The organism is Natronorubrum texcoconense (assembly GCF_900100335.1).
Taxonomy (GTDB): domain Archaea; phylum Halobacteriota; class Halobacteria; order Halobacteriales; family Natrialbaceae; genus Natronorubrum; species Natronorubrum texcoconense.
The window spans coordinates 1-57,671 of the sequence record NZ_FNFE01000007.1; the positions used below are offsets into that span (position 1 = coordinate 1).

General features: G+C 64.6%; 50 protein-coding genes (1 of these 50 running past the window's edge). 28 read left to right on the forward strand and 22 right to left on the reverse strand.

Annotated features, from left to right (window positions below):
• Positions 1–945: RNA-guided endonuclease InsQ/TnpB family protein (locus BLT08_RS18110; RefSeq protein ID WP_090310798.1), on the forward strand; the 945-nt coding region annotated here is incomplete at its 5' end.
• Between the two features lie 66 nt (positions 946–1,011).
• Here BLT08_RS18110 and BLT08_RS18115 read toward each other — a convergent pair.
• From BLT08_RS18115 to BLT08_RS18140, 6 genes are all read right to left on the reverse strand, one after another.
• Positions 1,012–1,647 carry a DUF6517 family protein gene (locus BLT08_RS18115; protein ID WP_090311333.1) on the reverse strand — a complete coding sequence of 212 codons (636 nt, stop codon included), beginning with the start codon at positions 1,645–1,647 and terminating at the stop codon, positions 1,012–1,014.
• A gap of 212 nt (positions 1,648–1,859) precedes the next feature.
• On the reverse strand, positions 1,860–2,318 hold the full coding sequence (locus BLT08_RS18120) for a Tfx family DNA-binding protein (RefSeq protein WP_090311335.1): 459 nt from the start codon (positions 2,316–2,318) through the stop codon (positions 1,860–1,862).
• 111 nt (positions 2,319–2,429) lie between these two features.
• A complete protein-coding gene (locus BLT08_RS18125) occupies positions 2,430–2,981 on the reverse strand; it encodes a hypothetical protein (RefSeq protein ID WP_090310800.1) in 552 nt (183 codons plus the stop codon).
• Between the two features lie 193 nt (positions 2,982–3,174).
• The gene (nadE, locus tag BLT08_RS18130) at positions 3,175–4,053 is read right to left on the reverse strand and encodes an NAD(+) synthase (protein WP_090310802.1); all 879 of its coding nucleotides are present in this window, start codon (positions 4,051–4,053) and stop codon (positions 3,175–3,177) included.
• Between the two features lie 354 nt (positions 4,054–4,407).
• Positions 4,408–5,406, reverse strand: coding sequence for an MBL fold metallo-hydrolase (locus BLT08_RS18135; RefSeq protein WP_090310804.1), 999 nt, complete (start codon positions 5,404–5,406; stop codon positions 4,408–4,410).
• Positions 5,407–5,515: 109 nt separating this feature from the next.
• A complete protein-coding gene (locus BLT08_RS18140; RefSeq protein ID WP_090310805.1) occupies positions 5,516–6,019 on the reverse strand; it encodes a TRAM domain-containing protein in 504 nt (167 codons plus the stop codon).
• Positions 6,020–6,245: 226 nt separating this feature from the next.
• Between BLT08_RS18140 and BLT08_RS18145 the strand changes: the two genes are divergently transcribed.
• The 5 genes from BLT08_RS18145 to BLT08_RS18165 all read left to right on the forward strand — a co-directional run bounded on the left by BLT08_RS18145 (position 6,246) and on the right by BLT08_RS18165 (position 12,990).
• Positions 6,246–7,037: an electron transfer flavoprotein subunit beta/FixA family protein gene (locus tag BLT08_RS18145; protein ID WP_090311337.1), complete on the forward strand. Its 792-nt coding sequence runs from the start codon at positions 6,246–6,248 to the stop codon at positions 7,035–7,037.
• The gene (locus tag BLT08_RS18150) at positions 7,034–7,990 is read left to right on the forward strand and encodes an electron transfer flavoprotein subunit alpha/FixB family protein (RefSeq protein ID WP_090310807.1); all 957 of its coding nucleotides are present in this window, start codon (positions 7,034–7,036) and stop codon (positions 7,988–7,990) included. The genes BLT08_RS18145 and BLT08_RS18150 overlap by 4 nt, the downstream gene beginning before the upstream one ends.
• A gap of 356 nt (positions 7,991–8,346) precedes the next feature.
• Entirely contained in the window at positions 8,347–9,615 is a 1,269-nt protein-coding gene (locus BLT08_RS18155; protein WP_090310809.1) for an ABC transporter substrate-binding protein, read from the forward strand.
• The gene (locus BLT08_RS18160) at positions 9,615–12,098 is read left to right on the forward strand and encodes a methyl-accepting chemotaxis protein (RefSeq protein ID WP_090310813.1); all 2,484 of its coding nucleotides are present in this window, start codon (positions 9,615–9,617) and stop codon (positions 12,096–12,098) included. The genes BLT08_RS18155 and BLT08_RS18160 overlap by 1 nt, the downstream gene beginning before the upstream one ends.
• 49 nt (positions 12,099–12,147) lie before the next feature.
• On the forward strand, positions 12,148–12,990 hold the full coding sequence (locus tag BLT08_RS18165; RefSeq protein WP_090310815.1) for a polyprenyl synthetase family protein: 843 nt from the start codon (positions 12,148–12,150) through the stop codon (positions 12,988–12,990).
• A 68-nt stretch (positions 12,991–13,058) separates the two neighbouring features.
• On the opposite strand, the gene BLT08_RS18170 is transcribed toward BLT08_RS18165, so the two are convergent.
• Together BLT08_RS18170 and BLT08_RS18175 are read right to left on the reverse strand one after the other, a co-directional pair.
• Positions 13,059–14,180: a DUF373 family protein gene (locus BLT08_RS18170; RefSeq protein WP_090311339.1), complete on the reverse strand. Its 1,122-nt coding sequence runs from the start codon at positions 14,178–14,180 to the stop codon at positions 13,059–13,061.
• A gap of 144 nt (positions 14,181–14,324) precedes the next feature.
• Positions 14,325–16,157, reverse strand: coding sequence for a hybrid sensor histidine kinase/response regulator (locus BLT08_RS18175; RefSeq protein ID WP_090310817.1), 1,833 nt, complete (start codon positions 16,155–16,157; stop codon positions 14,325–14,327).
• Positions 16,158–16,329: 172 nt separating this feature from the next.
• On the opposite strand from BLT08_RS18175, the gene BLT08_RS18180 reads away from it, so the two are divergent.
• The gene (locus BLT08_RS18180) at positions 16,330–17,325 is read left to right on the forward strand and encodes a radical SAM protein (protein ID WP_090310819.1); all 996 of its coding nucleotides are present in this window, start codon (positions 16,330–16,332) and stop codon (positions 17,323–17,325) included.
• A 154-nt stretch (positions 17,326–17,479) separates the two neighbouring features.
• Here the strand turns inward: BLT08_RS18180 and BLT08_RS18185 are convergent, their stop codons facing one another.
• The gene (locus tag BLT08_RS18185; protein ID WP_090310820.1) at positions 17,480–18,661 is read right to left on the reverse strand and encodes a helix-turn-helix transcriptional regulator; all 1,182 of its coding nucleotides are present in this window, start codon (positions 18,659–18,661) and stop codon (positions 17,480–17,482) included.
• 371 nt (positions 18,662–19,032) lie between these two features.
• Here BLT08_RS18185 and BLT08_RS18190 point away from each other — a divergent pair, with 371 nt between their 5' ends.
• On the forward strand, positions 19,033–20,295 hold the full coding sequence (locus BLT08_RS18190; protein ID WP_090310822.1) for a DUF7096 domain-containing protein: 1,263 nt from the start codon (positions 19,033–19,035) through the stop codon (positions 20,293–20,295).
• Positions 20,296–20,343: 48 nt separating this feature from the next.
• Positions 20,344–20,907, forward strand: a complete 564-nt coding sequence (locus BLT08_RS18195; protein ID WP_090310823.1) for a type IV pilin domain-containing protein — start codon at positions 20,344–20,346, stop codon at positions 20,905–20,907.
• 31 nt (positions 20,908–20,938) lie between these two features.
• On the opposite strand, the gene BLT08_RS18200 is transcribed toward BLT08_RS18195, so the two are convergent.
• Positions 20,939–21,562 (reverse strand): methyltransferase domain-containing protein, encoded by a 624-nt coding sequence (locus BLT08_RS18200; RefSeq protein ID WP_090310825.1) that lies wholly within the window; start codon positions 21,560–21,562, stop codon positions 20,939–20,941.
• Positions 21,563–21,720: 158 nt separating this feature from the next.
• On the opposite strand from BLT08_RS18200, the gene ahaH reads away from it, so the two are divergent.
• The 12 genes from ahaH to BLT08_RS18260 all read left to right on the forward strand — a co-directional run bounded on the left by ahaH (position 21,721) and on the right by BLT08_RS18260 (position 33,808).
• A complete protein-coding gene (ahaH, locus tag BLT08_RS18205) occupies positions 21,721–22,053 on the forward strand; it encodes an ATP synthase archaeal subunit H (RefSeq protein WP_090310827.1) in 333 nt (110 codons plus the stop codon).
• Positions 22,040–24,259: a V-type ATP synthase subunit I gene (locus BLT08_RS18210; protein WP_090310829.1), complete on the forward strand. Its 2,220-nt coding sequence runs from the start codon at positions 22,040–22,042 to the stop codon at positions 24,257–24,259. Before ahaH ends, BLT08_RS18210 begins: the two co-directional genes overlap by 14 nt.
• A 5-nt stretch (positions 24,260–24,264) precedes the next feature.
• On the forward strand, positions 24,265–24,528 hold the full coding sequence (locus tag BLT08_RS18215; RefSeq protein ID WP_006089740.1) for a hypothetical protein: 264 nt from the start codon (positions 24,265–24,267) through the stop codon (positions 24,526–24,528).
• 22 nt (positions 24,529–24,550) lie between these two features.
• Positions 24,551–25,132, forward strand: a complete 582-nt coding sequence (locus BLT08_RS18220; protein WP_090310831.1) for a V-type ATP synthase subunit E — start codon at positions 24,551–24,553, stop codon at positions 25,130–25,132.
• Positions 25,129–26,196 carry a V-type ATP synthase subunit C gene (locus BLT08_RS18225; protein ID WP_090310833.1) on the forward strand — a complete coding sequence of 356 codons (1,068 nt, stop codon included), beginning with the start codon at positions 25,129–25,131 and terminating at the stop codon, positions 26,194–26,196. Before BLT08_RS18220 ends, BLT08_RS18225 begins: the two co-directional genes overlap by 4 nt.
• Positions 26,193–26,522: a V-type ATP synthase subunit F gene (locus BLT08_RS18230; RefSeq protein WP_090310835.1), complete on the forward strand. Its 330-nt coding sequence runs from the start codon at positions 26,193–26,195 to the stop codon at positions 26,520–26,522. The genes BLT08_RS18225 and BLT08_RS18230 overlap by 4 nt, the downstream gene beginning before the upstream one ends.
• A 3-nt stretch (positions 26,523–26,525) precedes the next feature.
• Complete coding sequence (locus BLT08_RS18235) at positions 26,526–28,289, forward strand: ATP synthase subunit A (RefSeq protein ID WP_090310837.1); 1,764 nt, start codon at positions 26,526–26,528, stop codon at positions 28,287–28,289.
• A gap of 2 nt (positions 28,290–28,291) precedes the next feature.
• Positions 28,292–29,710, forward strand: a complete 1,419-nt coding sequence (locus BLT08_RS18240) for an ATP synthase subunit B (protein ID WP_090310838.1) — start codon at positions 28,292–28,294, stop codon at positions 29,708–29,710.
• A gap of 136 nt (positions 29,711–29,846) precedes the next feature.
• Positions 29,847–30,785, forward strand: a complete 939-nt coding sequence (locus BLT08_RS18245) for a DUF7382 domain-containing protein (RefSeq protein WP_090310839.1) — start codon at positions 29,847–29,849, stop codon at positions 30,783–30,785.
• Between the two features lie 141 nt (positions 30,786–30,926).
• On the forward strand, positions 30,927–32,540 hold the full coding sequence (locus BLT08_RS18250; protein WP_090310842.1) for a long-chain-fatty-acid--CoA ligase: 1,614 nt from the start codon (positions 30,927–30,929) through the stop codon (positions 32,538–32,540).
• A gap of 110 nt (positions 32,541–32,650) precedes the next feature.
• The gene (locus tag BLT08_RS18255; protein ID WP_090310844.1) at positions 32,651–33,397 is read left to right on the forward strand and encodes a V-type ATP synthase subunit D; all 747 of its coding nucleotides are present in this window, start codon (positions 32,651–32,653) and stop codon (positions 33,395–33,397) included.
• Positions 33,398–33,418: 21 nt separating this feature from the next.
• The gene (locus BLT08_RS18260) at positions 33,419–33,808 is read left to right on the forward strand and encodes a DUF6276 family protein (RefSeq protein ID WP_090310846.1); all 390 of its coding nucleotides are present in this window, start codon (positions 33,419–33,421) and stop codon (positions 33,806–33,808) included.
• Between the two features lie 322 nt (positions 33,809–34,130).
• Here BLT08_RS18260 and BLT08_RS18265 read toward each other — a convergent pair whose 3' ends face one another.
• From BLT08_RS18265 to pepF, 6 genes are all read right to left on the reverse strand, one after another.
• Positions 34,131–34,529, reverse strand: coding sequence for a DUF5811 family protein (locus BLT08_RS18265; RefSeq protein WP_090310848.1), 399 nt, complete (start codon positions 34,527–34,529; stop codon positions 34,131–34,133).
• A gap of 100 nt (positions 34,530–34,629) precedes the next feature.
• Positions 34,630–35,664, reverse strand: coding sequence for an outer membrane protein assembly factor BamB family protein (locus tag BLT08_RS18270; protein ID WP_175529376.1), 1,035 nt, complete (start codon positions 35,662–35,664; stop codon positions 34,630–34,632).
• Between the two features lie 569 nt (positions 35,665–36,233).
• The gene (locus tag BLT08_RS22675) at positions 36,234–37,055 is read right to left on the reverse strand and encodes a hypothetical protein (RefSeq protein WP_139171332.1); all 822 of its coding nucleotides are present in this window, start codon (positions 37,053–37,055) and stop codon (positions 36,234–36,236) included.
• A 121-nt stretch (positions 37,056–37,176) separates the two neighbouring features.
• Entirely contained in the window at positions 37,177–37,656 is a 480-nt protein-coding gene (locus BLT08_RS18275) for a pyruvoyl-dependent arginine decarboxylase (RefSeq protein WP_090310853.1), read from the reverse strand.
• Positions 37,657–38,044: 388 nt separating this feature from the next.
• The gene (gene pan2, locus BLT08_RS18280; protein ID WP_090310856.1) at positions 38,045–39,277 is read right to left on the reverse strand and encodes a proteasome-activating nucleotidase Pan2; all 1,233 of its coding nucleotides are present in this window, start codon (positions 39,275–39,277) and stop codon (positions 38,045–38,047) included.
• A 107-nt stretch (positions 39,278–39,384) separates the two neighbouring features.
• Positions 39,385–41,196: an oligoendopeptidase F gene (pepF, locus tag BLT08_RS18285; protein WP_090310858.1), complete on the reverse strand. Its 1,812-nt coding sequence runs from the start codon at positions 41,194–41,196 to the stop codon at positions 39,385–39,387.
• A 195-nt stretch (positions 41,197–41,391) separates the two neighbouring features.
• Between pepF and BLT08_RS18290 the strand changes: the two genes are divergently transcribed.
• Together BLT08_RS18290 and BLT08_RS18295 are read left to right on the forward strand one after the other, a co-directional pair.
• Positions 41,392–42,822 (forward strand): M28 family peptidase, encoded by a 1,431-nt coding sequence (locus BLT08_RS18290; RefSeq protein WP_090310859.1) that lies wholly within the window; start codon positions 41,392–41,394, stop codon positions 42,820–42,822.
• A 118-nt stretch (positions 42,823–42,940) separates the two neighbouring features.
• Positions 42,941–45,634, forward strand: a complete 2,694-nt coding sequence (locus tag BLT08_RS18295) for a PAS domain S-box protein (RefSeq protein ID WP_090310861.1) — start codon at positions 42,941–42,943, stop codon at positions 45,632–45,634.
• 30 nt (positions 45,635–45,664) lie between these two features.
• On the opposite strand, the gene BLT08_RS18300 is transcribed toward BLT08_RS18295, so the two are convergent.
• From BLT08_RS18300 to BLT08_RS18315, 4 genes are all read right to left on the reverse strand, one after another.
• A complete protein-coding gene (locus tag BLT08_RS18300) occupies positions 45,665–45,979 on the reverse strand; it encodes a NifU family protein (protein WP_090310863.1) in 315 nt (104 codons plus the stop codon).
• A 61-nt stretch (positions 45,980–46,040) separates the two neighbouring features.
• Positions 46,041–46,283, reverse strand: coding sequence for a hypothetical protein (locus BLT08_RS18305; RefSeq protein ID WP_090310865.1), 243 nt, complete (start codon positions 46,281–46,283; stop codon positions 46,041–46,043).
• 65 nt (positions 46,284–46,348) lie between these two features.
• Entirely contained in the window at positions 46,349–47,206 is an 858-nt protein-coding gene (gene truA / locus BLT08_RS18310) for a tRNA pseudouridine(38-40) synthase TruA (RefSeq protein ID WP_090310866.1), read from the reverse strand.
• A gap of 75 nt (positions 47,207–47,281) precedes the next feature.
• Complete coding sequence (locus BLT08_RS18315; RefSeq protein ID WP_090310868.1) at positions 47,282–47,638, reverse strand: carboxymuconolactone decarboxylase family protein; 357 nt, start codon at positions 47,636–47,638, stop codon at positions 47,282–47,284.
• A gap of 140 nt (positions 47,639–47,778) precedes the next feature.
• On the opposite strand from BLT08_RS18315, the gene BLT08_RS18320 reads away from it, so the two are divergent.
• Entirely contained in the window at positions 47,779–48,750 is a 972-nt protein-coding gene (locus BLT08_RS18320) for a nucleoside hydrolase (RefSeq protein ID WP_090310870.1), read from the forward strand.
• A gap of 37 nt (positions 48,751–48,787) precedes the next feature.
• Here the strand turns inward: BLT08_RS18320 and BLT08_RS18325 are convergent, their stop codons facing one another.
• Both BLT08_RS18325 and BLT08_RS18330 read right to left on the reverse strand, forming a co-directional pair.
• Positions 48,788–49,747 carry a PfkB family carbohydrate kinase gene (locus tag BLT08_RS18325; RefSeq protein WP_090310872.1) on the reverse strand — a complete coding sequence of 320 codons (960 nt, stop codon included), beginning with the start codon at positions 49,745–49,747 and terminating at the stop codon, positions 48,788–48,790.
• 174 nt (positions 49,748–49,921) lie between these two features.
• On the reverse strand, positions 49,922–51,301 hold the full coding sequence (locus BLT08_RS18330) for a sulfatase family protein (RefSeq protein WP_090310874.1): 1,380 nt from the start codon (positions 51,299–51,301) through the stop codon (positions 49,922–49,924).
• A gap of 165 nt (positions 51,302–51,466) precedes the next feature.
• On the opposite strand from BLT08_RS18330, the gene BLT08_RS18335 reads away from it, so the two are divergent.
• From BLT08_RS18335 to BLT08_RS18350, 4 genes are all read left to right on the forward strand, one after another.
• Entirely contained in the window at positions 51,467–52,978 is a 1,512-nt protein-coding gene (locus BLT08_RS18335; protein ID WP_175529377.1) for a sulfatase family protein, read from the forward strand.
• An 80-nt stretch (positions 52,979–53,058) separates the two neighbouring features.
• Entirely contained in the window at positions 53,059–53,349 is a 291-nt protein-coding gene (locus BLT08_RS18340) for an Hsp20/alpha crystallin family protein (protein WP_090310878.1), read from the forward strand.
• A 131-nt stretch (positions 53,350–53,480) separates the two neighbouring features.
• Positions 53,481–55,082 carry a hypothetical protein gene (locus tag BLT08_RS18345; protein WP_090310881.1) on the forward strand — a complete coding sequence of 534 codons (1,602 nt, stop codon included), beginning with the start codon at positions 53,481–53,483 and terminating at the stop codon, positions 55,080–55,082.
• A gap of 46 nt (positions 55,083–55,128) precedes the next feature.
• Positions 55,129–57,671, forward strand: the 5' portion of a protein-coding gene (locus tag BLT08_RS18350; RefSeq protein WP_090310883.1) for a heavy metal translocating P-type ATPase. The gene runs 166 nt beyond the window's last position; the window shows 2,543 of its 2,709 coding nt (coding positions 1–2,543); its start codon is at positions 55,129–55,131; its stop codon lies beyond the right edge, outside the window.

The window sequence follows — 57,671 nt, forward strand, 5'->3', positions numbered from 1 at the left end:
TACATCCGTTGCAATCAGTACACGCTCGAATGGGGCAAGCGTAGCCGTCTCGAAATCCCCGTCGGGCAAGACCTGAAAGAAGAGTACGGTCTTGGCTACCACGAGCGCCTTCGCCTCGAAGTGCGCGGGAACCCGAAGTGGGATGGCAAACAGGGCCGTCTCGAAATTACCTACGATGAAACGAGCGATACGTACCGAGCTTTTCAACCTGTCACCGTGCCTGATTCTCGGCAGGATTCACCACTGGCGGATGAAACCGCCGCTCTGGACGTAGGCGCGAATAACATCGTAGCGTGTTCGGTTTCGACCGGCTCGCAGTACCTCTACGAAGGACGCGACCTGTTCGAACGGTTCCGCGAGACGACGACGGAAATCGCCCGCCTACAGTCGAACCTTCCCGAAGGGCGCTACAGTAGCAACCGTATTCGGCGGCTTTACCGACAACGGACGCGCCGACGTGACCACGCGATGAACGCCGTTGCCCGCGACCTCGTAGAACGGCTCTACGACGACGGCGTTTCAACGGTCTATGTCGGCGACCTAACCGACGTGCTCGAATCTAATTGGTCGGTTCGAGCGAACGCAAAGACGCACAACTTCTGGGCGTTTCGCGCGTTCATCAACCGTCTCGCCTGCGTTTGCGAGGAATACGGTATCGTCCTCGAAGCGCGGTCGGAAGCGTGGACCTCCCAAGAGTGCCCCGACTGTAGGGGGCGAAAGGCGACTGTGCGCCACGAGGATACGTTGACGTGCCCCTGCGGTTTCGAGGGTCACGCGGACCTCACGGCGTCGGAGACGTTCTTAAAACGCGAAACGAGCGGCGAAGTCGGGCCGATGGCACGGCCTGCACGGTTCAAGTGGGACGACCATTCATGGTCAGCGTCATCATGCGCTTGTCCCAACGAACAGCGTGCGAACCCGCAAGTTGCCTCCGTGGGTCGGTAGCCGAACCCCCAACGGAGGAATCTCGCCCCTTTAGGGGCGGGAAGATGTCAAGGTGGGCGCCTCATCTCAGCCGGCGGGCTCGATCGTCCGAATCAGGTCCGCGACCGTCTCTCGGTCGGACTCCGGATCGACCTCGAGCCCGGCCGGCAGTTCGCCCCCGTCGGTCGCACCGGCCCCGTCGACGACGTCACTTCCGTCCTCGAGCGGCAAAATTCCGCCCGCCATTCCGAAACTCGCCTCGGTCGGCCAGACGGCGATGTGGGCCTCCGCGTCGAGCCACTCGTCCTCGCCCGCCGTCAGGTCGGGGGAGACGGGGTAGCCCGCGTCGAGGACGAACCAACTACCTTCGGCGCCGTTCGTCGCTTCGAACTCGAGGGTATTTCGCGTCCCGTCGACGCGCAGCCCCTCGTCCTCGAGGGTCGTGACGAACTGCGACTTCGCCTTCGGCGCGGCCTTCTCGAAGGCCGATTCCGGGGCCATGCCGAGATCCGAGAGCGACGGGGAGAACGTCACGTCGACGGTGAACAGCGAGCGGACCGGAATCTCGCTCGCGCCCAGCGCCGCCAGTCGGTCGGCGCCGTCGGTCGGTTCGTACACCGTCGTCTCGGCGGTGATCGACGCGAGAAGCACGCTCGATTCGCCAGTCCTGGTTCCCAGCGCTCGCCACGAGTCGGCCAGCGACGCCGGCAGGTCGATCGTCATCGCTCCCACGTACGCGGCCGTCGCCTTTCGCTCTGGCGGTCGTTTCGAATCGAGAGAATCACCATACGGTGAGCGATTCGGGTGCACTCGAGAGACACAGCCCGTTCGCGTTGACCGGGTGGGCCCAGCGCGCTCGAGGTGATTAGTGACGGAGGCTCACGCTGGTCTCCGCTGCAGACGCGCGCCGGTTACTGACTGCAGGCGCAGGCCGGTCACTGCTGATGTCGCACGCGAACCGTTCCGTCGGCGGTAACGCCGACGATCAGCGGCGTCGAAATCTCGCGGCCTGACACCGCAGCGCCCGCGGCGTCGCTGACGACCTTCATCAGGTCCGGCGCGGTGTGGTCGACCTTGACCCCCTTCTCGTCGCAGGCCTCGTAAACGAGCTGTGGCACGTCGTAGAGGTCGGTTCCCTCCGGGACGCGAACGCGAACCGGTGCCCGTAACGCCTCGGCGAAGGCGACCGTCTCGCGGGCCTTCTCGAGGTTCTCGCGACCGCTCGACTCGATCGAGGAGACGTTCGCCCGCGACGTTCCGAGCGCGTCGGCGATATCCGCCTGGGAGGTGCCGCGCTCGCGAAGCGCGAGCACCTGTGCCTGTCGGCGTGTCAACACGCTCGTCTCGGCGTCGAACCCGATCTCCTCGAGTAGCTCCTCGACCTCGTCGATCACGGCGACCACCGCGTCCGTTCGACCGACCGCAGACCCCCGAGTTCGGTTTCGCGTGCACTCATACGATACACTAAGCCGGCGGCGGGATCAAAGCTTTCCCGATCCGACGGGTTAGTTGCCGTCGGTCGCGGTCGCCCGCGCCCGTTCGTGGTACCAGCCGCCGAACGCCCCGAGCGGGACGATCAGCCAACCGGCGAACACCGCGCTGAACAGGAGTGCCGAGACCGAGACGACGACAGCGAACACGACGAGTTGTGCCAGCGCCAGCGTCCCGGTCGTGAGGCTGACGGCGGTCAACACGAGCGAGACACCGACGGAGCCGCCGATCATACCGGCGGCTGCCGTACACGCACCCAACAGTGCGCCCGTGAGCGGGTCCAAGGCGTCCGCGTCGACCGCGCGCCAGCAGAGCGTCCCGACGACGAACGACGCCACCACGCCGAACGGGGCGAAGAGGAGTCCGAACGCGGCGGCGAACTCGAGATCGTTCGTGCCGGTGACTGCGGGAACGGCGTCGGTCAGAAGCAACAGGCCGGTGGCGACGAACCAGATGGTGATCGCGAGCACCCCCGTAGCCGCCATCGCGATCCCGGCGCCGACGTCGCGTCTGGACGCGTACGGCAGTCGGCCGGGACCGAAGCGCCGGCAGATCGAATCGGACATCGAGTAGACGGTACAGGCGAAACGAGTTAACAGTGCGTCATTTTTCGACGGCTGAGAAGGGAGAGGCGATCCAGTCGACGGCAGGCGAACCGGCCGAACACCAAAGACCAGTTACGCGACTGCCAGCAGTCGTCACGGTTTCGAGGCCGCCGACACCTGCGAGGACGTGCGCCAGGCGAGTTGTTCGGGATCGCTAGAACGGATGTTCTGACCCCTCTCGAGTCGCCGGCGTCGGGGGGAGTCGCCGTTTGTGTCGCATACTGGCGTACCAGTCGGCGATCCGTTCGACCGCCGCAGCGTCGACATCGACTCGTTCGGCGACGGACGCGACAGCCAGCCCCTCGTCGACGTGTGATCGCAGTATTCGATCCACGGCTTTCGCCTCGATCTCGAGTTCATCACCCGCGAACTGACCTGCTCCAACAGCAGGAAACGCGGACTGTGCGACGAGATCCGTGGGAATTTCGAGCGCGTCAGCGAGCGCTCGGACCTCGGTCCCGTACAGGTCGCCCAGCGGGAGACAGTCGACCCCTGTATCGGCGTGTTTCGTCAGCGTCCCGAGGAACCGGTCGGTTCGCGTCGCCGTCCCGACGACGAGCGCGTTCGTCGTGTTCGCGACGTAGTACGAACAGGCCATCCGCAGTCGGGCTGCGACGTTCTCCATCGCGACGAGATCGTCGGCCGGTTGGGCGGTCGCACCGATGACCTCCTGAAACGCGCCGAGCAACGGCTGGAGCGGGACCCGGCTGTACTCGATATCCAAGACGGACGCGATGGCCTCCGCGTCCCGCGCCGCCGCCTCCTGATTCATGTAGGCCGGCAGAACGAGCCCGGTAACGCGGTCCGAGCCGAGCGCATCGACCGCGAGCGTGGCGGTGACTGTCGACGCAAGTTCACCATCGAGGGCGATCACGACGCCGTCGGCGCCCGCGTCGTCGACCTGTTCCTCGATGAACGCCGGGACGATCTCCTGAAGCCGTGCCAGCGCGTCGGGATCGGTCGCGAGTCCGTCGTCGTCCCGCGTGAGCCCGTCGCCTCGAGCGCGACCGACCGCAGCGGCGTCGTCCGTCATCGCTGACCGGTTCGCAGTGTACGAGACGGTTGCTCGACCCCGCACAGGTCGATCGATCGTTGCGAGTGACTCGAGGAGCGGTCACGGACGAACCGATGACCGTCCCCCCATGGGACTGTCGAAGAGATACTCATTCACTTCGAACACCGTCTCCCAACCCACATAGGCATTTCCTAGCCACATCATTCCACAATTGGACAGTGTTTGCATACTTAGTATGATATTCATACACCTGTCTGATGGCAAGATCGCTCGGCTGGAGAGGAGGTGAAACGGGACGATAAGGGACGAAATGGGACGGAAAGGACGAAATGGGACGATAGGGGGCGAAAACAGGACGAAAGAAGACGGGTGTCAGTACTCGAGCGTCCAGCGCTCTTCGTCCTTCGCGGCGAGTACCTCGCTCACGCCGTCGGCCAGCCGGTACTCGTCCCCCTCGCGAACGACGGTTCCCGCGCGCTCGAGATGCTCGAGGTGGGCGTACGACTCTCCCGGTCCGTGGAGAATGTGGATACTCTCGAGTTCGCCGAACAGGTCCGCGCTGACGGTCCACGTGTCGCAGGGCCCTTTGCGATCCAGCGCGTCGAGCACCCGAAACGCGCGTTCCTCGTGGTGGTCGATGATGTACTGAGCCCGGCCCGCGGGGTCGTCGATCGGGTCGCGGTGGCCCGGCCACGCCCGGTCGTAGTCGGCGTCGACGATCCCCTGGAGCGCGCGGAGGTACTTCTCGAGCGGTTGGTCGACCCGGACGTCCGCGCCGCCGACGTTCGGGGTGTAGACGGGCAACAGCGCGTCGCCGGAGACGACCTCCCGGCGACCATCGAGCGTCGTCTCGAACATCGAGAGGCCGGCCGCGTGGCCGGAGGTGTGGACGACCTCGAGGTCGTGGTCGTAGCCCTCGAGCGAGAACCGGTCGCCGTCTTCGAACGACGTCACGGTCGGCGACTCGTTCGCGCCGCCGGCGGACGCCATCCGCTCCTTGAGCACCGCCTGTTTCTCCTCCGGCATGCCCCACTCGTCGAAGTATCGGTGTTGCAGGTCGTGCATCGACTCCCAAGCGTCCTCGTCGCCTTCGATCAGCGGCGCGTCGGCCTCGTGCGCGTAGACTTCGGCCCCGCTCTCGGCCTGAATCACGCCCGCTAGCCCGGTGTGGTCGCCGTGCCAGTGCGTGAGGAAGATCCGATCGACGTCCGCGAACGCGAGTCCGCGCTCGTCGAAGGCGGCCTCGAGTTGCTCGCGCGTCGTCTCCATCCAGTCCCCGGTATCGATCAGCACCGTTTCCCGCCCGTCCGCGAAGAGGTACGCGTTGTTGTCACCTTCGAACGCCGAATTCGACAACGAAATCCGATCCATGAGATTGTATCGCACGAGTGATGAGAAAACTGTTGTGACCGCGGCGGTTCACGAACGGCGAAAACGGCGACTGCTCGATGACTGTCCACTCATCGAAACGCACGGCGCCTTACGAGCCCCAGAAGTTCTCGCGGCTGCCGAGGCGTTCGCGTTTCTCCGCCGCGGACTCCCTCGAGTCGTCTCCCGCCTCAGTCGACGCGTCTCCGTCACTGTCGTCGGAGTCGTCGGAGTCGTCGATCGCGTCGGCGTCTTCGGTCTCCTCGCCCTCTGCATCCGGGTCCATCGGGAGGAGTTCGAGCTCCTCCGCGCGGGCGTGGTTGCTGTGGACGCGCGTGATTTCGACGCGAGCGCGAGCCTCCGGCAGGACGCCGTCGACCATGACGATGAACCCGTCCTCGGTTCGACCGACGCCGGCACCGCTTTCGTGCATGTCGACGACGTCGACGACGACCTCCTCGCCCGCTTTGACGGGCTGGGTCTTCAAGTCCTGGATCGGCTGGCTGTAGTGATTGCACCACTCCTTGCCACCCCGATCACCGTAGTGGCTACACCCCATTCCCGAGATCCGCTCGGAGAAGCTCGGACAGTCGTCGGCAAGTGGACAGTCTGCCATAGCGCGTACTACCAGTGGCGTCGTTAAACCGTTTCCGTCTCGCAGATCGACGGCTGTCTCACCGATCGAAGGCTGCACTGTAGAAAACGCTGGTAACGTCTCCCCGGCTGTTCGCCGGGGAACGTAATACGTACCGGGTGAGTCGGCGACGACTGGAAAATGAACGGCTCCCATCTGAAAGCGCGTTTCGAAAAGATTTACGGTACGGACGTTGCAGTGATTGATGATGAAAATCCTCGTTACGGTCAAAGAAGTCGCGACCGTCGAAGACGAGTTCGAGATCGAGGGTACTGAGATCGCCGATCAGTACCTCGGTGCCGACCTCAACGAGTGGGACGATTACGCCATCGAAGAGGCCGTTCAGCTCCAAGAGGCCGGCGTCGCCGACGAAGTCGTCACGGTTACCATCGGTCCGGAAGACTGCGAACAAACGATCCGCCAGGCGCTCGCGAAGGGTGCCGACCGCGCCGTCCGCGTCTGGGACGACGCCCTCGAGGGCGTCGACCTGCTCGACGTCAACGCGAAGACCCAGATCCTGAGCGCCGTCGTCGAGGAAGAGGATCCCGACCTCGTCCTCACCGGCGTCCAGGCCGGCGACGACAGCTTCGCCGCGACCGGCGTCTCCGTTGCCGAAGAGATCGGCGCCCAGTGGGGGGCCGTCGTCAATCACCTCGAGCACGAGTTCGACGACGGCGTCGCCTCCGTGCGACGCGAACTCGAGGGCGGCGTCGAGGAGCTCACCGACATCGAGCTGCCGGCCGTCCTCACGATCCAGACGGGTATCAACGAACCGCGCTACGCCAGCCTGCGCGGCATCCGCCAGGCCCAGCGCAAGGAACTCGACGTGCAGGGGCTCGCAGACCTCGGCGTCGACGAGGGTGAGATCGAAGGCGACCTCACGCTCACGGACATGTACGAACCCGAGAGCGAGAGCGACGCGACGATCTGGGAGGGAAGTCCCGAGGAGACCGCCGCCGAGTTAGGTGAGATGCTCCGCAACAAGGGGGTGGCGCCATGACGGACGTCCTCGCAGTAACCGAACACCGCCGCGGCGAACTTCGCGACGTCAGCTACGAGATCATTACCGCGGGCCGCCAACTGGCCGACGAGACCGGCGGCGACCTGCACCTCGCCGTCATCAGCGGCACCGTCGACGACTTTGCGGAGAAACTCAACCGCGAAGGCGTCGACGCCATCCACACCGTCTCCCACGGTGAGGAGTTCAACCACGACGTCTACACGCAGGCGATCACCCAACTGTACGACGACCTGGCGCCGCAGTACATCCTGACGCCCAACAGCGTCAACGGCCTCGACTACGCGCCCGCCATCGCCAACGCGCTCGACCTCCCCGTGGTTACCGACACCATCGGCCTCGAGACCGACGGCGAGACGCTGATCGCCACCCGCGAGATGTACGGTGGCAAAGTCGAGACGACCAACGAACTCGAGGGTGCCGCAGTCGCCACCATTCGGGGCGCCGAGTGGCCCGCTGCGGAGGGCACCGGCGACGCCTCGGTCGAGGCGTTCGACGCCGAGATCGATGAAGACGCCGTCGGTTCGACCGTCAACGGCTTCGAGGAAGTCGGCGGCGGCGACGTCGACATCAGCGAGGCCGACGTGCTCGTCAGCGTCGGTCGCGGGATCGAGGAGGAGGAGAACATCCCGCTCATCGAGGAACTCGCCGACGCACTCGACGCGACGGTGTCGTCCTCGCGTCCGATCGTCGACAACGGCTGGCTGCCGAAGAACCGCCAGGTCGGCCAGTCCGGGAAGGTCGTCACGCCGGACGTCTACATCGCGATCGGTATTTCGGGGGCAGTCCAGCACGTCGCCGGGATGAAAGGCTCCGATACGATCGTCGCGATCAACACGGACCCGAACGCGCCGATCATGGACATCGCCGACTACGCGATCCACGACGACCTCTTCGACGTCGTCCCCGCGCTCACCGAAGAGTTCGGCGGATAGACGCTAGACCACGGGGTTCCTTTTTTGTAGACAGGCTTTACGTCCCGCCGAGAGCGGTGCGCTCGAGAAACGTCGTGACTCCCGCGGAACGCAAAAGAGGTGCCAACACCTGAGTCACCGCCGCGAGATCGACGCCGAGCGGATTGCCGAGATCTGGCAGAGACAGTACGTCGCTCCAGCCCGGCGACCACTGCTGTCGTCTATCGCAACCGGCAGGGAAGACGCCGAGCGCGACGTCGATCGAGGTAGCCAGTCGGCGCTCGAGCGCTGGACCACCGGAAGAACGTGTCGTGTTATTGTATCACAGTTGATGACTGCCCGACATAGCTATGTATCAGTGATTAAATACGGTTTGTATGTCAGTCCGACTGAAACGCCGGAAGCTCCTGTCGGCCGCGGGCGTCGCTGGACTCAGCGGCCTCGCCGGCTGTCTCGGTAGTTTCTCCGGGTTCGACGTTCGCGACGACGACGACGGAGATGGAGGCGGTACCGATCGAACGATCAAACTCGGAGTAATGCTACCGCTCAGCGGTAATCTCGGCTCCGTGGGAGAGCCGATTCGGGACGCCGCGTTGCTTCCGATTACGCAGGTCGAAGACGAGATCGATCTCGAGATCGAGTACGAAGTCGTCGACACGGAAACCTCGCCGTCGGCGGGCGTTCAGGGAGCCGCCCGCCTCGTCAACGACGGCTATCCGATGGTCAACGGGCCGGCGGCCTCCGACGTGACGCTCCAGGCGACCCAGCAGGTGCTCATTCCACACCGAGTCGTCAGCTGTTCACCGGCGTCGACGACGCCGACCATCACGGCCCTGAACGACGCCGGACTCGTCTTCCGGACGGCGCTGTCCGACTCCTTACAGGCGGCTATTCTCGCAGACCAAGCGGTGACGGACCTCGGTCACGAGACGGCGGCGACGCTGTACGTGAACAACGACTACGGCTGGCAGCTAACCCAGGCGTTCGCGCAAGCGTTCCAGACGACCCACGGCGGGACGGTATCGGCGCAGGTTCCGGTGGACGAGGAGAGCGACTCCTACGCTGATGCGATCGAGCAGGCCGGAACGGACGACCCCGAACTCCTGATCGTAATCGGCTACCCCGAGACGGGCGCACAACTGTTTTCGGATCTGGGCGACGACCTCGACGAGATCGACGTGCTCGTCACGGACGGACTCCGAGACGGCGGCCTTCACGACGAGGTCGACCATTCCATCGACGGCATTCGCGGCACGGCGCCGCTGGTCGGCGGCCCCGGCGAGGAGTTCTTCGCCAACGGGTTCGAAGACGCGTACGACGCCGAACCGGGGATTTTCACGGCCCACGCCTACGATTCGACGGCCGTGCTCTTGCTCGCCAACGCGTACGCCGGGCAGAACGACGGAACGGCGATCAGAAACGCCATGCAGACGGTAACGAACGAGCCCGGTGAGGTGATCGAACCGGAGACGCTCGCCGAGGGGCTCCAACTCGCGGCACAGGGCGAACCGGTCGAGTACCAAGGCGCCTCGAGCGCCCTGTCGTTCGACCAGAACGGCGACGTGACGGACGCGACGTTCGAGTACTGGGAGTTCGATCGGGAGGCAGATGGCGGTATCGCCGAAATAGATCGGGTGACGACCTAATGTCGGTCCGCGAGAAACTGGTCCCGTCGTTCATCAGGCGGCGATACCTCGCGAAGTTCGTGATCTCGATTCTGGTGGTCGTCCTGGTCATCGGCTCGGTCGGCGCCGTCAGCTACGCCGCCATCGACGACACGGTCAGGACCGATTCGAACGAGCAACTCGAGTCGACCGCGGAGTTGCAGGCGGACGGAATCGGCGAGTGGGTCGAGTCGATGCGCGTCCAGACGCGGACGGCGTCGGCCTCGCCGGTGTTACAGGACGGCGATCCACAGGAAGTACAGGGTGAGATCGTCGAGGCGCAGGCGCGGATGTCCGTCGACGTGCGGGCGATCCACTACGTCGACACCGAGAACGACGAGGTCGTTACGAGCACGGACGCGGAACTCCGCAGCCAATCGCTCGCGGACGTCGACGACCCGTGGGCGACCACCGACTTCCAGGGCGAACTCGCCTTCGACGATGCGGTGTGGAACTCCGAGCAGGCCTACACGTCGTCGTCGCTCGACGACCAGGTGATGGCCTTTGCCAGTCCGGTTTCCGAACGGGACGACCGCGTCGTCGTCGTCATCGGGACGCTCGAGTACCGCGTCCAGCAGCTTCAGCAGGAAGGCGCCTCGTCGTCGACGGCTATCGTCGACGCCGACGGAACGCCGGTCCTGCAGTCCGAGAACGCGTCGATCGACGAGGCGTCGGTCGACGACGAGGCGCTCGAGGCCGCACTCGGCGGTCGACTGACGCGCGTCGACGACGGCGAGTTCGTCCGGGCGTACACGCCGGTCGGCGACACGCAGTGGGTTGCCGTCACGAGCGTCCCGACCGAACAGGCCTACGGCGTCGCGGCCGACGTCGGCACCAACGTCATCGCGATGGTGCTCGTGAGCCTGATCGCGCTCGGCGTCGTCGGCGTCGTGCTGGGTCGCCAGACCGTCGTCCCGCTCGCCGAGTTGCGCGATCGGACGAAGGAGATGGAGGAAGGGAACTTAGACGTCGATCTCGAGACGTCCCGGGCCGACGAGATCGGACGGCTCTACGAGGGCTTCGACAGCATGCGCACCTCGCTGCGGAATCAGATCGAAGAGGCCGAGAACGCCCGACGAGATGCAGAGCAGGCGCGGACCGAAACCGAGACGATCAACCGCCACCTCGAGACGAAAGCGGACGAGTACCGCGACGTGATGGCCCAGTGTGCCGGCGGAGACCTGACACAGCGGCTCGATCCCGAGAGCGAAAGCGAGGCGATGGCCGATATCGCCCGCTCGTTCAACTCGATGGTCGACGAACTCGAGGAGACGACCGCTCACGTCAAGACGTTCGCCACCGAGGTCGCGACGGCGAGCGAAGAGGTGACGACGAGCGCCGAGGAGGTTCGATCGGCGTCCGAACAGGTGACGGTGTCCGTCCAGGAGATTTCCGACGGCGCGGACGAACAGAACCAGCACCTGCAAGCGGTCGCGACCGAGATGAGCGGCCTTTCGACGACGACCGAGGAGATCGCCGCCTCCTCGAACGAGGTCGCGGACATCGCCGAACGGACGGCCGAAACGGGCCGTCACGGCCGCAAAGCGGCACAGGAGGCGATCGACGGGATGCACGAGATCGAATCCGAGTCGGCCGAGGCCGTCGAGGCGATCCAGGCGCTCGAGGCGGAGATGGAACAGATCGACGAACTGGTCGAGTTCATCTCCGAGGTCGCCGAGCAGACGAACATGCTCGCGTTGAACGCCAACATCGAGGCCTCGCGCGGAGCCAACGACGACAGCAGCGGGTTCGCCGTCGTCGCCTCGCAGGTCAAGGAGCTAGCCGAGGATACGAGAGAGACCGCCGAGGACATCGAGAAGCGACTCGAGCGGATCAACGAGCGGACCGACCACACCGCGGCGGAGGTCGAAAAGACCGCCGATCGGATCTCGACGCACGTCGACTCCGTCGAGAACGCGGCGGCGGCACTCGACGAGATTGCAGACTACGCGAGCCAGACCAACGACGGCGTCCAGGAGATCTCCGCGGCGTCCGAAGAGCAGGCGGCCTCGACGCAGGAAGTCGTTGCGATGACGTCGGCCGCGACCGACATCTCCGAGACGACGGTGCAGGAGGCCCAACACGTCGCGGCCGCGGCGGAGGAGCAGACGTCGGCGCTCGCCGAGGTGTCCGAGAACGCGAACTCGCTGGCCGGACAGGCGGCACACCTCAGCGAGGCGCTCGACCGCTTCGATACCGACCGAAGCTCGCAGTCCTGGTCGACCGACGCCGACCCCGAACTGACTGACGAAGCCGACGGAGAGGCCGAGACGGGAACTGAACTAACATTCGAGGCGGACGAACAGACCGAGACGGACGGTGAACAGATTGATGGCGAACCGACCGGGACGGATACCGAACAGACCGATGATGGAGATTCCGCAACGGCGGAGCCGGAAGCGGACACGTCGGAGCCAGCACAAACGGATCAGCCGTTCTCGTTCGATGGCGTGGACGAGTCCTGAGTTCGGCTGATCCGTCACCTACTTTGTACCCCCGTCCTAAGCGCTGGCAATGGAACGTCTGGAGCGTCGTCGGGCGCTGATCGAGGAGCGCCTCGTCGAGGTGATCGACGCCCTCGAGCCGGACTCGCTCAGAGAGGAGATCCGCCACACGGCGCTCTCGGGCGGCAAACGCGTCCGGCCGATGGTCGCACTGCTAGCCTGTGAAACCGTCGGCGGTACGGCTGAAGACGCGGTTGACTTCGGCGTCGGGATCGAACTCGTCCACAGCGCGTCGCTCGTCATCGACGACATCATCGACCGCTCCGAACTGCGCCGCGGGACGACCAGCGCGTGGGCCGAGTTCGGCTACGGGCCAGCCATCGTCTCGAGCGACGGCCTGCTCGGGGAGGCGTTCGCCCTCTTTTCGGCGGACCCGAAGGCGACGCAGGTCGTCGCCGAGGCGATGGTCGAACTCGGCGTCGGCGAGGCGACGGAGCTGTCGGCCGAGCCGGAGACGGAGGAGGAGTACATGACGCTGGCGCGGCGCAAGACCGGGGCGCTCTTTCGGGCCGCCGCCGAGCTGGGGGCCATCGCGGCCGACTCGGATCCCGTCACCGTCGAAGCGCTCGGCGAGTACGCCGAACGCGTCGGCGTCGCCTTCCAGATCAGAGACGACGTGCTGGACGCAGTCGCAGAGCCCGAAGAGCTGGGGAAACCGACCGGCCACGACGCCGCCTTAGAGCGGCCGTCGGTCGTCCAGGTCACCGATCTCACCCCCGAGGAGGCCAACGCGCGCGCTCGAGCCGAGTCGGACCGCGCGATCGACGCGCTCGACCGGGTCGAGGTCGCCGATCCGGCGGCCAGGGACTACCTGCTCGAGCTGGCGGAGTTCGTCGTCGAACGCGAGCGGTGACTCGAGGCGAGACCGCGGAGTGACGATCCTCGTATCGACGTCCACGCATTCTCCCGCGAGCGCTGTCGCTATACGCGCTGTCTCGTCCCGTCGTCGGTCTCGCGGTCGCTCTCCTCGTCCGAAAACCGCGACTCGAGGACGGCGAACGTGAGGGTACTCACGATGCCCAGCAGCGTCCCGACCGTCAGCGCCGTCGCGAGGTAGTTGATCTCGACCTCGTTTAAGAAGTACGCGCTCACCGCGTGGAGGACGATGGCGATCGAGAGGACGTAGAAGGGGGCGTTGAGGTACCGCCACTCGAGTCGACCCGCGATGTACTCGTCGGTGATCTGGCCGAGACTGGTGGTGAGACCGGCGGCGGCGATCCACTGGATCGAGCCGTAGGCGAACGCGGCGAGCATGACCGGCGCGCCGATATCGTCCGCGGTAGCCCCCTGGACCTCCTCTAAGGTGTTCATCCCGCTGACGCCGCCGAGGACGAACAGGGCCGCGGCGACGACGTAGGCGAGCAGGGTCGTCCGGCCGGCGTACAACGACCGTCGGCCGCGTTCGACGGCGGCGTCGAGTCGATCGCCGAGACCGAGCCCGCGGGAGATGAGGTAGAACCCGAGGAGCGCGGAGGTGGTCCCGAGCACGATACCGGGCATGTCCAGCACGCTTCCGATCAGCGCGAGCGGATAGATGAGCAGGAGGATTCCCAGCGGAATCAACACCGTCCCTCGCGTCTCGGGGTCGTTCAGCACCTGTTTGATCGTGTAGTACATCGACTCCAAGTTCTGAGCCTGTCGGACGACGACGCGGCGAACGCCGTCGATCGGAACCCGCGACCGAATAATGGGGATGACCGACTCGTCCTGTGCCCCGTCGGTGACCACGAGCGCGGTCACGTCCTCCGCAGTCGAGAGGCTCGCGAGGACCGTATCGACCTCGTCGCCGACCTCCCGATTGGCCTTGACGTCGCCCTCGTCGTTACCGGTGACGACGGCGACTTCGACGCTCTCGTCGCGCCCGTCGAGGTCGTCGTAGATGTGTAACCCCTGAAAGATGACGTTGACGTCGGAGTCCTCCGGGTCCGCGGTCGCGAGGGCGACGGCCGACTCCTCGACCGGGTCGCGGCCGATGACCGGCGTCGAAAAGCCCGTTTTCCGGCCGAGGTCGTCGTCGAGGTCGACACAGAGGACCAGCAGCATCTGCACGAACGTTCGGGCGCGGGGTATTTCCATCTTCTGGGGACGACAGAATTCATCGGACGGCTCGAGGAAGACGAGCCAATCGAATCCGTTGGACGCGTGCTCATTGGGAAGAACCGTTTGCACTCGGCGGGAAGGCCGGCCTTACTCGGCGGAGCGCTCCCCTTCGAGAGTCGTAGCCTTGCGGATTTCGAAGCGCGCACCGCCGTCTACGCTCTCGCTGGCGCTGATCTGCCAGCCGTGGGCGTCGGCGATTTCGGCGACAATGCCCAGTCCGAACCCGGTCCCGTCCGCTGCCGTCGTGTGGCCGAATTCGAAGATATCTCCCGTCTCGGGAAGTCCAGAACCATTGTCTGCGACGAAGAATCCGGCGCCGTCGCCATCGTCGGTTATTCGGCCGACAGTAACGGTCACGTCCTCGCCGCCGTGTTCGATCGCGTTCCGGAAGAGGTTCTCGAGGAGTTCGCGAACGCGTCCCTCGTGGCCGGTGATCGTTCCCTCGAGACTGATCACCAGATTCGCCTCGGCGGTATCGACGCAGGCCCAAGCGGCGTTGGCGAGTTCGGCGAGTTCGATCCGTTCGCGGTCAGCCACGGTGCGGCCGTAGCGGGCGAGGGCAAGCAGATCGTCGATGAGTTCCTCCATGCGGTCGATCGCCCAGCGGGTCTCCTCGATGGAATCGTGGTCACACTCCGTCTCGAGCAAGTCGAGATGGCCCTGTGCGACGTTCAACGGGTTGCGAAGGTCGTGAGAGACGATACTAACGAACTGCTCGAGACGTTGGTTCTGGCGCTCGAGTTCTTCCCGATACTCGACGCGCTCGGTCACGTTTCGGAAGGCGTGGACGGTCCCAGTGAACTCGCCGTCTTCGAGCGGGAGCAGACCAATGTTGAACTCGGTGACACCACGCTCACCCTTCGCGTTGTTCCACTCCATTTCGTAGGCGATGTGCTCGTCATCGTTCGCCGAAGAAAGTAGGTGTCGAACGCGATCGAGATAGTTATCGAGGATTTGTTCGGGGACGAACCCGTCGTCGACTAGTTCCTGAAAGTGGGTTCCCACGATATCCCGCTCGATGCCGAGGTCGTTTGTAAACTCCTCGTTGTGCCAGCGGAGGTAGCCGTCGCCATCGACTGCGAACAATCCAATCGGGGCTGTTTCGACGATCGCTTCGTACTGGCCGAGTTCGCGAATCCGTTGCTTGCGCTCCGTAATGTCACGAATCACGGCGGTCGAGCCGGTTCGTTCGCCTCGTTCGTCGGTCAGCACGGTTACGTTCGCTTCGCCGATCCATCGCTCGCCGTCGTCGCCCTCGACGGTGACTTCGAACCGATCGGACTCGCGGCCGCTCTCGTGCAGTCGACGAACCGTCTTGACGCCGCGCTCGAGCGACGCCCTGCTGATAAACGCCGAAATGTGGGTCCCGAGAATGCGCTCATGGTCGGCGTCGACTAACTCGCAAAACGCCTCGTTCGCGACGGTACACCGGCCCGTCTCATCCAGGACGTACATCGGATCGCTCATCGACTCCACGAGCGTTCGGTAGCGCTCGAGTTCACGTTCGCTCTCCCGGCGCGCGCGAGCCGTCCGTCGGCGGTCGACGGCGTTTTCGATTCGGTTCGCGAGGACCGCGTAGCGATCCAGCCCGGACCCTTTCTGTAGGTAGTCGGTCACGCCGGCCGAGATCGCCTCGCTGGCGATCTCTTCGGACCCCTTTCCGGTGAACAGGATGAACGGGAGGTCGGAATCCTCCTTCCGAACCGCCTCGAGCAACTCGAGCCCGTTCAGTTCTGGCATGTCGTAGTCGCTGACGATGCAGTCGGGATCGTCGCCGTTCGCCAGTCGATCGAGCGCCTCGCGGCTCCCGCTCGCCGTCGCGACGTCCAGTTCGTCGCTCGTTCGCTCGAGTGCGGTCGCCGTCAGTGACCGAACGTCCGGGTCGTCGTCGACACAGAGGACGCTGATCCCGGGAGACATTAGCTAGCCTCCGTTGGGAGGCCACCGTATAATAGTATGCGGCCGAGGGTGCTCGGAACGCGACCGTCGCGCGACCGGGAGATGACCGACGCTCGAGGGTGGCGTGAGCCGTCGACTCACGGCGCGTTCGTTTCGCACGGCTTTTGTGGACGCGCCCAGTACGTTCCCTCGAATGATCTCGAAGGGCTGTGAGCAGTGCGCGAAAGGCGGCAAGATGGTGCTGTTCGTGTACGGCTACTGCGACCAGCGTGACTGCTTTTACTGCCCGCTCGGCGAGAACCGCAAGAACGTCACCGACGTCTACGCGAACGAGCGACTCGTCGAGAGCGACGAGGACGTCCTCACGGAGGCCCACCGGATGGACGCACTCGGCACGTCGATCACCGGCGGCGAACCCCAGGAGGCCCTCGACCGAACCTGTCACTACCTCGAACTGCTGAAAGACGAGTTCGGCGAGGACCACCACACCCACCTCTACACGGGTATTCCTGGCGGCCGCGAGAACATGCGTCGCCTCTCCGAAGCCGGGCTCGACGAAATTCGCTTCCATCCGCCGCTCGAGCTCTGGGGCGAGATGCACGGCACCGAGTGGGAGGAGATCCTCTACATCGCCCGCGAAGAGGGGCTCACGCCGGCGTTCGAAATCCCCGGCATTCGCCCCGAACCGGAGTTCCTCGACTTTCTCGACGAGGGTGCGGCCGACTTCTGTAACGTCAACGAGTTCGAGATGAGCGACGGGAACTACCGCCGGATGCAGGAGGAAGGCTTCGAACTCAAAGAAGACCATATGAGCGCCGTCGAGGGCTCCCGCGAGGAGATCCTCGAGGTGATGGGCGACCACGAGAAGGTCTACTTCTGTACCTCTGTCTTCAAGGACGCCGCCCAGCACCGCCGTCGCCTGAAGCGTATGGCCCGAAACATCCGCCGGGAGTTCGACGATATCACCGACGACGGCACGCTCGTCTACGGCAAGACCCGCGCCGAACCCGAGCGGTTCGAAGCGCTGGGCGTTCCCGAGGAGTTCTACACCGTCAAGACGGACCACGTCGAGATCGCCTGGTGGCTCTTAGAGGAGATGATCGACGAGGGTGATCTCGAGGACGGCGAAATCGTCGAGCAGTATCCGACGTACGACGGACAGGTCGTCGAGCGGACGCCGTTGGTGTGAGTACCGCGAGCGACTGGAAGGAGTGAGCGGCTTTTTGGTGGAGATTTTTGGAGTTGAGCGGGATCGGCGGTCCCGCTAACCGTGTGAACGGACGCAAAGCGTCCGTGAGCAGAGAGCGGTGAGCGGAGCGAACCCGAAAAGAAAGCGGTCGTCGTCAATCCAGTTCGGTCGGATCGACTTCGGGGAGCGTGATGAGATTCTCTCGACCGATCCGGAGCTTCTCGATCTCCTCGTCGTCGTCCATCTGCGAGAGGAGTTGGGAGACCTTGGCGTTCGACCAGCCGGTCTCTTTGACGATCGAGGCCTGTTTCATCCGCCCGCCGTTTCGCGTGAGCATCCGGAGGACGCGCTCTTCGTCGCTCAACAGTTCGGGATCGATACCGTCGTCGGGTTCCTCCTCGTACTCGAGTCGCGTCCCGGCGGCGTCCCGGTCGCCGACAGCGTCCACTGGGTTGTCAGCCGCAGACTGAACTGCGGTCCCGCCGTCGGTGCCAGTCGCGGACGTGTCCTGATCGCCTGCTCCGTCTCGAGCGGCGGCCCGCGAACGGACACTGGTGAGGAATCCGAGGAGGCCGAGTTGGGCGATCCGCTCCGAAACGCGCTCGAGCGGGGCCGGAAGCTCGGCGTTCTGGTCGCGGCGGGCGAAGAGGTAGCTCCCGATTCCGACGGCGAAGACGACGCCGACGACGCCGGCGATCAGCCAGTTCGGGATTCCCATGGAGGATGCAGGGCCGGCGGAGCCGCCGCCACCGCTGCGGACGAAGACGATCTCGAGTTCGTGGTCGTTGAACTCGTAGGGTCCGTCCCAGTCGAGTTGCGTGGGTGTCTCGAGGGCGTACGCGTCCGGATAGTCGATGACGAGACGTTGGATGCTGTTCAACGAGAGCCAGACGCCGTCGTCGGTCTGGAAGACATCGCCGAGATAGATGCGATCGTTTTCGGCCGTCGCGAAGTTAGTCCAGGTGAGCGAGTACGTGATGGTACCGACGCGAACGTCGTCGCCGTCTTCGTGATCGATCGCTTCGCCGTCAATGTCGTCGACGTCGTCGACGGACTCGACCCGTGGGTCGTCCCAACCGGCGTCCCGAATCGTCATCTCGCGGTCGGTTCGGTCCGCAGCTTCGCTCGCGAGATGTTCGAACTCGCGCGGATCGACGTTGGGGTCGCGTTCGCCTGCCAGAATGGCGTCGGCGTAGTCGTTGAACTCGTCGACATCATCGTCGTCAGTCAGGATAAAACGGCTCTCGATCGACCAACGGGCGTCGCCGGTCTCGTCGATCTCGATCCGGAGCACCTGTTTCGCACCGGCCTCCGCGGGCGGGTCCTCGATGGCCATCGCTGGTGCGAGACTGGCGGACGAAACCGACGGCGAGGTGTCAGACGTCGAGATCGACGGGGAAAGTGCGAGTGGAGTCGACTCGAGGGAGTCGTGACCCGTCGGTGTGGGGTCGTGCGGGGACGCCGACGGGGCGGCGGCCACCACCCCCACGGAAGACGTCACGAGGAGGGCTGTGAGGGCAATTGTAATCGCGGTGGATAACCGCATGCGTACCAACCGGTGGTTTCCCCGGGGAAAAAACACTTTCCATCGGAAAATAACGCGTTACTTTCGGGTGGAAACTCCTGTTTCAGGCCTGTAATCGGCCACTGGACGGATCCATCACTGGTGCGACCAGTTTTTGTATCAGGAGTCCTTATGGTGGGGCGATGAACAGTGCGACGCCCGTCGTCTTCGCGGTGTTGCTCGTTACGTCGCTTCTGGCGATGCCCGTCATCGCGGCGGGACCGGAAGCCGACGACGCAACACGCGATGCCCCCGACCCGCAGTTCCAGCAGTTGACCCTCCAGCAAGCGTCATCGTCGCCGGTCGAAGCCGAAGATACGACGAACCGCCTCCAGCTTTCCGGTGAGATCAGGGAAGAACGAGCCACGTACGGAACCGATTTCGGTCTCACACTCGCCGCCGTGGACGATCACCTCAGGGTCGATCACGAGCAGTACACTATCGTCGACAGCGAGTTCGATACCGCGACGGACGAGGAGCGAGAGAATATGATCAGAACGGCGAACAATCGGATCGCCGATCGAACCGAAAATCTCGAGCAGCGCGAACGTGATGCGGTCAGAGACCACGCCGACGGTGAGATCACCGATACCGAACTGATACAGACGCTGTTGCGAAACTACAACGAAGCAGAATCGCTGCTAAACGCACTGAACGAGATAGACGACCGAACGGATGCGGTGCCTGGATACTCGCTGTCGAACCAGCAGGTCCGTGCCGACGAAGCGGCGCTCGACCTCCACCGAACGTCGCTCCGGGCGAACCTCGACCAGGCGAGCCAGTCGTCCGGCTGGGACGAACGGCCCGACGTCCGAATTCAGACGTCGGAAGATGGCTACAGCCTCTCGATGATCGAGGGTGACATGTACATTCTCGAGACGGTTCGGTTCGACAACCGCGACACCGGCCCCGACGTCGAAAACCAATTCGAGGACTATTCGAACTCCGAGACGATGGAGGCCGCCACGGAGCACTATCCGTGGGCGGGCGGTGAACAGAGCTGGTCGAGCTTCAACGACTACGGCGAGCAGAATCTCTACTTCGTCGAGATGGAGGACGACCGAAACCACCTCCAAGTGTACCTCGACGGGGGAACGGGAGACGTCTACCGCGAATCACAGGAACTCGCGCTCGAGTCGCTGCCCGAAGACAACAACAGATCGTGGATCAACGACGATATCGATCTCACGATTACGGAAACGCCCGTCAACGGGCCGGTAGAAGTGAGAGTAGCCGATATGGTCACTGACGACCCCGAGAATGCGACGGTTTGGATGAACGGGGTAGAACTCGGCGAGACCGACGACGACGGCACGCTGTGGCTCTTGCCGCCACTCGATGACTACGAGGTGTCGATCGAGTCGGACTCCGGGAGCGTCGACACGAGGACGGCGAATAGACGATAGCATCGTTCGGCCGTACCTTTATATCGGAACGAGCGGCCACGATGGGGCGTGTCACTCCGCTCGAGCGAACCGTCGATCTCCGACCGGAACGTCGAACACAAGAGCGACCGCGCCAGCAAGGGGAGCGCCGACGAAACGACGTTCGGCTACGACACTCGAGCCGTCAGCCGACTCGTCGGCGTGCTCGCGCTGGTCGCGATAACGGTCCTGCTGGCGACGATGGTCGCAGTCGGTGCCAGCACGTGGTCGCTCGAGTCCGCCGGGCCGACCGCGGCGTTCGATCTTACGGTCGACGGAGAGGAGTCGACGGTTGCAATCGATCACGTCGAGGGCGACGCCGTCGACGTTGCCGAGCTGTCGGTACAGATTACGGTCGACGGCGAGGGACTGGCCGACCAGCCGCCGGTGCCGTTCGTCGGCGCGGACGGATTCGACGGTTCGCCGACGGGGCCGTTCAACGCGGAGAGCGATTCCGAGTGGCGGACCGGGGAGCGCGCGGGCGTCACGGTCGCCGGAACGAACGATCCGGATATCGAGTCAGGCGATACAGTCGGCGTCACGCTCGTCGTCGACGGGACCCGGATAGCGACGCTCGAGGCGACGGCGACGTAGCGTAGCGGTAGCGGAGACCGATAGTCCGCGATTACTCGGGAGCGCGACCGATCGTCGTGATCGCGACGTCCGGATCGTAGGATGGGCCCTGAAACAGGTGTTTGACGTCCTCGAACCCGGCTCGTTTGAACATCCGGTCGGCCTCGTACTCGTCGTAAAAGAGCATGATCGAGTCGGCGAGTTTCTGTGCGACGAAGCTGTCGGGGTAGTTCGGCCCGACGACGAGCACCTGTCCGCCGGGTTTCAGGACGCGGCGGAACTCCCGGAGCGCGAGGATCGGATTCGGCCAGTACTCGATCGAACCGGACGACCAGACGACGTCGAACGTGTCCGTCGCGAACGGCAGCCGTTCGGCGTCGCCGCGGTGGAAGTGAACCGGCGGAGCGCGTTTTCCGAGTTTCGCGTAGGCCTGCTCGAGCTGGTGCTCGCTCTGATCGAGCGCGTACACCTCGTCGACGTGCTCGAGCAGCCCTTCGGTCGCGAACCCGGTGCCGCAGCCGACGTCGAGGACGGTCGCGTCGGCCTCGAGATCGAGCAGTTCGAGGGCGTCGGCGCGCATCTCCTCGTTCCAGATGAAGGGATTAACCTGGTCGTACACCTTCGAGAGGTACTTGTAGAACAGTCGGGCTCTGGCCTTGTTCTCGAGGATTCCCATTAGGGGTGGATTTTATCCGGATCGGGATATGTCTGCTGTTCCCGTCGGTCACGAAGGGCGATTAATCGATACAGACCGACGCCCCCGTGGGCGGAATCGCTGGATGACTTTCGCAACTACCATATACGCGCCCTTGTAAACGTCCACCCGCTTAGAGTATGCCGAGGCCAGAGGTTCTCGAACGAATACAGTCGGCGGAAGAGGAAGCCGACGAGATCGTCGCATTGGCACAGAACGACCGCGACGAGCGAATAGCCGAGGCCCGGAAACGTGCCGAGGAGATTCGCACGGAAGCGGAACAAGAAGCGCGGGATCTCACGGAGCGCCAGCTAGAGGCGGCGCGCGAAGAGATCGACGAGGAGTGCGAACGCGTCCTCGAGGAAGGAGAACAGGAGCGTGCGGCGCTAGCCGAACGTGCCCAGGATCGGGTCGACGAAGTGACGAACCACGTCGTCGAACTGTTCCAGGAGGACGTCCATGCTCAGACCTGAACGGATGAGCAAGGTCTCGGTGACCGGTTCCAAGGGCGTCATGCCCGCGGTCATCGAGACGATCCACGGACTGAACCTGGTTCACCTCTCGGACTACGACGGCTCTTGGGAGGGGTTCGACAACGGGAACCCCATCGAAGGAGCCGACGACGCCTCCGAGAAACTGGTGACGGTCCGCGCCCTCGAGAGTACCCTGAAGCTGTCGGCCGACGAGGCCGAACCGGGGGCCCTCGAGGAGAACTGGGAGTCGCGCCTCGAGGAGATCCGAACGCGGGTCAACGAGCTCGACGACCAGCGCAGCGAGACTCGCGAGGAGCTTCGACAGGTCGAAGAGAAGATCAGTCGGGTCGCTCCCTTCGCGGAGCTCGGAATCGACCTCGACCTCCTGTCGGGGTACGACACGGTCGACGTCGTCGTCGGCGAAGGGCCGCGCGCCCAGGTCGAAGACGCCGTCGCCGCGTCCGACGAGATTCGAGCCTACGAGACGTTCACCGGTGGCGACGTTGTGGCTATCGTGGCTGCACCCACCGCAGACGCCGGCTCGAGTCCGATCGACGACGCCCTGGTCGGCGTCGAGTTCACTCGGCATCCGGTGCCGGAGACCGACCAGACGCCGAGTGCGTACGTCGACGAGCTGTCGGAACGTAAACGCGAACTCGAGTACGAGATCGAAGATATCGACGCCGAACTCGAGCAGATCAAGGCGAACGAGGCCGGCTTCCTCCTGCGTGTAGAGGAGGAGCTAACCATCGAGGTTCAGCAGGCCGACGCGCCGCTGCAGTTCGCGACGACGGGTCGGGCGTTCATCGCCGAAGGATGGATCCCGAGCGACGAGTACGACGATCTCGTCGCGTCGCTGAACGACGCCGTCGGCGAGAGCGTCGAGATCGAAGAGCTCGAGCGAGCGAGCTACGACCGTCACGGGAAAACCCACACGGAGGATATCCAGCAGGGTACCCAGGCGGCGAAAGACGACGAAGATGCGGCTGCGGAAGAAGATGGCCAGCAGCAGAAGGCCATGACGGACGGTGGCTCGGCCGTGACGATGAGCGACGAGCCGCCGACGATTCAGAAGAATCCGTCGGCAGCCAAGCCGTTCGAAACGCTGGTACAGGCGGTCAACCGACCGAAGTACAACGAACTCGATCCCACGATCTTCCTGTTCCTGACGTTCCCGCTGTTCTTCGGGTTCATGATCAGCGACGTCGGGTACGGACTCTTGTACGTGCTGACCGGATTCTACATGTACCAGAGCTTCGATAGTCCGGGGATCACGAGTCTCGGGGGCGTCGCCATGTGGTGTGGCGCGTTCACGATCTTCTTCGGGATCCTGTTCGGGGAGTTCTTCGGACTCCACGAACTCGGCTACATGATCTTCGGTGACGGCGGTGCGCCGATGGGAGACAAGGGACTCTCGCCAGCGACGGCAGAGTTCGTCAACGCCTGGCTGATCGTCGCCGTCGCACTCGGAGTGCTTCACCTGAACATCGGCTGGATCCTCGACTTCGTCGAAAACATCCAGCACGGTCACGGTCTCTGGGGTGCGATCACCCACAGCGGCTCGTGGCTCCTGATGCTCAACGGACTCTGGGTGTGGGTGTTCACGGAGCAGGCAGCGCACGTCAAGCCTGACTTCATCTACACCGCGTTCGACGGCGAGCCGTTCGCGTTCGGATTCAGCGGCTTCCCAATGATGGATCTGTTCTCGATCGGCGGCGTCGAGATTACGCTGCCGCTCCTGGCAGTCATCCTCGGCGTCGTGCTCTTGGCAGTCGGCGACCCGGTCGAACTGGCCGAGTTCGCCATGCCGTTCGCACACGTCGTCTCCTACGCACGAATGACCGCCGTCCTGCTCGCAAAGGGTGGGATGGCGTTCGTCGTCAACCTGCTGACCTTCGGAGCCGTCCAGACGCCTGAGGGGGCACGTCCCTTCATGGCGCCGTGGACTGGCTACGGACCCGAGGACGGACAGGTCATGTTCGATGGCCTGTTCTACATCGGCGACGGAGCAGTCGCGATCGCCGCCTTCGCACTCGGCATTCTCGTGCTGGTACTCGGACATATCCTGGTCTTGCTACTTGGTATCACAAGTGCCGGATTACAGGGTATCAGGCTCGAGTACGTCGAGTTCTTTGGGAAGTTTTATGAAGGCGGTGGAAAGAACTACGAACCGTTCGGACACGATCGAAATAACAGCGAGGACTAACTACAATGGCACTTGAACTCGGACCTGAACTGGCGGATGTTGCACTGCAAGCAGAAGAAGTGAGCGGCCCAACCCTCGAGAACGAAGGTGCAGCGGCACTGGCAGTCGGTCTCGCGGCACTCGCAGCCGGATATGCAGAGCGCGGTATCGGCGCCGCTGCGGTCGGCGCAATGGCCGAGGACGACGATATGTTCGTTCCAGGCCTGATCATGACCGTCCTTCCAGAGACGCTCGTGATCCTGGCACTGGTCGTCGTCTTCATCGTCTAAAACAACCCCCCTTCTCTCACCAATGAGTTTGGATACAGTCGTAGAAGACATTCGAGAAGAGGCCCACGCGCGTGCGGAGGACATCCGTGCGGAGGGCGAAGCGCGCGCCGACGAGATCGAATCGGCCGCCGAGGAGGACGCCGAGGAGATCCTCAGCGATGCGGAGCAGGCTGTCGAGCGCGAGATCGAGCAGCTTCGCGAACAGCGACTCTCCAGTGCGAAACTGGAGGCGAAACAGAAGCGCCTGGAGGCCCGCCGTGACGTCCTCGGCGACGTTCGCGAGCAGGTCGAGGACGAGCTCGCCGCCCTCGAGGGAGACACTCGCGAGGAGCTGACGCGAACCCTCCTCGAGGCGGCAAGCGAGGAGTTCGACGAGGGCGACGACGTCAGCGTCTACGGTCGCGAAAGCGACGAGGAGTTGATCACGTCGATCCTCGACGACTACGACGGCTACGAGTACGCCGGTGAGCACGACTGCCTCGGTGGCGTCTTCGTCGAAAGCGACCAGTCTCGAGTCCGAGTCAACAACACGTTCGACTCGCTGCTCGAGGACGTCTGGGAAGACAACCTCCGGGAGATCAGCAACAGACTCTTCGAACAATGAGCGTAGGTGCCTCGAATCCGGAATACGTGAACGCTCGCGTTCGGTCACGCCGAGCCTCGCTGTTCGCGGACGAAGATTATCGGAAGCTGATCCGGATGGGGCCGAGCGGGATCGCACGGTTCATGGAAGAATCGGAGTACGAACGCGAGATCAACGAACTCGGCGCACGCTTTTCGGGTGTCGACCTGATCGAGTACGCGCTGAACCGGAATCTCGCGAAACACTTCCAGGACTTGCTCGACTGGTCGGACGGTCGACTGTACGACCTCATCGCTCGCTACCTCCGGAAGTTCGACGTCTGGAACCTGAAGACGATCATCCGCGGGATCTACACCGAAACCGATCCCGAGGAGATCAGGACGGACCTGATCATGGCTGGCGAACTCGATGAGGCGACGATCGATCGACTGCTCGAGGTCGACGAGATCGAGGACGCGATCGAAGTCCTCAATCGAACGATCTACTACGAGCCCCTCACGGAAGCGTACGAGGAGTTCGAAGAGACCGGTGCGCTCGTCCCCCTCGAGAACGCACTGGACCGAGAGTTCTACGAGCACCTGCTCGACGATCTCTCTCGCGGACCGATTGCCGAGCCGCAGGAGGGGCCGGAAGCGAAGTACGTCGAGTTCCTGCAGGCCGAGATCGACTTCCGGAACGCCCGGAACGCCCTGCGACTCGCTCGCAGCGGTGCCGACCTCGATCCTGCGTCCTACTACATCGAGGGCGGCGTCCTGTTCGACCAGTCGGAGCTGAGCCGACTCGTCAACGATTACGACGCGCTCGTCGATCACATCGGCGAGAACAAACGCTACGGCAAGCGACTCTCCGGAGCGATGGATCGGCTGCGGAACGCTGACAGCCTTATCCAGTTCGAGCACGCACTAGACGCTGCGCTGCTCGAGTACGCGGACACGCTCTCGAGCATCTACCCGGCCTCGATCTCGGCCGTGCTGTCGTACATCCTCGCCAAGGAGCGCGAGGTCGAGAACATCCGTGCGATCGCTCGCGGACGCGAGGTCGGACTCGAGGAGAGCGAGATCGAAGAGGAGCTGGTGATCCTATGAGTCAGGAAATCGCAGTCGTCGGCAGTCCGGAGTTCACGACCGGCTTCCGCCTCGCGGGAGTCCGTCGCTCCGAGAACGTCCCGGACGACGAGAAGGAGAGCGAACTCGACGACGCCGTCACGGACGTCCTCGAGGACGACGGCGTCGGGATCGTCGTCATGCACGACGACGATCTGGAGTTCCTCTCGCGGAACGTGCGCCAGACCGTCGAGACGAGCGTCGAGCCGGTCGTCGTCACGATCGGAAGCGGAACCGGCGGCGGCGGACTGCGCGACCAGATCAAGCGTGCGATCGGTATCGACCTGATGGACGAAGACGAACAATAAACTATGAGCCAGGCAGAAGACACCCAGACCGTCGACGAAGACGGTGTAATCGAAAGCGTGAGCGGTCCGGTCGTGACCGCCGCGGACCTCGACGCCCGGATGAACGACGTCGTCTACGTCGGTGACGAAGGGCTGATGGGCGAGGTCATCGAGATCGAAGGGAACCTGACCACGATTCAGGTGTACGAAGAAACCTCCGGCGTCGGCCCGGGCGAACCCGTCGAGAACACGGGCGAACCGCTCTCTGTCGACCTCGGACCCGGCGTGCTGGACGCCATCTACGACGGTGTCCAGCGCCCGCTCGACGTCCTCGAGGAGAAGATGGGGACGGCGTTCTTGGACCGCGGGGTCGACGCCCCCGGGATCGACTTCGAGACGGAGTGGGAGTTCACTCCGACCGTCGAGGTCGGTGACGCAGTCGAAGCCGGCGACGTCGTCGGTGAAGTGCCCGAGACCGAGAGCATCACGCACCGCGTGATGGTCCCGCCGGACTACGAGGGTGGCGAAGTGACGGCGACCGAGAGCGGAGAGTTCACGGTCGACGAAACCGTCGTCGAACTCGACTCCGGCGAGGAGATCACGATGCACCAGGAGTGGCCCGTTCGTGAGGCCCGCCCTGCAGAGACGAAGGAGACGCCGACGATCCCCCTCGTGTCGGGGCAGCGAATTCTCGACGGCCTCTTCCCGATCGCGAAAGGCGGGACGGCCGCGATTCCCGGCCCCTTCGGTTCCGGGAAGACGGTCACCCAGCACCAGCTCGCCAAGTGGGCCGACGCGGACATCGTCGTCTACGTCGGCTGTGGTGAGCGCGGGAACGAGATGACCGAGGTTATCGAGGACTTTCCCGAACTGGAGGACCCGCAGACGGGCAAGCCGCTCATGTCCCGGACGTGCCTCATCGCGAACACGTCCAACATGCCGGTCGCAGCCCGCGAGTCCTGTATCTACACGGGGATCACCATCGCGGAGTACTTCCGCGACATGGGCTACGACGTCGCGCTGATGGCCGACTCCACCTCCCGGTGGGCCGAGGCCATGCGCGAGATCTCGAGCCGACTCGAGGAGATGCCCGGCGAAGAGGGGTATCCCGCATATCTCGCCGCGTCGCTCTCGGAGTTCTACGAGCGCGCGGGCAAGTTCCAGCTGCTCAACGGCGACGAGGGATCGGTGACGGCGATCGGTGCCGTCTCGCCGCCCGGCGGGGACTTCTCCGAACCCGTCACGCAGAACACCCTGCGTATCGTCAAGACGTTCTGGGCGCTGGACGCCGACCTCGCGGAGCGTCGGCACTTCCCCTCGATCAACTGGAACGAGTCGTACTCGCTGTATCGACAGCAGCTCGACCCCTGGTTCCGAGAGAACGTCGCCGAAGACTGGCCGGAGGTTCGCCAGTGGGCGGTCGACGTGCTCGACGAGGAGGCCGAACTGCAGGAGATCGTTCAGCTCGTCGGCAAGGACGCCCTGCCGGAAGACCAGCAGCTGACCCTCGAGGTCGCACGCTACCTGCGTGAAGCCTGGCTCCAGCAGAACGCGTTCCACGACGTCGACACCTACTGCGACCCGAAGAAGACCTACCGGATGCTCGGCGCGATCCGAACGTTCAACGACGAGGCTTTCGAGGCGCTCGACGCTGGCGTTCCGGCCGAGGAGATTCAGGACGCCGACGCCCTCCCACGGCTCAACCGGATGGCGACGGCGGAGGAGTGGAACGAGTACATCGACGAACTCGAATCCGAGATCGAATCGCAGATCAGAGCACTGTACTAACGATGAAAGAGTACCAAACAATCACGGAAATCAGCGGCCCGCTGGTGTTCGCCGAGGTCGACGAACCCGTCGGTTACGACGAGATCGTCGAGATCGAAACCGACGACGGCCGAACGCTGCGCGGACAGGTGCTGGAATCGAGCGAGGGCGTCGTCTCGATCCAGGTGTTCGAGGGAACGGGCGGTATCGACCGCAACGCTTCCGTCCGATTCCTGGGCGAGACGATGAAGATGCCCGTCACCGAGGATCTCCTCGGACGGGTGCTCGACGGCTCCGGCAACCCGATCGACGGCGGTCCGGAGATCGTCCCCGACGACCGCATCGATATCGTCGGCAAGGCGATCAACCCCTACTCCCGCGAGTACCCAGAGGAGTTCATCCAGACCGGCGTCTCCGGTATCGACGGCATGAACACGCTCGTTCGTGGCCAGAAGCTCCCGATCTTCTCGGGCTCCGGACTGCCCCACAACGACCTCGCGCTCCAGATCGCCCGCCAGGCGTCGGTGCCCGAGGAAGAGGAAGGCGACGACGAAGAGGGGTCGGAGTTCGCAGTCATCTTCGGTGCGATGGGAATTACCGCCGAGGAAGCAAACGAGTTCATGGACGACTTCGAGCGCACCGGCGCACTCGAGCGCTCGGTCGTCTTCATGAACCTCGCGGACGACCCCGCAGTCGAGCGGACGGTCACGCCGCGACTCGCCCTGACGACGGCGGAGTACCTCGCCTTCGAGAAGGGCTACCACGTACTGGTCATCCTCACCGACATCACGAACTACTGTGAGGCGCTTCGTGAGATCGGTGCCGCACGCGAGGAGGTTCCGGGTCGGCGTGGCTACCCCGGATACATGTACACCGACCTGGCACAGCTCTACGAGCGCGCCGGTCGAATCGAGGGCAAGGAGGGGTCGGTCACGCAGATTCCCATCCTGACGATGCCCGGCGACGACGACACACACCCGATTCCGGACCTGACCGGTTACATTACGGAAGGCCAGATCGTGATGGATCGGGACCTGAACAGCCAGGGGATCGAGCCACCGATCAACGTCCTGCCATCGCTCTCGCGGCTGATGGACGACGGGATCGGCGAGGGGCTGACCCGCGGCGACCACGCCGACGTCTCCGACCAGATGTACGCCGCCTACGCGGAGGGTGAGGACCTGCGCGACCTCGTGAACATCGTCGGTCGCGAGGCGCTCTCCGAACTGGACAACAAGTATCTCGACTTCGCCGACCGATTCGAGGAGGAGTTCATCCAGCAGGGGTACGACAACAACCGCTCGATCGACGACACGATCGAACTCGGCTGGGACCTTCTGTCGGAGCTCCCGAAGGAGTCCCTCAACCGGATCGACGAGGACCTCATCGCGGAGCACTACCGCGAAGACGAAACGGAAGCCGCCGAAGTCTCGGCCGACTGATCGGCGCGGTTTCGTTATTCCATTTCTCCCGGTTCGCTCTCACCGAAAGTCGATCGGCCAGCTCGAGCGGCGCCCGAACGCTGACGGGCTGGAAGTAATGACAATAGTTATTTCATTCCATTCAACATGATTGCGTATGGACGATCGCATTTCGCGGCGACGGCTGCTCTCCACAGCGGCGGCCGGCAGTCTGACGGTCGGCGTCGCCGGCTGTCTCGACGGGTTCGGTAGCGAGTCGAGCGACGATGACGACGCGACAACCGACGCCGGGAGCGGGCCCGAAAACGGTGACGACGATCCCGCCGACGAAGACGAGTCGTACGCAACCGCCTGCGAGGCTGGCACCGGGTTCCTCGAGACGACCTTCGAAGGAGAGTTCGAGGCGGCCGGGGAGTACTACCCCCACGAGTATCTCGAAGAGTACGACCGGGAGTTTTTCGTCGACTACCTCGAAGGTCGATTTGCCCACGCCGTCGACAACTACGATCTCACGGCTGCGAACTGTGCCGAGTCGACGGACGACCACGACGTGATCGAGGCGGCCCGCGACGAACTAGACGTCGAGGTGACAGCGGGCGAGTGGCTCACCTACGAACTCGACCTCGAGACCGATGGGGAGACGGCATCGGAGTTGATGGACGTTCTCGCCCTCGAAATAGAGGGGACGTGGTACGCCGGCGTCGTCGACGTATCCGGTCAGGACACCGAAGTGACGGTCGAAATCGCCGAGGATGATCAGCTGATCGACGCGGACGCAGACGGGAAAGCCGCGGAAGTCGTCGTTTCGGTTATCGACGAGGACGGGGAGATTGTGCCGGGCGCGACGGTGATCGCTACCGATGGATCGGCACTACTCGAGGACGTTCTCCGCGCCGAGACCGGTGCCGTCCCCGATGACCTCGAGGGTGCCTACGACGACCTCGAAGATCACCAGGCTGTGCTGAATTTCGACGGTCGGCAGTCGCTTCGCGACGACCAGGATATGGGTACGATCGAACTGGACATCGTTCCGCCGTCCGATACTAATTATATCGACGAGCAGCCGAACCCTGACATTCGCGTCGTCAGAAACTGACCTCGAGTCCGGAGACAGTCGGGTCGGCTCCACGCGTTCGATATCCGTGATTCGTCACACGCTCGAGACGGAGGGCGCCGAACTGCGAGCGACCGAAACTTCTGTACGTCTCGTCGGTGAAGGACCGAATGTGTGGTACTAATGCACAAGCCACTGCTCACAACGGACTTTCTCGACCGGGCGCGGACGCACTACGGCGACGACGAGGCCGTGGTCGCCACGACGGGTGACCGGTTCACCTACGGCGAACTGGGGGAGCGCGCCGATCGGTTCTCGGCGGCGCTACAGGAACGCGGTATCGAGAAGGGTGATCGGGTCGCCGTCTTGGATCCGAACACGCACTACCACCTCGAGGCCGCCTACGGGATCATGCAACTCGGCGCGGTCCACACGCCGCTGAACTATCGGTTGACGCCGAACGATTTCGAGTACATCCTCAACGATGCGGGCGTCGACGCAATTTACGCGGACTACGACTACGCCGAGAACATCGAGGCGGTCCGCGAGTCGGTGCCGACGGAGACGTTCATCACGAACGACGCGGACGCGGTAGACGGTGAATGGGAATCGTTCGACGAGATGCTCGAAGCGGCCGGAACGGAGTACGACCGCCCCGAGATGAGCGAGGACGAGATCATCACGATCAACTACACCTCGGGGACGACGGGCGATCCGAAGGGCGTCTGTCGAACCCACCGCTGTGAGACGATTCACGCCTATCTGATCACCGCCCATCAGGAGCTCCGAGACGACGACGTCTACCTCTGGACGCTGCCGATGTTCCACGCCAACGGCTGGGGACACATCTTCGCGGTGACCGGGATCGGCGCGAAACACGTCTGTACCCGCGGCGTCGACGCCGCGGACATCTTCGAAGCGGTCCGTAGCGAGGACGTCTCCTACATGTGCGGCGCGCCGACGGTGTTGAACATGCTGACCAGTCACTACGCAGAGCACGAACCCGAGACGACGGGCGACGCCGACGTTCGGCTGGCCACCGCCGGCAGCGCGCCGCCGGAGGCGACGATCCGAACCGTCGAAGAGGAGTTCGGCTGGTACATGAAACACGTCTACGGTGCGACCGAGACCGGCCCGCTGATCACCACCTCGGACGCGCGACGGCACTTCGACGACGACAGCGACGACCGGTTCCGGATCAAGAAACGGCAGGGCCTCGCCTATCTGGGGACCGAGGTCCGTGTCGTCGACGAGGACGGGAACGACGTCCCCCGCGACGACGAGACGATCGGCGAGATCGTCGTTCGGGGCAACCAGATCATGGAGAAGTACTGGAACAAGCCCGAAGAGACCGAGGAAGCGTTCAACGACCGGATCGAGGGCTACTACCACATGGGCGACCTCGCGACCGTCGACGAGAACGGGATGGTCTCGATCCAGGACCGCAAGAAGGACATCATCATCTCCGGCGGCGAAAACATCTCGAGCATCGAACTCGAGGACACGCTGTTCGACCACCCCGAAATATCTGACGTGGCGGTCATCCCGGCCCCCAGCGACCAGTGGGGCGAGACGCCGAAGGCGTTCGTCGTGCCCGAGGGCGGCGATCCGGACGACCCCGGCGTGACTGTCGACGAACTCGTCGACTTTACGCGAGACAACCTCGCGGGGTACAAGGTGGTTCGGGAGATCGAGTTCGTTGAGGAGCTGCCGACGACGGCAACCGGGAAGGTTCAGAAGTACGAACTTCGTCAGGAGGAGTGGGAGGACGAAGACCGCATGGTCGGACAGGGGTGAGCGTGACTCCGATCGAGGGCGAGTCCACGCGCTCGAGGGCCGTCCCACGGCCGCAGCGGCCAGGGAAACTGTAAACAGTTATCCGACTGGGGGCGCAATCCTCCCACAAGATGGCCAAGGACGTCAAGCCCACCCGCAAGAACCTGATGGAGATCGAGGATCGCATCGAACTCTCCGAGCGGGGGCACGGGACGCTCGAGAAGAAACGGGACGGGCTGATCATGGAGTTCATGGACATCCTGGACAAGGCCCAGGACGTCCGCGGCGACCTCGCACAGGACTACGAGGACGCTCAGAAGAAGATCAACATGGCGCGAGCCATGGAGGGCGACGTCGCGGTTCGCGGGGCCGCCGCCGCGCTGCAGGAACACCCCGAGATCACCACCGAGTCGAAGAACATCATGGGCGTCGTCGTTCCGCAGATCGAGTCCTCGCGCGTCTCGAAGAGCCTCGATCAGCGTGGCTACGGGATCATGGGCACCTCCGCCCGCATCGACGAGGCCGCCGAGGCCTACGAGGACCTGCTCGAGAGCATCATCCTCGCCGCCGAGGTCGAGACCGCGATGAAGAAGATGCTCCGCGAAATCGAGACGACGAAACGGCGCGTCAACGCCCTCGAGTTCAAACTCCTGCCCGACCTCTACGACAACCAAGAGTACATCGAGCAGAAACTCGAGGAGCAAGAACGCGAGGAGACCTTCCGCCTGAAGAAGATCAAGGAGAAGAAAGAACAGCAGGAGAAAGAAGAGCGTCAGGCCGAAGCGGAGGACGAAGCGGCCCCCGACGTTGGAGACGAGAGCACGGCCGAACCCGATATGGAGCAGTCGACTGCGGGCGGCGTTCCGGGCGGCGACTGATCGGCTCCGACCAGTTCTCTTATGACTTGTTCAGTCTGTGATTCCCCGACGGTCGCGTTTGCGATTCCCGAACCGTACCGCGAGTACGCACCGGAACGGTCGTCGGCCGCGGCGTGTTGTACGCGCTGCCTCACCGTCGAACCGGCGGAGGGCGAGGGCAAGGATCCCGATTTCACACGCGTGAGCGACGCGTTTCCGACGGGCGAGGCGGCGGTTCCGCTCGCGCTCGCGCTGGGCCTGTGTTCGTCGCTCGCGACTAATCGGGCAGCGATCGAAGACCTCTTCGAGGCGGTCGAACGCGCGGGAACGGATCCGCTGCTGGTGCTCGATCGGCTCGTCGACGATCCCGAACTCGAGCCGGAAATCGATCTCGAGCGCCGACGGCACCAACTCGAGCAGTTATTGTACTGACTGCATCGCTACGCACGGTCGACGGTCTCCGAAAGAGGATCATAGAGTATCCGTTCAGTAGAGGTAGAGACGTTTCTGTTCGGACTGACCTAACCACGTGCAGCGGCGCACGCTGTCGGTCGACCGAACGAGCGTGAGGTCGGGCGACGAAAACGTGCGAGGGATGAGCGAGCGACCGTGGAGCGAGCGAATCGGTTGGGGAGGACGTGGAAATCATTGCTGCCAGCGGCACGATACACTCGCCCTCACCAAATCATCATCAAAACAGCCCTGTTCACTACGCTCGCATGGTGAACGTACCCGAAACGCAACAGAGCCGCAACTACTTTCCGGTCGGCGTCACGTTGTTGCTGACCGCCTGTTTCACCTGTAGGGCCGCGCTGGCGGCCAACCCCCGAGCCACCTCGCTGCGCTCGTCGGCGGTGATGACCTCCTCGCCGGCTGCGACGTCCTCGAGGTCCGGCGTAAATCCGGCGCTGACCGCGTGACCCACCGGCGGCCGAACGGCGACGGTGACCTGAGGACCGGTCATCCCGCTCGAGACGTCGGAGTCGACGACGTACTCGCTGGGGAGGAACTCGCGAGTGCGGGCGGCGATTCGCGAGACGTCGCGGTGAAGCAGTCGTTTCTGATCCCTCGAGAGGTCCGGAACGTCCGCCGCGGCACGCTGACCAGCACCCGTCTCTCCCGGCAGCCCTGCGTACGGCGTATTTCCGTTCATAAGATGTGTGTGCCGGTCACAATGCGCTGCCGGGTCAAAAGGATTCGCCTTCGGACAATCCGAGCACGATACGCGTACGCATCCAACATCCTTCGATCACTCATTCCAGTTCGAAGGCGCGGATCGAATCACCACCACTCTGGAGAAACGCGACGTCTCCGGCGACGGCTGGCGGCGACGTGACGGTTCCGACATCCCAACGGGATTCGGCGTCGATGGACTCCGTATCGGCATCGAGAACGTGGACGTGCTCGTCGAATCCAAGTACGTAGAGCCAGTTGTTCGTCGCGTTGATCTCGTAGTTGAAAAGCTCGCCGTTCCAGCCGTCACCGTCCGTATCGGTGTCCCACGTCCAGACGGCATCGCCGTCGACGGTGACTGCGTGGACGACGCCGTCGCGGTCGAGGACGTGGACGCGGTCGTTGACGGTGGTCGGATTGGAGACGATCGCCTCGCTCTCCGTGTCGTACTGCCAGCGGGCGTCGCCAGTGGCTCGATCCAGCGCGACGAGTGTCCCGTCGCGAGTGGAGAACAGCACGAGGTCCGCGTGCTGAGCGTGTGCAACCGGCCCTCGATCGAGGCTTCGTTCCCAGAGACCGTCGCCACCGTGGTCGACGAACTCGACGGATCCGCCGTTCGAAATCCCTGAAATACCGTCTTCGCTGACGGCGAGCTGGGCGGTCGATCCCGCGAGTTCGTACTCCCAGCGGACGTCGCCGGATTCCGCGTCGAATCGGACGAGTCTCCCCGTGCGGGTTTCGACGACGTACACCGAATCGTCGTACAGCTTCGGTGCGGTCAGGGCACCGATATCGGCGGCCCACCGTCTCTCACCGGTTTCGCTATCGCGGGCGACGAACGGCGTCTCAGTAGCGATCGCGTGATTGTACACGTGCTGCTCGTCGATCGCGATGGGATAGAACGCGTTCCCGTCGGGTACCGACCACAGTTCCGTACCGGTTTGGAGGTCCACCCCGACGAGTTCTCGCTCGCGATCGACGTAGAACAACCGGTCTTCTGTGAATACCGGCTCCGTGTAGACACCGATATCGGAGTGCGACCAGACGAGATCGACCGGCGCTGCGCTGCTCTCCGTCTCTACGTGCCCCGAGTTCCGTCGATCGACACGCCCCATTCGCCACTCGTGGTCGAGAGCGTCGAGTGATTCTGAGAGTTCATTACTAGGGAGGGAAATAGAATGATCGTTACTTGTGAGAGTGCAACCAGCAAAACTTATCGTCCCAATAGTAGTAATAAGACTGCGGCGTGATATTGATTCTTCCATAAAATAATTCTGTGCTCGTTTGCTAAAAAACTAAGGGTAAGAATAGAAGGGGCTTAGTCAGCCCTGATATAGGATATCATATCGGCTGTCGCTATCGCTGTACCGCCAGAAGCATGCACCGCCAGTACAGAGGCGATCTCGGAATTGGACCTGTTGTCTGGTCATAACAACTCTCCTGTTAACGTTTGGTGAATCATCTAAAGTAGCTATAGACGATGAGCGGAAATTGTCTGTATCTGATCTTCCACTATTGAATTCATAATGAAGATCAAAGTTAGTCTGGTCCGAATTATCGGACCTTGATACGTCAGGGGTATCGAAACTGAATCCGATAGTAGGTGCCCCATATGTGAATTCAAGGTAAGTATCTACACTACCAGAATTAGGACCAGACGGTTCATGGTCCCTACGAGTGCCATTCAGGTCCGAGCTTTCATCCATTCGTGACGGATTCCTAACTCATCGTTTTGCCAGTCGTCTACACAGCCTTCGTTTGTACCTGGAATGATCGATTGAGTAGTCCCTATCGCCCATCGATCGTTATGGTCACCTGTTCCTCTCATTACCTCATGCTCTGTGTTTACGAATCCAATTGGACAATCACCGAAATCGTCTTGAACATATCGTCGATGATCCAAATTATCAGTGTCGAAACCACTACTCTGGGTAGAGAAGGTGTCTCTTTCACTGCTCTTTGTTGCAGTCATACCGCTACTGTTTTCCAGAAAGTCTTTTGTGCTATTACGTCTCTCACTAACGTCCGAGCGCGGTAGTTCAATTTCACTAGCAGGGACCTCACTCAATATTTCCTCTTGAGAGAGTTCTGTATTGTATTCAGCCACTTCTGTGTCTTCAATAGGTTCGTACCTGAGATCTTCTCTTGGAGAGAATGAATCAGATAATGCGTAACCGAAATGAGAATGCATAACACCGTCATTGTCAATATAATGTGCGTATGATACGATATCATGCATGTCTGCTTTGGACGGAACGGCTAAGAGTTTGTCATCAACCAAATCATCATCGTTGATTCGATTGAACTCATCTGCTTGGAGGTCAGATATTGCATCAGCACAAATTGGGCTGGCTCTTGTACCTTCTCGATAAACTTTGCCTGTTCCTGTATCTGGTCGATTACTGGGAGTTCCCTTAACGGGAGTGGATAGCATTAGAACACTACCCGCTGTGATTGCTGAAAGTGCTTTTCTACGAGACATTCGATGACTATTATTACTAGCCATACGACATTCTATATGGCCGAGTATAAATAAGTTCACATCGAAGTCATAATTTGAATGAATGTTCCACTGTATTATTGGCTATGTCAGGTTAACGGAAAAGAATATAAGACCACCCGTTCGCTCAACAGATCGGCTCGCTCTCGCCGTACACCGCAAGAACGAGCGCCGTCGTGTGCACGCCCGACTCGGCTTGCGTGCTCTCGACGGCGACCCGCGGTTCGGTGAACTCCCAATCACGAAGCTCCTGGCCCGCGGCCAGCCCTTCGCGAACGCGTCGTTCGACGTCCTCGCGGTCCGTCTCTCCGGACGTCTCGTAGAACAGCCCCGGCCCGTCGTCGACCGACTGGGACCACGCGAGCGCCGCGCTGGCTCGGCCGGGGCCGGCGACGGTGGCTCGAGCCTCGACGACGGTCAGCCGTTCGCCGGCGGGACCGAGATCGGGTGCGGTGCCGACGGCTTCGACGTTCACGTCCGCGGGAATCACGGAGGAGACCGAGACGAGGTTGTAGTTCTCGACGCCGGCGTCCGCGAGCGCGGCGTCGTAGGACGACATCGCCGTGGGGCCGGACGCGGTCCCCCAGACGACTCGAATCGTGCTCATACTCGCGTTCGGGGACCGAGGGCGTAAGGCGTTGCGGTTCCGAGGCCGAACCCGCCGAGCGGCGCGTCGTCTCGCGACTCTCCTCGCTGAAATCTACCGGCGAACGAGTGCGGCGCTACCCGCGACGACGAACGCGGCTATTCCGGCGGCGAGCCCGTACCGAGCCGCTTCCGGGGGTGACTGACCGGCGATCAGGATCGAGCTGACCGCCCAACTCGAGCCGATGACACCCGCGAGAACGAGACCGTGAACGAACGGGTGAGCCTCGAGCCACTGTCCGACCTATCGGTACCGACGAAACGCGGATTCGAGGCTCATACGTCGCTGTACGCACCGATAGTATCACACGTCTAATAAGTCGGTCGAAGCAAATCGGGGAAGAAACCGCTTACTGGTAGAAGTAACCCGCCGACGAGATGACCTCGCTCGAGTCGTCTTTCTCGATCTTCTCTAAGGCCTCGACGAAGTCCTGGTGGTGGACCTGCTCGCGGTCGTTACGGATCGCGAACATGCCGGCTTCGGTGGTGAGACTCTCGATCTCGGCACCGGAGTAGCCGTCGGTGTCGTCGGCCAAGTCGGCGAAGTCGACCCCGTCCGCGACGTTCATGTTCCGGGTGTGGATCTCGAGGATCTGCTCGCGGCCGTCGCGGTCGGCCTCGGGGACTTCGATGAGTCGGTCGAAGCGACCGGGGCGGAGGATGGCGCGGTCGAGCATGTCGAAGCGGTTCGTCGCGGCGATGATGCGGATCTCGCCGCGGGCCTCGAAGCCGTCCATCTCGGAGAGCAACTGCATCATCGTTCGCTGGACCTCGGCGTCGCCGGAGGTCTTCGACTCCGTGCGAGTCGTGGCGATGGCGTCGATCTCGTCGATGAAGATTATTGCCGGCTCGCGCTCGCGGGCCATCTCGAAGAGGTCGCGGACGAGTCGGGAGCCCTCGCCGATGAACTTCCGGACGAGCTCCGAGCCGGCCATCTTGATGAAGGTGGCGTCGGTCTCGTTGGCGACGGCTTTGGCGAGCATCGTCTTGCCGGTCCCGGGCGGGCCGTAGAGCAGGACGCCGCTCGGCGGCTCGATCCCGACCTCGTGGAACAGTTCGGGTTCGGCCAGCGGCTGTTCGACGGCCTCGCGGACCTCGCGAACCTGCTCGTCGATCCCGCCGATGTCTGCGTAGGTTACTTCCGGCTTCTCCGTGATCTCCATCGACTGGGCGCGCGCGTCGGTCTCGGCGTTGAGCACCGTCTGGATCGCAAAGGAGTCGTTGACCGCGACGCGGTCGCCGGGATCGACCTCCTCGACGATGCGCGGGGAGACGTCCGTGAGCACCTCCTGGTTGTTGCCGTGCTGTTTGACGATCACTTCGTCGTTCTCGAGGACGTCCTCGACGGTGGCGATGTACAGCGAGGAGCTCTTGAGCGTCTCGTTCTCGCGCTCGACGCGCTCGACGCGGTCGCGCAGGTCTTGGCGACGCTGTTCGGCCTCCTCGAGCTGCTCGGTGAGCTGTTCGTTTACCTCCGCGAGATCCGCAAAGTGCCCGCGGAGCGCCTCGAGCCGCTCATCGTCGGGGAGATCGGGATCGATATCGCGGTGAGGTCGGTCTGGGATAGACGGGCTTCGAGACATCCTGACGTACGCTGGTAAGTCCCCGATGATAAATGTGCCTTTGGGTCCCGGACGGTTTTCGAATCAGAGTACGGCGCGGCGGAACCCTCGATATACGGGGAGGAACGCTACTCGAGCAGCGCGTCCATCTCCTCGAGTCGCTGGCCGTAGCTCTCGAGCGCGCGATCGATCGGGTCCGAACTGCTCATGTCGACGCCGGCGATGCGCAGCAGTTCGAGGGGATACTCCCGGGAACCGCGCCGGAGGAACTCGAGGTAGTCCTCGGCCGCGTCGCGGTTCGGCTCGCTGCCGGCTCCGTTCGGGAGGACGTCGTCGACGATGGCCAGCGCGGCCGAAATCCCGGTCGCGTACTGGTAGACGTAGAACGCGCGGTAGAAGTGGGGGATGCGCATCCACTCGCGGGCGATGTGGTCGTCGACGACGGCGGGCTCGTAGTACTCCGATTTGAGTCCGCGGTAGAGTTCGTCCAGTCGGTCCGCCGTCAGCGGTTCGCCCTCCTCCTCTAAGCGGTGGGCCTCGTGTTCGAACTCCGCGAACAGCGTCTGTCGGTAGAGCGTCGAGCGGACGCGTTCCAGGAATTCGTTGAGCACGTGCTTGCGGAACTCGGGGTCGTCGACGGTCTCGAGCAAGTGATTCGTCAGCAGGGCCTCGTTGACCGTACTGGCGACCTCGGCCACGAAGATTTCGTAGTTCGAGTAGACGAAGGGCTGTTCGTCTTTCGTCAACTCGGAGTGCATCGAGTGGCCGAGTTCGTGGGCCAGCGTGTACATCGAGGAGATGTCGTTCTGATAGTTCATCAGGATAAAGGGCTGGGTGTCGTAGGTGCCGCCCGAGTACGCCCCGGACTGCTTGCCCTCGTTCTCGTAGACGTCGACCCAGCGCGAGTCGAGACCCTCGGCGACGCGGGACTGGTACTCCTCACCCAGCGGCGCGAGGGAGTCGACGACCCACTCCGCGGCTTGATCGTACTCGACGTCGGGACCCTCGTCGCCGGTCAGGGGCATGTAGACGTCCCACATCTGGAGCTCTTCGACCTCGAGGGCCTGTCGCTTGAGTTCGGCGTGGTGGTGGAGCTTGTCGATGTTCTCGTGGACGCTGTCGACGAGCGTGTCGTAGACGTCGACGGGGACGTTGGGACCGTCGAGGGCGGCCTCGCGAGCCGTGTCGTAGTTTCGCGCCCGGGCCGTCTTGACGTCGGCCTTGACGCTGTTCTTGTAGGCCGAGGCGACCGTGTTTCGGAGCGACTCCCACTCGTCGTAGTACTCCTCGTGGACCGTCCGGCGGAAATCGCGGTTCGGCCGTTTGAGCAGGTTGACGAAGTTGCTCTGGGTGATTTCGACGGCGTCACCGTCGGAATCCTCGACCGTGGGGAACGCCATGTCCGCGTTCGCGAGCATGTTGTACACCTCTCCCGTCGCGCCCGTGACTTCGCCCAGTTCGGCGAGCAACTCCTCGACTTCGGCCGAGCGCGTGTGCGGTTTCATCCGCAGGACGTCGTCGACGTAGTGGTCGTACGTCTCGAGCGCCGGTTCCGCGTCGACCATCTCGTCGAACGCCTCGCGCGTCAGCTCCTGCAGTTCGGGATCGATGAACGAGGCCGCGGAGTGGGCGTCGGAAGCGAGCGACTGCGCTCGCGCCGTCAGGGCCTGATACTGCTGATTCGTCGTGTCCTCGTCGCGACGCATTCGAGCGTAGGAGGCGACCATCGACACCTCGCGCATGATCTCGTCGCGCAACTCGAGCGTCTCGAGGAGCGTGTCGGCGTCGTCGGTAACCTGTCCTTCGTACGCGGCGAGTTCGTCGACGCGCTCGGCGACCGTCTCGTAGGCGCTCTCCCAGTCGTCGTCGGACGCGTAGATGCTCTCGAGATCCCAGGTATAGTCCTCGTCGACCTCGGAGCGTTCGGGAACAGAACTCATAGCACGCGTTTCGGAACGTAGGTGGTAAAGGGTATCGAAGGGGGATGGTCACACCACACACGACAGAACCGTCGGGACATCGCCGAGCGGTCGGTTTGGTCGCCGAGACGGTAGTCGAACGGTCTCCGTCTCGCGCGACCAATCCCGGCCGAATCCGACCAGCAAAATATGCCGCTCGAGCGCGAATAGCCGGCTATGGACGACGAGGCAATCATCGACGAGCGACTCGAGCGCGCGCTCGGTCGTGCCTGGAGCGACGACCGGGGCTGGGAACTGCTGACACGATTGACCGAACTCCCCCACCGGATGGGGGGTTCGCCGGGCGAACGCCGCGCCGCAGAGATCGTTCGCGAGGAGCTGACCGACGCCGGACTCGAGGACGTCGAGTTCCAGGAGTTTCCCATGCAGTACTGGGAACGAGGCTCCACGGAGTTCGCCGTGCTGGGAAGCGAGACGACGACCGGCGGGAGCGGGGATTCGGGAACCGATTCGGATCCGCAGCGTGACAGCCCTGAGTCGGGATCCACGGGCGTCGACCGCTCGTTCGAGGCGATCGCACTCCCGTACGCCCCGGCGGGCGACGTTGAGGGACCGTTAGTCGACGTCGGCTACGGGACGCCGACGGAACTCGAGGACGTCGATCTCCAGGGGGCGATCGCCGTCGCGAGTACGACGACGCCGTCGGGCCAGCGGTTCGTCCACCGGATGGAGAAGTTCGGTCACGCGGTCGCGGCGGGCGCGAAGGCGTTCGTCTTCGCGAATCACGTGCAAGGACAGCTACCGCCGACGGGGGCGCTGAAGTTCGACAGCGAGGCCGCAGTTCCCGGCGTCGGCGTCAGCGCCGAGACCCACGACTGGCTGACCGAGTACGCCGACAGGGGGGCTCGAGGGCGGCTTCGCGTCGACGCCTCGACGCAGGACGGCTCGAGTCAGAACGTCCACGGGACGCTTGGCCCCGACACGGACGAGGAGGTCCTCGTCGTCGCCCACTACGACGCCCACGACATCACCGAGGGGGCACTGGACAACGGCTGCGGTATCTCGACCGTCGCCGCCGCGACGTCGATCCTGTCGGCGATCGAGGGTGACCTCGACTGTCGGGTCCGGATCGCCGGCGTCGGCTGCGAGGAGATCGGATTGCTGGGTGCCGAGGCGATGGCCGACGAACTCGACCTCGAGTCGATCCGCGCGGTCCTCAACGTCGACGGCGCGGGCCGGTTTCGGAACCTGAAGGCGTACTCCCACGGCTCCGAGCCGATCGCGGAACTGGCTGAAGAAGTGACGGACGCGGCGGGCCAGCCGGTCGTCCACGAGTCGGATCCGCACCCGTTCAGCGATCACTGGCCGTTCCTGCGGGCGGGAGCACCCGCACTCCAACTGCACAGCGAGCCGCCGGAGGGCTCCGAACGGGGCCGCGGCTGGGGACACACGAGCGCGGACACGCGAGACAAGGTCGATCCGCGGAACCTCCGCGAGCACGCCATGCTGACGGCGCTGCTGGTTCGCGAACTGACGCGGACGGACGTGCCGCGAGTCGAGGCCGGCGAGTTACGCGAGCAACTACGAGAACAGGAGTACGAGCCGGGGATGCGGGCCGCAGAGGTTTGGCCGGACGGGTGGGAGTGAGAGACGGCTCGCGAGCCAACGTGAACTCCGGCGTTGAAAGACGGGAGCCGACGGGAACGACTCCGTGAATCGCCGAGACCGGCAGGAGATTTAACTACAGCTATCGATTGGAGACGGTATGAGCGATCCGGGAGAGCGCGTAGGGTCGAACTCGCGGACGGTCGAGGAGGGGCCGTCCCGCGAGTACCGGACACTCGCCGACACCCTCGAGGACGGCGTCTTCCAACTCGACGCCGAGGGGCGGTTCGTCGCGGTCACCGACGGCATCGTCGACCGGACGGGGTACGCCCGCGACGACCTGCTGGGCGCACACGTCTCGCTCGTCGTCCGCGAAACGGATACCGAACGCCTCGAGCGAGCGCTTCGATCGCGACTCGAGAGCGACGGCGACGATACGACACAGGAGGTCGTGATAGAGACGGTCGAGGGCGACCGTGTCCGATGCGAGCTACAGTGGAGTCGACTCGTCGAGGACGGCACGTTCGAGGGGATCGTCGGCGTCGTCAGCGAGGTCGACGACCGGACCGGCGCGGGCGGCCGGAGCGAATCCATCTGGGAGCGGTACGAATCGATCACGAGCGTCATCGACGACGCCGACGTCGGCGTGTTCATCCTGGACGAGGCGTTCGACATCGTATGGATCGACGAGACGATCGAACGGTACTTCGGCCTGAGCCGGGACGACGTCGTCGGCCGGGACAAGAAGACGGTCATCGAAGAGACGATCCGGGACCGGTTCGCCGATCCTGACGCGTTCGCGGAGACCGTGCGAGCGACCTACGACGACAACACGTACGTCGAGCAGTTCGAGTGTCACATCACCGCCGGCCCCGACCGCGAGGAGCGCTGGCTCGAGCACCGGAGCAAGCCGATCGAGTCGGGTCGGTACGCGGGTGGTCGAGTCGAACTGTACTACGACATCACCGACCGGAAGGAGTCGGAACGAGCCCGACGGGAGAGCGAACGGCGGTTTCGATCGTTGATCGACGCCGTCGAGGAGTACGCGATCTTCACCCTCGACCCGGACGGACGGCTCGCGAGCTGGAACGAGGGTGGCGAACGGATCGCGGGCTACGACTCGTCACAGATTCTCGGCGAGCACGTGTCGGTGTTTTACACCGACGAGGATCGAGCGAACGAGGTCCCGGAGCGCCAGCTCGCACGAGCGAGGGAGGAGGGGTCCATCGAGGACGAAGGCTGGCGCGTTCGGGCCGACGGCTCGCGATTCTGGGCGAGGGTAACGATTACCGCGATCCGAGACGACGACGCCGAGATACAGGGGTACGCGAAGATCACGCGCGATATGACCGAGCGACGGGAGCGCGAACGACAGCTGCGTCGCGAGCGGGATCTGACCGAACGGATCCTGGAGACGAGCCCGGTCGGCATTGCCGTGGTGAACTCCGACGGTTCGACGAGCCGAGCGAACGAACGGATGGCCGAACTGCTCTCGGTTCCGGCGAGCGAAATGTCGGGGTACAGCGCGGGTCAGCGCGAGATGTTCGATGCGAACGGGGAGTTTCTCCCGGTGGAACGCCGCCCGGCGAGCCGCGTTTTCGAGCGGGGAGCGCCGGTGTACGATCAGGAGATCCTGCTGTCTCCCGCGACGGAACGGCGAACGTGGCTGTCGGTGAACGCGACGCCGATCACCGACGACGGAGGCTCGCCGGAGCGGGCCCTCGTCACTGCGACGGATATCACCGATCTGAAAAAGCTGGCGGACCGCCGAAAGCGGGAACTGCAGGAACGGGAGAAAGAGCTCGCCGCCGTCCGCCTCGCGACGGATCTGCTCGAGACCGGTGACCAGCCGATCGAGACCCTGCTTCGCGAGTTCGTCACGGAGCTTCCACAGTTCTTCAAGTATCCCGAACGGACCGGTGCACGCGTCTCGGTCGGCCAGCACGTCGCAGCCACCGACGGGTTCGATCGGATATTGCCGACGATCAGCGCTCGCACCAGGACGGACACCGGGACGCCGATCACGATCGAGATCGGGACCGCCGCGAGCACGCCTGAACCCGACGCGGAACCGTTTCTCGAGGAGGAACGCGAACTCATCGAGACGCTCGCGACGCTCGTTCGCTTTCACTTCGAGCGCCAGGAGTACATCGACGAGTTACAGGCGGAGACCAGGCGCTTAGAGCAGTTCGCGTACGCCGCCAGCCACGACCTCCAGGAGCCGCTGCGGATGGTCTCGAGCTACCTCCAGTTGCTCGAGCGCCGCTACGGCGACGAGTTCGACGACGACGGCGAGGAGTTCATCGGCTACGCCGTCGACGGCGCCGAACGGATGCGGGACATGATCGACGGGCTGCTCGCCTACTCGCGGGTCGAAACCCGCGGCGACCCGTTCGAGCGGGTCGATCTGGACGCCGTGCTCGACGACGTTCTATTGGATCTCGAGCGGCGGATCGCCGAAACCAGCACCGAGATCACCGCGACGGAGCTACCGACCGTCGAGGGAGACGCCAGCCAACTCCGACAGGTGTTCCAGAACCTCATCATCAACGCGATCGAGTACAGCGAGGACATTCCGCAGGTCGAGATCTCGGCCGAACGAAGCGGAGACCAGTGGATCGTGTCGATTCGTGACGAAGGGATCGGCATCGACCCCGATGAGACGGATCGAATCTTCGAGGTCTTTCAGCGGCTCCACAGCCGCGAGACTCACGCCGGAACCGGTATCGGGTTGGCGCTGTGTCGGCGGATCGTCGAGCGCCACGGCGGCGAGATCTGGGTCGACTCCGAGCCAGATCAGGGATCGACGTTCTCGTTTACGTTGCCGGCGGCCAACGGCGTCGGCGGGAGCTAAAAAGGAGCGACTCGCCGCGAGAGATCATCCCTAGAAGGGGACGTCGTCCGAAATGTCCCGAGACGTCCCCTCACTCAGCCCGTCGAAGCCGGTGGTCACCGAGACGTAGTCGATCGCGTCGATCTCGCTCGGGAGCCGCCGCTGGATCGCCTGCGTCGTCATCGGACTGACGCCACAGCCGCTGCAGGCGCCGCTTAAGTTGATCTCGACGTGGCCCTCCTCGAGATCGACGTCGGTGATCGAGGAGTCGCCGCCGTGGGCCTGAATCTGGGGGAAGTTTCGCTGGAGGAACAGCGACACCGCTTCTCGAACCTCGTCTTCGGGGGACTGGACGGACTCGCTCATGCTCGACTCGAGGATCCGGATGGATAAATCTCTGTTCACCGCTCGAGTCGGTCGTCTCGTTTCACCCCCGCATCTCGGCGTCGACGGCGGTTCGAACGGTCCGAGCGACGCCGAGCATCGCGATGAAACAGCCGGCGACGACGAGCGCGACGAACAGGAAGATCCCGATACCGACCGCGCCGACGTTGGAGTAGGCGAGCAGCGGCGAGGCGACCTGATAGCCCAGATAGACGATAACGATGCCCGCGGAAACGTGCAGCGACGCCCGCCAGTACGCGCCGTACTCTTCCGGTGAGAGTTCCATGCTCCGAGGTGTCTTCCTCGACACAAAAAGGCTCGTCAAGGGACCGGGTACCGTCGGTCGTCGACTCATCGGACGCCGTCGGCGATCTGCCCCGCCACGCGCGAACCCGTCCGGCGGTCGATCCGTCGCCGCTCGAAGATCGCTCGAGCGCTCGCAGCCGCCTCCTCGTCCACCGCGAACTCGAGGTCGGGGTAGTCGACCGCGGCCAACACGAGCGGTTCGGGAGGCGCGGGCGCGATTCCCTCGTGACCCGGCAGCGGGTCGGAACCGAACGTGCGGTCGATCTTCGCGAGCGGCTCCGCCCCGGTGGCGACGTCGCGGGCCAGCGAGACGAGCCGCCGGACGAGTTCGCGGGCGAAGCCGCTCGCGGTGACCGTCACGACGAGATAGTCGCCGTCGCGGGACGCCTCGAGCGTCGGCGCGCGCTCGGTGTTGTGGTCGTCCGGCGTGAGGTTGTGGAAATCGTGACTGCCCGAGAGCGCCTCGCAGGCGGCGCGGAACCGAGCGTCGTCGACGGCGTGTTCGCCCGCGATTCCGGCCGTATCGCCGGCGTCGGCTAGATTCGGCGGCGCATACAGGTGGTACGTGTACGTCCGACTGGCTGCATCGTGGGTCGCGTGAAAAGCCTCGGACGCGTCACCGGCCGCCCACGCCCGAATATCGGCGGGGAGTTCGGCGTTGAACGCCCGCGGCGTGAGCCACTCCGGGACCGCGAGCGCCACCGTCTGGGCGAGCGCGGAGACGCCGGCGTCGGTCCGGCCCGCCGCGGCGTAGCCGTCGGGTTTGTCGGCGTCCGAGGCGAGAGCTCCGAGACCGCGCAGGGCGTCGAATACCGCATCCTCGACGGTGGGTACGTCGGGCTGGCGCTGAAAGCCGTAGTAGCCGGTTCCGTCGTAGGCGATCCGGAAGGCGCGCGTCGGCATCGGCTCGACGGATGGACGCCAGCGTGTTAGGCGCGTCGAACGGCGCCAGCCTGCCATCGCACTCGAGGTGATGTGCTATCGCTCCGCCTCCTCGTCGGTGACATCCCTAATCCAGCTCAGGGCGGCCATCGCCTGCGGGAAGCCGACTGTCGGAATCGCGAGGACGGCGACCTGCTCGAGCGCCTCGGGGTCGTGGCCCTCCTCGAGTCCACGACGGACGTGCGAGTGGACGGCCCCTTCGGACTGGGCGGCGACTGCGAGGCCGAGTTTGACGAGTCGCTTCGTCTCGTCGTCGACGGGACCGGCCGCGGAACAGGCTTCGCCAAGGTCGGCGTAAGCGTCCCAGACCTCGGGGTGGCGCTCCGCGAACTGGCCGGCGGTCGACGGCAGCTCTTCCGTCGGATCGTCGATCTCGTCTGCATCGTTTGCCATGCTCGTTCGCGTCGTCTTTCCGGACGGGAATAAGCCCGGGTGGGAGTTGCCAGTCGACGGGAACGAATACCTCGCAAGCGGCGGTTTCGGTCGGCAGTCTCTCCCCGGCGTTTTATGCCCGTCAGGTTCCGAGAGTCCCCATGAGCCGCCCACTGCTGGTCGATACGGATCCCGGCTGCGACGACGCCGTGGCCATACTAACCGCCCTCGAGCGCGCCGATCTCGAGGTCGTCGGACTGACCACCGTCCACGGCAACGCGCCGGTTTCGGAGACGACCGAGAACGCCAGGTCGATTCTCGAACTCGTCGATCGCACGGACGTGCCCGTCGCGAAGGGCGCCGATCGACCGCTGACCGTCCCGCTCCGGACGGCCGAACACATCCACGGCGAGGGCGGGATCCGCGGCGACTTGCCGACGCCGACGGCTGCGAGCCGGCCCGTGGACGTCCACGCCGCGCAGTTCATCGTCGAGCAGGCTCGAGCGCACGCGGGAGAGCTGACGCTCGCCGCGATCGGGCCGCTGACGAACGTCGCGCTCGCACACGCGATGGAACCGGACTTGCCCGACCTGCTCGACGAACTCGTCGTCATGGGCGGGGCCGCGTTCAGTTCGGGCAACGTGACGCCGCTGGCCGAGGCCAACTTCCACACCGATCCCCACGCCGCCCACCGGGTCGTTCGGGACTGTTCGCCCACGCTCGTCGGCCTCGACGTCACGGCCGACGCCGCCGTTCCGCCGGCGGAAATCGAGTCGCTTCCGCGAGACGACTCGCTGGGACGGGCCGTCCGCGAGTGGCTCACCTACTACGGCGACGAGCAACTCGAGCAGTACGGGATCGAATCGGCCGCGATTCACGATGCCCTCGTGATCGCGGCCATCGTCGACGACGGCGTACTGGAGACCGAGCGCTATCCGATGGAGGTCGGAATCGACTCCGACATCGCTCGCGGAGCGCTGGTCTGCGATCGGAACGACGTGAGGGGTGAGCAGCCGAACGGCTCGGTCGCCCTCGAGGCCGACTACGAGCGGTTTCGGGAGATCGTGACCGAGTCGCTCGAGCGATCTCTCGACGGACCCGAGGCGAAACCGAGCGAGGACTCCGTCGCGTGAGAGAACGGGGCGCCGTCGGTGACGCCGATGTTGACGGTCAACCGTCCCCGGGCCTACGTTCGAGGACTTTCTCGACCGTCTCGCGGTCTGGAATCGCGTGCTGGACGCCTTCCGCCTCGGTCGCCAGCGAGCCAGCGACGGTCGCAGCCTCGAGCGCTCGCTCGAGCCCCGCTCCCGCACCCACCAGCGCTGCGAGGTAGCCACAGAAGGCGTCGCCCGCACCGGTCGTGTCGACCGGTTCGACGACGGGCGGCGTGACCTGATATTCGACGGCACCGGTCGCGACGACGTCGTCGGCTCCCTGCGTTCGGACCATCGTCCCGTCGAACGCCGCGAGTTCCTCCTCGAGCGCCGCGTGCTCGGTTTCGTTGACGACGACGATATCGACGGCCGAACGCGAACAGAGCGGTCCGGCTCCCTCGGCCGGAGCCGGGTTGAACACCACCGTCGGACGGGTGGGCTCGTCCTCGAGGCGCTCGAGCAGCCGATCCGCCGCGGTGACGGGAATCTCGTTCTGCAAGAGGACCGCGTCAGCCGTCCGAATCCGTTCGACGTGGCGGTCGACGTACGCCCCGTCGACCGCGTCGTTCGCCCCGCCGACGATCGCGATCCACGACTCGCCGGCGTCGTCGACGAACACGTACGCTTTGCCCGTCTCGCGATCGGCGACGATCGCCACGTGGTCGACGTCGACGCCGCGGTCGGCGAGCGTCTCGAGCACGCCGAACTCGGCCTCGTCGGCCCCGACGCAGCCGAAGAACGCGGCCTCGGCGCCGGCGCGAGCCGCCGCAACCGCCTGATTTGCACCCTTGCCGCCGACGACGTTCTCGTAGCGTTCGGCCTCGAGGGTCGGCAGGTCGGGGCTGCAGTCGATCCGAACGGTCTCGCCGGCCGCCGGAAACCAGTCGTATCGTGTCTCGAGGTCGCGGATTCGGTCGGCCGGCAGGTACCGGGTCCGGTCGACGTTAGCGCTGCCCAGACTCACGACGTCGGTCATTCGTGCCGTAGCTTCGATCGCGGGGGTATTAATCCGGTCGTCAGCCGACGCTCGGCTGCCCCGCTCGCCGGCCGGCTTTTGGGTGTCCCGGTCGTTGGCCGGTCTTCGGGTGTCCCGGCCATCGATCGGCTTTCGGGTACCTCGAGCGCCGGCCCAGGCCGTGGCCCGTCCGCGTCAGTTCCGCGTCGCCTCCCGGTCGTCTTCGCGTCGCGGATGGACCGTCTCCCAGTCGTTGGGCAGGACCGGTCCCTCGAGCAGGGGATCGTCGGTCTCGGCCATCCAGTCGAGTAACTCGTCGCGGAGCCGGTCGCGAACGGCCTCGACGGCCGGGTCGTCGGGTTCGTCGTCCGCGAGGTTCTCCTGCTCGAGCGGGTCGGCCTCCAGATCGTACAGTTCCTCGTACGCTCGCTGCTCGCCGTAGTACTCCTCTTGGACCTCGCGGCCGGCCTCGCTGGCGTAGATATCCGTCGTCATGTAGACCGCGGGTAAGTGCCAGAAGTTCCGGATGTACTTCCAGCGCTCCGTGCGGATCGCCCGGATCGGGTTGTACCGATCGTGCCAGGTCATCCCGGCGAAGAGTCGGTCGCGCGACTCGTACGCGGATTCGCCGTCGCGCAGTAGCGGCGCGAAACTCCGGCCGGCGAGCCGGTTCGGATCGGGCATCGACGCCCCCGCGACCTCGAGCAGCGTCGCGAAGACGTCGACGTTGCTCACGAGGTCGTCGACGACCCGACCGGACTCGAGGACGCCGGGCTGGCGCATCAGAAGAGCGCCCTCGATGCCGGCGTCGAAGCAGGTTCCCTTCGCTCGCGGCATCGCCAGCCCGTGTTCGGTCGTGAAGACAACGAGGGTGTCCTCGGTGAGACCCGCCTCGTCTACGGCCTCGCAGATTCGCCCGACGCCGTCGTCGATCGCGCCGAGCATCCCCTGCATCTCGGCGATATCCGACCGGATGCCGGGTCGATCGGGGAGGAACTCGAGCGGTTCGACCGCGTCGGGATCCGGCGTCTCGTAGCGGTCGCCCTCGAAGCCGAAGCCGCCGTTCTCCTCGACTCGGTGGAGCTCGAAGAAGCCGACCGAGGCGAAGAAGGGGTCGTCGTGGTCGCCCGCCTCGAGCATCCCGGCGACGTCGTCGGCGACGTCTCGAGCGCGGGCCGTCTCGTGGACCGAGGGCGGTGCGTCCGCCGTCAGCGGCTCGTCGCTGTGGATTCGATCGTAGCCGAGCCGGTCCGGATATTCGGTGAGATGCTGGAGGCCGAACAGGTGCGTTTCGTAGCCGGCCTCCGCCAGCAGTTCGGGCAACAGTCGCTCGTCGGGACCGAGCTCCCAGTTCCCGTGGGCCAACCCGAGCATCCCGTTCTGGTGGGGATGACGGCCGGTCATGAGACTCGATCGGCTGGGCGAACACTGTGGAGCCGTCACGAAGTGGCGATCGAACCGGACGCCGTCGTCGGCGAGGGCGTCGATGTTCGGCGTGTCGACGGCCGCACCGTAACAGCCCGCGTACGTCCCCAGATCGTGGCAGTGGACGAGAACGATGTTGGGTGAGACCATGGCCGTGGTGTATGGGAACGAGCCGAGTAAGCGTTCGGACTGCAACAGCCGCGAGATCGGGTCTCGACGGCGAATATCGAGGATATGGATACATTCCAATATCGTGAACCACCTGCATACTCCGGGGCGGTGACCTTCCCTGCGAGGGGCGGAGCTGTACCAACCATGGCGGACTCTACCGAATCCGATGCGGCCTCGAGTAACGAGCGTGACTCGGAGTCACATTCCACCGTGCGGAACGTCGTTCTGGTCGTTCTCGACACCGCTCGAGCGAAGAGCAGCGGGCCGAAGACGAGCCCGACGTTGACTCGCCTCGCAGACGAGGGAACCGCCTTCACCAACGCCTTCGCGACGGCGCCGTGGACGCTCCCCTCCCACGCGTCGATGTTTACCGGCACCTACTCCTCCGAACACGGGACCCACGGCGGTCACACCTACCTCGACGAGGGGTTGCGAACCCTCGCCGAATCGTTCGCCGATTCCGGATACGAAACGATCGGCGTCTCGAACAACACCTGGATCACCGAGGAGTTCGGCTTCGATCGGGGCTTCGACGAACTCCGAAAGGGCTGGCAGTACATCCAGTCCGACGCGGACATGGGGGCCGTCGTCCGCGGCGAGGACCTTCGCGAAAAGCTCGACGCGACCCGAAATCGACTCTTCGACGGCAACCCGGTGGTCAACGCGGCGAACATCCTCTACAGCGAAGTGCTCCAGCCGGCCGGCGACGACGGCTCCGACCGATCGACGACCTGGGTCGCGAACTGGCTCGCCGAGCGCGACGCCGACGATCCGTTCTTCCTGTTCTGTAACTTCATCGAACCCCACGTCGAGTACGACCCGCCGCGGGAGTACGCCGAACGATTCCTCCCCGAGGGCGCGAGCTACGAGGAGGCGGCCGCGATCCGACAGGACCCCCGCGCGTTCGACTGCGAGGACTACGAGCTCACCGACCGCGACTTCGCCCTCCTCCGCGGACTCTACCGGGCCGAACTCGCTTACGTCGACGATCAGCTCGGCCAACTCCGGACCGCGCTCGAGGAGAGCGGCGAGTGGGAGGACACCCTCTTCGTCGTCTGCGGCGACCACGGCGAACACATCGGCGAGCACGGTTTCTTCGGTCACCAGTACAACCTCTACGACACCCTGATCAACGTCCCGCTCGTGTTCCACGGCGGCCCCTTCACCGACGGCGGCGAACGCGACGACCTCGTCCAGTTGCTCGACCTCCCCGCCACGCTGCTCGAGACCGCAGGCATCGACGACCCCGAACTGCTCGAGCAGGGCTCGAGTCGCTCGCTCCACCCCGATTCGACGGCGCCGCCGCGGGACGCCGTCTTCGCCGAGTACGTCGCCCCGCAGCCCTCGATCGAGCGCCTCGAGGCCCGTTTCGGCGACATCCCCGACCGCGTCCGCGAGTACGACCGTCGGCTTCGCGCGGTTCGGACGCGGGAGTACAAGTACGTCCGCGGCGACGACGGCTTCGAGCGCCTCCACGACGTCACGACCGATCCGAACGAGCGCGACGATATCGCGGCCGAGGAGCCCGAGCAGGTTCGGACGCTCCAGCGTCGGCTCGAGGAGCAGTTCGAACCGCTCGAGGACGCCGACGCGACGGGTACGGTGGAGATGCGCGAGGGGACCAAAGAACGGCTGGCGGATCTGGGGTACCTCTGAGCGGCGGCGAGAACGGCCACCTATCAAACCGATATCTGTGCACGCGGGTCGACTTCCGTCTGCCTTCGATACGTGGCTGCATGCCCTCCGCCACGCACACGACAACGCAGTTTCCGACTCGAGCGGTCCACGACCGATCGACCGGGCGGCTGACCGTCGTCGTCGATGCACTTCCGGCCCCCGTCGACGACATTACGGTCACCGCCAGTTCGACGCGCGTCTACCTCCGAATCGAACAGGAAGACACCACCTTCGAGCGGGTCGTCTCCCCGCCGGTCCGCCTGGAGGAGTTCACCGACGACCGCGAGGCCGTCTACAACAACGGCGTGCTCACCGTCACGGTCGGGACGGAACGGCGATACGGGCACTGAGTCAGCCGCTCCGTTCGCCCGAGTGGGTGTGCCTGCAATGAGCTTTTGCCCGGGGATCCGATACACTCGAGCCACGAGTTTCGTCTCCCGTCTCGAGTCCGAATCACTCGGGAGAGCCACAACGCCACCCGATGACCACACACGACGCATCCGCTGACGCGAACGGCTTCGTTCGGTTCTTTCGCAACTACACGAAGACGTGGATTCACGCCGTCGCGACGGCCGGGTTGACCGCGTTCGGGACGCTGACCATCGTCCACCGCTGGTTCGCCGCGCTCGCGATCGCGTCCTATCTCGTCCCGCCGATCGCGCTCTATCTCCGGCACGGGCGGGCGCGCCCGCGAGAGGATTCGGCGTCAGTTGCGGACTCGAGCGACGGGAGCAGTTCCTCGAGCGGCGACGAGCGTGAGAGCGGGAGCGTCGCCGAGAGCGGTCAGTCGGGCGAGTCGGAACACGCCGGCGCTCGAGCATCGGCACAAGAAACGACGACGAACGAGTCTACGGCAAACACGCCGGACGCCGCTGCGGACGCCTCTTCGAGCGAGACGGCCGGAACGGAACCGAACACGACAGTCGAGCGACGCTCCACGGCAGGGTCGGGCGGCGACGAAGCCGGTGGGGCGGCGCTCGAGCACGCCGATTCCGTGAACGGAGACGCTGCCGAACCAGCGAGGAGCGACGCGGCAGTCGACGAGGAGCCAACGGAGGCCGGCACCACTCGAGACCAGTCGACAGTCGACGAGTCGACGGGAGCATCGGCGGAGACCCAGCCCGAGTGGAACGCCGTCGACGTTCCAACGGATGCGACGCTGCGTGACGCGACCGTTTCGAGCAGCGGCGGCTACGCGGTCGGTGACGGCGGCACGGTCCTCGCTGATAGCGGGAACGGAGAAAGCGGCGGAAACGGCGAAAGCGCCGATACCGGCGGAAACGGCAAAAGCGCCGATACCGGCGGAAACGGAGAAAACGGCGACGGAGACGAGTGGCGCGTTCTCCTCGAGGACGGTCCCACCGCCGGCGGCAACGACCTCCGAGGGGTCGACACGACGAGCGACGGCGGCGCGGTCTGGGTCGCGGGCGACAGCGGCTCGCTGGGACGAATCGACGACGAGACCGGCCGCCACGTGGACTACACGGCCCCCGATGATATCACCGACAACTGGCTGGGCGTCGCCGTCGCCGGCGAGAGCGGCGCGGAGACGATCCTCCTGATCAACGGCTCCGGAGCCGTCCTCCGCGGGCGGTACCGCGGCGACGCCCTCGAGTGGACCGGCCCAGAGAAACCCGGCAGCGGCTCAAGTCTGAGCGGCGTCGCGCTCCTCGAGGACGGCGTCGGCTACTGCTGTGACACCAACGACGGCGTCTTCGAGACGACCGACGGCGGCGAGTCGTTCGAGCGGGTGGGACTCGAGGGAGCCGACGGGACGCTCACCGACGTCGCGACGACGGGAGAGGGCGAGTGTCTGGTGGCCGCGGACGACGGCGTCGTCCACCGCTACGACGGCCCGACGTGGACGCCCGAGCGCGTCGCCGACCGGGCAGCGTCTGGAATCGCCCGCCACGACGAACGCGTCACGGTGTGTACCGACGACGCAGTGTACGAACGGGCCGGCCCGACCGGGGACTGGGAGCGGTTCGACGTCGACGCGTCCGGCCCGCTGCTGGGGGTCTCGATCGACGGCGCTCGAGGGGTCGCGGTCGGCGAGAACGGCACCTTCGTCGAGCGAAGCTGACGAGCGCTGCGACCACCGTTATGGTACTCGGCGGCGGAGCGTTCGTGTGGCGAGTGATCAGGAATCGGCGCGGGATCGCTGTCGCCTCTGTGGAGCGGCGTGTTCCGAACCCACGGACGAGTCGGCGTCGGAGGCGGCTGTGAATCCGGATACGGATTCGGAGCCGGATATCGATCCGGATTCTGAACCGGAGCCCGAGGGCCCGTTCTGCTCGAGCGGCTGTCGCGAGGTCGCCGCGGAACTCGGCTGCCCCCACGGCGACGACCATATTGCCGAGGGACACTCGGTCGAGAGCGGGAGCAACACCGCGGAGGCGGCGTCCACGGAGACGACTTCCGCCGAGCACGTGCGCGCGTTCTTCCGGGTCGACGGCATGCACTCGACGCTGTGTGAGTCCTACCTCGAGTCGATCGCCGAGCGGTGCGAGGGCGTCGCGGACGCGGCGGCAAGTTACGTGACGGAGACGGTGCAGGTCGATCACGATCCCGATCGGGTGTCGGCGGCGGAACTCGAGGATGCGCTGAGCAGAACGGGGTACACCGCGTACCGTCGCGAGGAGGCCGCGGGTGGGGACGACGGCGGGTCCGTTGTTTCCGGGGGACGGAGTAACGACACGAGTACCACCCGCCGATCCCGCGAGATGCGGGGGATGCGCAAACGACGCTCGGAGGACGTCCTCGAGATCCGCTACATCGTCGGGATCGTCTTCGGCTCGTTCCTGCTGGTGCCGTACGTGACGGTGTTCTACCCCGTCTATCTCTCCCGATACACGGAGTACTGGCTGTTCGCTCAGTACGGCGAAACGTTCGCGAGTTTCGACGGGATGCTGTTCCTGCCCGTCTTCTTCGTGCTGACCGCGGCCGTCCTCTACCTGACCGGGATGCCGTTGCTTCGCGGGGCCTACGTGAGTTTGAAACTCCGGCAGCCGAGCACGCAGTTGCTCGCCGCGCTGACGATCGTGGCCGCCTTCTGTTACGGGACGCTCTCTTTTTTCGAGGGGCGACCCGAGGTCTACTACGACCTGACGATCCTCGTCGCCGCGACGGTGATGGCCGCCGTCTTCTACGAAGAGACCGTCAAACGAGCGGCGCTGAACCGACTCACCGATCTCACGGTTTCGCAGGTCGATACGGCCCGCATCCTCGAGTCCGACGGAACGACGCGAGCGATTCCGGTGGCGGACGTCGCGGCCGACGACCGCCTGCTCGTCCGCGCCGGCGAACGGATCCCGGTCGACGGCCGCGTCGCCGAGGGCGAGTGTACCGTCGACGAGGCGGTCGTCACCGGCGAATCCCTCCCGATTTCGAAAGCCGCGGGGGACGAGGTGATCGGCGGCTCGGTCGTGACGGGCGACGCCGCGGTCGTCGACGTCGGCGACCGGACCGCGAGCAGCATCGAGCGGTTAACCCGAACCGTCTGGAACCTCCAAAGCGCGGACCACGGCGTCCAGCGCCGGGCAGACGAACTCGCCGGAATCGCCCTCCCGCTCGTCGTCGTTGCCGCCGTCGTCGTCGGTCTCGCGGCCGTCCTGCTGGGATCGAGCGGGCCGGCCGTCGCGTCGGCCGTTCTTCTCACAGTCGTCGTCGCGAGTCCGTGGGCGCTCGCGCTCGCCACGCCGTGTTCGATCGCCTCGAGCATCCGCGACGCCCTCGAGTCCGGCATCGTCGTCTTCGACGAGAGCGTCTTCGAACGGCTGCGCGAGGTCGACTGCGTCGTCTTCGACAAGACGGGGACGCTCACGACCGGCGAGATGACCGTGCTCGAGGCCGAGGGGCCTGACGAGCTGTTACGGGCTGCCGGGACGCTCGAACGACGCGCGGCACACCCGGCTGCGGCGGCGATCGCGGACGCCTTCGCCGACGGGATCGACGAGGGCGGGAGCGACCAGACTCGAGCGGATGGCGGGAACGAACAGGCACGAACCGATGGCGGAAACGAGCGAGCGCGAACGGACGGCGGAATCGCCGACGAGGGACCGAGTGAGACGGGTGACGGCCCGGAAGAGAAATCGGTGAAGGAGTTCCAGCGCCACGCGACCGGCGTCGAGGGGGTCGTCGACGGCCAGCGGCTGGTCGTCGGTCACCCCGACTTCGTTCGGGTGGCGGGGTGCGAGTTCGAGGCCGATCTCGAGCGCCGAATCGACGACGTGCGAGCGGACGGCCACCTCCCCGTGATCGTCGGTCGGGACGGACGCGCGGAGGGCCTCGTCGTCGTGGGTGACGAACCGCGAGCGGAGTGGGAAGACGTGGTGTCCGCGCTCGACGCCCGCGGCGTCGACGTCGTGGTCCTCACCGGCGACGACGAATCAGCGACGGCCCGTTTTCGGGACCAGACCGGGGTGAGTCGCGTCTTCTCGAGCGTCCCGCCGACGGGAAAGACGGCCGCGATCCGGCGACTGCGCGAGGACGGCTGCGTCGCGATGGTCGGCGACGGGACGAACGACGCGCCCGCGCTCGCCGCGGCGGATCTGGGGCTCTCGCTCGGCGGCGGGACGGCGCTGGCCGCCGACGCGGCCGATCTCGCGATCGTCGAGGACGATCTCGCCGCGGTCGAACGCGCCTTCGCGCTGGCCCGCGGCGCTCGCAGGCG

Bases quoted from the DNA above. Each gene is read 5' to 3' on its own strand.
- BLT08_RS18115 (WP_090311333.1), bottom strand. From the start codon at position 1,647: ATGACGATCGACCTGCCGGCGTCGCTGGCCGACTCGTGGCGAGCGCTG.
- BLT08_RS18125 (WP_090310800.1), bottom strand. From the start codon at position 2,981: ATGTCCGATTCGATCTGCCGGCGCTTCGGTCCCGGCCGACTGCCGTAC.
- nadE (WP_090310802.1), bottom strand. From the start codon at position 4,053: ATGACGGACGACGCCGCTGCGGTCGGTCGCGCTCGAGGCGACGGGCTC.
- BLT08_RS18135 (WP_090310804.1), bottom strand. From the start codon at position 5,406: ATGGATCGGATTTCGTTGTCGAATTCGGCGTTCGAAGGTGACAACAAC.
- BLT08_RS18140 (WP_090310805.1), bottom strand. From the start codon at position 6,019: ATGGCAGACTGTCCACTTGCCGACGACTGTCCGAGCTTCTCCGAGCGG.
- BLT08_RS18145 (WP_090311337.1), top strand. From the start codon at position 6,246: ATGAAAATCCTCGTTACGGTCAAAGAAGTCGCGACCGTCGAAGACGAG.
- BLT08_RS18150 (WP_090310807.1), top strand. From the start codon at position 7,034: ATGACGGACGTCCTCGCAGTAACCGAACACCGCCGCGGCGAACTTCGC.
- BLT08_RS18155 (WP_090310809.1), top strand. From the start codon at position 8,347: ATGTCAGTCCGACTGAAACGCCGGAAGCTCCTGTCGGCCGCGGGCGTC.
- BLT08_RS18160 (WP_090310813.1), top strand. From the start codon at position 9,615: ATGTCGGTCCGCGAGAAACTGGTCCCGTCGTTCATCAGGCGGCGATAC.
- BLT08_RS18165 (WP_090310815.1), top strand. From the start codon at position 12,148: ATGGAACGTCTGGAGCGTCGTCGGGCGCTGATCGAGGAGCGCCTCGTC.
- BLT08_RS18170 (WP_090311339.1), bottom strand. From the start codon at position 14,180: ATGCTGCTGGTCCTCTGTGTCGACCTCGACGACGACCTCGGCCGGAAA.
- BLT08_RS18175 (WP_090310817.1), bottom strand. From the start codon at position 16,157: ATGTCTCCCGGGATCAGCGTCCTCTGTGTCGACGACGACCCGGACGTT.
- BLT08_RS18180 (WP_090310819.1), top strand. From the start codon at position 16,330: ATGATCTCGAAGGGCTGTGAGCAGTGCGCGAAAGGCGGCAAGATGGTG.
- BLT08_RS18185 (WP_090310820.1), bottom strand. From the start codon at position 18,661: ATGGCCATCGAGGACCCGCCCGCGGAGGCCGGTGCGAAACAGGTGCTC.
- BLT08_RS18190 (WP_090310822.1), top strand. From the start codon at position 19,033: ATGAACAGTGCGACGCCCGTCGTCTTCGCGGTGTTGCTCGTTACGTCG.
- BLT08_RS18200 (WP_090310825.1), bottom strand. From the start codon at position 21,562: ATGGGAATCCTCGAGAACAAGGCCAGAGCCCGACTGTTCTACAAGTAC.
- ahaH (WP_090310827.1), top strand. From the start codon at position 21,721: ATGCCGAGGCCAGAGGTTCTCGAACGAATACAGTCGGCGGAAGAGGAA.
- BLT08_RS18210 (WP_090310829.1), top strand. From the start codon at position 22,040: ATGCTCAGACCTGAACGGATGAGCAAGGTCTCGGTGACCGGTTCCAAG.
- BLT08_RS18215 (WP_006089740.1), top strand. From the start codon at position 24,265: ATGGCACTTGAACTCGGACCTGAACTGGCGGATGTTGCACTGCAAGCA.
- BLT08_RS18220 (WP_090310831.1), top strand. From the start codon at position 24,551: ATGAGTTTGGATACAGTCGTAGAAGACATTCGAGAAGAGGCCCACGCG.
- BLT08_RS18225 (WP_090310833.1), top strand. From the start codon at position 25,129: ATGAGCGTAGGTGCCTCGAATCCGGAATACGTGAACGCTCGCGTTCGG.
- BLT08_RS18230 (WP_090310835.1), top strand. From the start codon at position 26,193: ATGAGTCAGGAAATCGCAGTCGTCGGCAGTCCGGAGTTCACGACCGGC.
- BLT08_RS18235 (WP_090310837.1), top strand. From the start codon at position 26,526: ATGAGCCAGGCAGAAGACACCCAGACCGTCGACGAAGACGGTGTAATC.
- BLT08_RS18240 (WP_090310838.1), top strand. From the start codon at position 28,292: ATGAAAGAGTACCAAACAATCACGGAAATCAGCGGCCCGCTGGTGTTC.
- BLT08_RS18245 (WP_090310839.1), top strand. From the start codon at position 29,847: ATGGACGATCGCATTTCGCGGCGACGGCTGCTCTCCACAGCGGCGGCC.
- BLT08_RS18250 (WP_090310842.1), top strand. From the start codon at position 30,927: ATGCACAAGCCACTGCTCACAACGGACTTTCTCGACCGGGCGCGGACG.
- BLT08_RS18255 (WP_090310844.1), top strand. From the start codon at position 32,651: ATGGCCAAGGACGTCAAGCCCACCCGCAAGAACCTGATGGAGATCGAG.
- BLT08_RS18260 (WP_090310846.1), top strand. From the start codon at position 33,419: ATGACTTGTTCAGTCTGTGATTCCCCGACGGTCGCGTTTGCGATTCCC.
- BLT08_RS18265 (WP_090310848.1), bottom strand. From the start codon at position 34,529: ATGAACGGAAATACGCCGTACGCAGGGCTGCCGGGAGAGACGGGTGCT.
- BLT08_RS18270 (WP_175529376.1), bottom strand. From the start codon at position 35,664: ATGGGGCGTGTCGATCGACGGAACTCGGGGCACGTAGAGACGGAGAGC.
- BLT08_RS22675 (WP_139171332.1), bottom strand. From the start codon at position 37,055: ATGGCTAGTAATAATAGTCATCGAATGTCTCGTAGAAAAGCACTTTCA.
- BLT08_RS18275 (WP_090310853.1), bottom strand. From the start codon at position 37,656: ATGAGCACGATTCGAGTCGTCTGGGGGACCGCGTCCGGCCCCACGGCG.
- pan2 (WP_090310856.1), bottom strand. From the start codon at position 39,277: ATGTCTCGAAGCCCGTCTATCCCAGACCGACCTCACCGCGATATCGAT.
- pepF (WP_090310858.1), bottom strand. From the start codon at position 41,196: ATGAGTTCTGTTCCCGAACGCTCCGAGGTCGACGAGGACTATACCTGG.
- BLT08_RS18290 (WP_090310859.1), top strand. From the start codon at position 41,392: ATGGACGACGAGGCAATCATCGACGAGCGACTCGAGCGCGCGCTCGGT.
- BLT08_RS18295 (WP_090310861.1), top strand. From the start codon at position 42,941: ATGAGCGATCCGGGAGAGCGCGTAGGGTCGAACTCGCGGACGGTCGAG.
- BLT08_RS18300 (WP_090310863.1), bottom strand. From the start codon at position 45,979: ATGAGCGAGTCCGTCCAGTCCCCCGAAGACGAGGTTCGAGAAGCGGTG.
- BLT08_RS18305 (WP_090310865.1), bottom strand. From the start codon at position 46,283: ATGGAACTCTCACCGGAAGAGTACGGCGCGTACTGGCGGGCGTCGCTG.
- truA (WP_090310866.1), bottom strand. From the start codon at position 47,206: ATGCCGACGCGCGCCTTCCGGATCGCCTACGACGGAACCGGCTACTAC.
- BLT08_RS18315 (WP_090310868.1), bottom strand. From the start codon at position 47,638: ATGGCAAACGATGCAGACGAGATCGACGATCCGACGGAAGAGCTGCCG.
- BLT08_RS18320 (WP_090310870.1), top strand. From the start codon at position 47,779: ATGAGCCGCCCACTGCTGGTCGATACGGATCCCGGCTGCGACGACGCC.
- BLT08_RS18325 (WP_090310872.1), bottom strand. From the start codon at position 49,747: ATGACCGACGTCGTGAGTCTGGGCAGCGCTAACGTCGACCGGACCCGG.
- BLT08_RS18330 (WP_090310874.1), bottom strand. From the start codon at position 51,301: ATGGTCTCACCCAACATCGTTCTCGTCCACTGCCACGATCTGGGGACG.
- BLT08_RS18335 (WP_175529377.1), top strand. From the start codon at position 51,467: ATGGCGGACTCTACCGAATCCGATGCGGCCTCGAGTAACGAGCGTGAC.
- BLT08_RS18340 (WP_090310878.1), top strand. From the start codon at position 53,059: ATGCCCTCCGCCACGCACACGACAACGCAGTTTCCGACTCGAGCGGTC.
- BLT08_RS18345 (WP_090310881.1), top strand. From the start codon at position 53,481: ATGACCACACACGACGCATCCGCTGACGCGAACGGCTTCGTTCGGTTC.